Consider the following 55,505-nt stretch of genomic DNA (forward strand, 5'->3'; position numbering starts at 1 on the left):
AGTTTCTCGGCTTAAATCTCTAATAAATCTCATAAGTCTCTTGTTTTCTTGACTTTTGTTTTAGCTTATTCTACTTTTTATTATGTGTAATTTATTTTACATAAGCACTTAAGTCATATTATATAGCAATCCCAAGTCAGTTGTGAGAACCTAGAGAAGATTCCAACAGGTTGAGAAATGGCTCTATGTTAGCTGATCTGAACGACTTTATTGGCTCTAACCCGGATGCGCGTGAACTCAAGCGGGCTGTTGCCGTCCAAATGTTTCTCAGAGGATACAAACATCGAGAAATTGGAGAGAGTTTGGGCGTGAGTTCCGGCTTCATCAGCAAATGGACCGGGCAGTACAAACGGATAGGGGTAGCTGGACTGAAACTGGGCTATCCCGGTTCGGTTGGTTATTTAGAACCTTCGCAACGACAGTCGGTTATCGCCTGGTTAAAGGGCAAGAACTACTGGAATCTGGGTGAACTGCAAGCATATATTGAAGAGCAATATGAAGTGGGATTTGACTCCAAGCAAAGTTACTACACCTTATTTGAGCAAGCAGGAATTAGCTGGAAGAAAACGCAGAAGCGCAATCCAAAGGCAGACCCAGAGTTGGTAGAAAAAAAAACAGGAGATTATGGCATGGTTAGAAGCTCATCGGCATCAGATCGTTTCTGGGGCATTGGTGGTCTTGTTTGAGGATGAATGCCACTTGTTGTGGGGAGACTTGTGTGGATATGTGTGGGGCAAAACCAACGAACGCATCGAGGTTCCCATCACCAACGAACGCCGCAAGCAGACTTATTATGGGGCAGTGGATGTTTACACTCAACGCTGCCTGATTCAACCGGCTGAAAAAGGCAATTCCGAGGGCACGATTGCTTTCCTTAAGTATCTGCTGGCTCAGTATCCCAACACTCGCATTGCGCTAATTTGGGATGGCGCGACCTATCATCGCTCGCAAGCAGTCAAAGACTACCTGAAATCGGTCAATCAAGGACTTGATGAGTCCAACTGGAAAATTACTTGCATCGGCTTTGCGCCTAATGACCCAAAGCAGAACCCGATTGAAGATATTTGGTTGCAGGCCAAACAATTCATTCGAGAGTACTACCACTTGTGTCAATCATTTGGTGTCGTTAAGTTCCTATTTGAATTAGTAACTCACCGTCAAACCTTTGACTTCCCAAAGCTTTTTTCCTATGGCGGTTTCTCACAACTCATTTAGGATCGCTATAGTAAGTGTATTGGCCTAACCAAATGCTTGTTCTAAGTAGGTGGTTGGAGCGCAGAGGACAATGTCCTCTGCGCGGAAATTAAAAAATAAAAATTGAGAAATTGAGATTTCATCGCATCATCCTCAACCCCGTTTCTGTACAGATGCCCTGCAAAGATTTATCCCAGCTATCAATTGGCAACTCTAGGGAAAAAGCAAAGTCAAAGACAATGCCGATAGTTAATTTGGTTGCCCATTCAGATGAATTGAGCAAGCGATCGTAATAACCACCACCATAACCTAAACGATATCCCCGCACATCGCAAGCTACAGATGGCACAAGAATTAAATCTACCTCTGTTGAGTGTAAAACAGGGCTATCTGGGTGCGGTTCAAGAATACCATAGGCACCTTTTTGTAGGGAGTCTCCAGGTTTCCAGAGATGCCAAATAAGACGATCGCCAACACACCGAGGAAATCCCCATTGGCGACGAGCGCTAATGAGAGGGCTAAGGTCAGGTTCTTGTCGAAAACTGAAATAAGCTAAGACCGTTTTGGATTGGGTAAATAGGTGGGAAGATTCCAGGTGGGTACAGATGCGATCGCTCTTTTCTCTCCATTCCTCCACAGGCAGCAATTGCCGTGTTTTGAGAAGAGATCGCCTCAATTGCTGTTTATCCAGTTGATGATCGACTTTGCTCACAAGTCTTATAACTTAAGGTTTGTGGCGAGGGTGGGCTATCGTCCATTCCGTGACTCGATATCCTGCGGACTTATTTTGCGATCGCTATTTTCGCTCCTGACAACGCAGAAACCCGTTTTGTTCGGCAAAACGGGTTCTTTACACTGGCGAGTTTTTCACGCTTACTCAGCGTGCTGCCGATACCAATCGATCGTGTTCTTCAGCCCTTGCTTGAAGTCCACTTGGGCTGTGAAGCCAAACTCTTGCTTCGCCCGTTCTGTATCTAAACAGCGGCGCGGTTGACCGTTCGGCTTATCGGTTTCCCAGATAATTTCGCCCTGATAGCCCATCAGTTCGCAAATCAGTTCTACCAAATCCTTAATAGAGATTTCATAACCCGTTCCCAAATTGACGGGTTCTGCGCCATTGTAGTCCTGGGTACCCATGACGATACCCAAAGCCGCATCTGTAGAGTAGAGAAACTCACGAGTGGGACTCCCATCGCCCCATACAGGTAGCTGCTTATCGCCTCTAGCTTGAGCTTCGTGGACTTTGCGAATTAAAGCTGGGATCACGTGGGAACTCTTGGGATCGAAGTTATCTTCCGGCCCATACAAGTTCACTGGCAACAGGTAAATACCGTTAAAGCCGTACTGCTGCCGGTACGATTGGAGTTGTACCAGTAAAGCTTTCTTCGCAACGCCATAGGGGGCGTTAGTTTCTTCCGGATAGCCATTCCAGAGGTCATCTTCTTTGAATGGTACTGGCGTGAACTTGGGATAAGCGCAGATAGTCCCTACACAAACAAATTTTTGAACCCCTGCTTGATAGGCAGCATGAATCAGTTGAGTGCCCATCATCAGGTTGTCGTAGAATAATTCAGCGGGTTTTACCAGATTCAGACCGATGCCACCGACGTGAGCGGCGAGGTGAATCACGACATCCTGCTGCTCAACGGCGCGTTGACAGTGTTCTAAGGAGCGGAGATCGTACTCGCGCGATCGCGGTATCGTAATCTTGTTTTGATCGGCTCCGGCTTTACACAACCGATCTACGACCTGACGCCCCAAAAAACCAGCTCCGCCAGTGACGAGAATCCGTTTATCGCTTAAATCTAAAGTAGCCATATCTCTTGCCATCCTCCACTGGATTCAGGATATCTCCAAAAATTGATGAGTGATGAGTTAATGCAAAACTCATCACTCATTACTCAGTAGGGAACGGGGATCGCTCTTGCCCCTACAAGTCAAAACAACTTAATCGTGCATACTACCTACATTCTGGCGAATCGTGGCAAGATCCAGAGGCGAGTGCGAACCATTGCCATTCGGACAATTCAAGCCCAAAGCTTGCATATCCGCTTCTACCATCAAGCGAACTAATTCTTCAAAAGTAACCGATGGTTTCCAACCCAGCTTTTGGTGCGCCTTCGTGGGATCGCCAATCAGTAAATCCACTTCCGCTGGGCGCAAATAGCGCTCGTCAAACTCTACGTAGTCTTTCCAATCTAGATTGACGTGTTCAAAGGCAATATCCAGGAATTGACGAATGGAGTAAGTTTCTCCTGTGGCTACAACGTAATCATCCGCTTCCTGTTGCTGTAGCATCAGCCACATTGCTCTTACATAGTCTTTTGCATAGCCCCAGTCCCGCTTGGAATCGAGATTGCCCAGGTAGATTTTTTTCTGCTTCCCGGCAACAATGCGAGCGATCGCTCTGGTAATCTTGCGCGTTACAAACGTCTCTCCTCGCCGCGGACTTTCATGGTTAAAAAGTATCCCGTTACACGCAAACAGCCCGTAGGATTCTCGGTAATTCACCGTTTGCCAGTGAGCGTAAAGCTTCGCACAAGCATAAGGACTGCGAGGATAAAACGGTGTGGTTTCCTTCTGAGGCACTTCTTGTACCTTACCAAACATCTCAGAAGAACCCGCCTGATAAAACCGTACCTCAATGCCAGTACGTTGTTGGTAGTCCCGAATCGCTTCCAAAAGGCGTAGCGTCCCCATCCCAACCGCATCAACGGTGTATTCCGGCGAGTCAAAACTAACGCGGACGTGGGATTGGGCACCTAAATTATAAATTTCTACCGGCTGGACTTGTTCTAAAATCCGGCGTAGAGTTGTGCCATCGGTTAAATCGCCATAGTGCAGAAACAACCGCACCCCCTCTTTGTGAGGGTCTTCATACATATAATCGATTCGGTCTGTATTAAATGTAGAAGTCCGGCGAATGATCCCGTGAACCTCATAGCCTTGCTCAAGCAAAAATTCGCTCAAGTAAGAACCGTCTTGTCCCGTAATGCCCGTAATTAGCGCTCGCTTGCGTTGCGTCATACTTAGTATTCCCTATAGCCTGTGACGAAACAATCGTCTTAACAGTAACTGGTAATTATCCTGTAAGCTTTCTCTCGCTAACATTGCAGCAAGAGTCACTTGCACCCAAATTTATGAAAAATCCCTCTGTAAGTAGAGGAAATCCTTAATTCACTCCTTACGTTAACGCAAAATCTCTGGCGCAACATCAGGAATATACGTAGATTCTTCTAAGCCTCGGCAATAAGACTTACGTATTTCGACGGTGGACTAAATGTTGAGCAAAGAAGAGGGGAAAAGCTTCTTGCAAGAGTACCTACAATACCTGTTGCATAAATTCTGAGCGACACAAATTAATTAATCGCCATTACAACAACCAATTTATCTAAACTCTGAAATTAGACATGAAGAGTTTACCTGCTGTAGAGGCAAGCGTAACTCCCAGCGCTGTACTAACTCATCAAACGATGAACGACAAAATACTACAGCTCTCTCTACACAAGGAGGAAAGCTGTAGGAGCCGTTGTTCAAAGAACTTGACTTGAGTTATAGATTGCCGAACATTAGCTATGTTTCAGTAGGCACCATTGTCTTTGGGGGAAACGACAACGCCAATTGTTTTTACAACTAGCCACAAATCCAGCCAGAAATTCCTGGCATTGACGTAATAGACATCTATCTGGACTCGGCGCGGATAAGGGATGTCATTGCGCCCAGAAACTTGCCATAATCCGGTGATTCCAGGTCGAATCGTCAGCACTTTGTCAATGTGATGTCCGTATTTTGACAACTCCTCGGCAACGAGAGGTCTTGGCCCGACAACGCTCATGTCCCCTTTAAGAACGTTCCAGAATTGGGGAAACTCATCCAGGCTAGTTACCCGTAGGAATTTACCAATCCATGTAATTCGAGGGTCGTCTTTGAGTTTGAAATTATCCTCGAATTCCTGACGCAGATGAGGTGAGGTTGCCATCATTTGCAGCAAAACTTCGTCTGCATTTGGCACCATCGTTCTGAATTTGAGACAGCCAAAAGGCTGATGATTTTTCCCGATTCGTTCCTGGACATAAAAAATGGGACCTCGTGTGCTAAGAGCAATCAGCAAGGCCAACAACAGGTAAACGGGAGAAAACAAAATCAAAACCGACAGTGAAAACAGAACATCAAAACATCGCTTAGCGAAATCTCGGTCTAGACGCTGTAGGGGGAGGTCTTGCTGTTTGCTCAAACCTCTGGGCCTACCTGTCGGCGCGAGTGGTTGAAAACCTCGCTTCACGAACGCCCACAACATCTTGCCGGAGATAAGTTGGCTTTCGGCAGTCATCTTACTCCTTCACTTCACACCACACAGTCCCGATCATAAAGCCACAAGACGCCTGAAGACAGCTAATGGAGTCCCAGAAAGTAGAATTTGGTCATTAGTCATAGGTCATTGGTCATTAGTCATGGGTTTTTAGCAATCGGCTAAAGAGCATGACTGATGATTAGGGACGAATGGCTGAGGATGACTGAAATTCTTGATAACAGCTCTCTAGAAAGGCTAGATAGCGCTTCTGGAAAGTTTGAGGGGCGAACTGAGAAGCGCGGACTCTAGCAATCTCCGGATTAAATAATCCTTGCGATGCTTCAAAGGTTTTTACCGCTTCTATCAAAGCCGCTTCTGTTTGGGCTGGAAAAAATAAGCCAGTCCCCTGTGTCGGGTGTTCCCGAATATCCAGAACGGTTTCTAATGCCCCACCAGCACCATAGGCGATCGCAGGAGTGCCACAAGCTTGGGCTTCTACCAACGCCATGCCAAAGTCTTCACAGGCTGCATATACAAATGCTTTTGCTTGAGCCATATACTGCTCAACAACATCATCTGGTTGTGACCCTAGCACTTTTACATTGGGTTTCGCTAGCTGGCGCATTTCGTCAAGTTCCGGCCCCGTGCCAATCACCACAAGCGGGCGTCCCAGTTGGTTAAAAGATCGGACAATTAAAGATACTTGCTTGTAACTCACCAGCCGGGAAACGGTGAGGTAAAAATCTTCTTTTTGGGGCTGAAAGGAAAACCGCTCAACATTGACGGGTGGATAAATGACTTCTGCTTGCCGCCGATAGCAGCGCCAGATGCGACGTGCGGTGTGTTGGGAGTTGGCGATGAAATAATCAACGCGGTTTGCGGAGAGTACATCCCACTGACGCAGTTGATGAAGTAGATACCGCGTCAGGATGCCTGGGAGACCCCGTCCTAGTCGGCTACTGTCTAGATAATCAAAAGTTAAATCCCAGGCGTAGCGCATGGGCGTATGGCAGTAGCAGATATGCAGTTGTTGCGGGCTGGTGAGGACTCCTTTAGCGACAGCGTGGGCAGAGGAGAGAATGACGTCATAGTCACGTAAGTCTAGCTGTTCAATCGCTAGCGGCAATAGAGGGAGATATTTTTGGACGCCACTGCGGGCTTTCGGGAAGTGTTGCAGGAATGTGGTGCTAATGGGGCGATTGAAGAGATAACTTTCGGGATTGGTGGATTCAAAGTCAATTAGGGCATAGAGGTCGGCATCAATGTGCTTGAGGATCTCCTGGACAACAAGTTCTGACCCGCCAGTAGCTTCGGGGGTCAACCATTCATGGACGAGGGCATACTTTAATGACAAAGCTGACTTCACAGTTGCGCGTACTTAAGGGCTGAGTGTAAATTTTACTCACTCCTCAGCCAGCGATCGCTAGCTCAAGAGCGATCGCTGTAGACTCTAAGTGCATTACCGCACTTTTGCACGCCTGACACTGGATTACAGGGAATTAAAAATAGACTTCCTAGAACTTAGCTTAGAAAAATAGCCTGATTCTTCTCTTCTACTACTTTTTTGAGCTTTAGAGAGCGAGTGGAAATCGCAGGCAGCTTTTGGTTAACTTCCACAGTAACTGTTTATCCCGTTTACTAAATTTTTTTCTGGATTATAGGATTTCTGCAATTTTTTAAATCCAGCGTCAACTGCGGGAAAATCCCTTTTTTTGAGAGCTGAAACATATTCGCGAGTTGCCTTACTACTCTCTCGATACATTCTAATAAAATCAGCTTGAAACTTTTTAAGCTTTGGATCGTTGACGCTAATATTTGTCATTTTTTGAGCTGATTTATCCCAAATCTCGGCTGTTTTAGCTAGCGCTTCTGGAGAGCTATTCTGACCTCCATTGGTCACGGTTTTGGTTTCATTCACCGTTTCATTGGTAATCTTGAAAATCTTTTGACACTGAGTGATTTTGCTTTCGGTGCAACTGACGATCGAGAAACTGACGGCGGCAGTCACGGGAAGGATGACAGCGTACCGACGAAGAAAGTGCATGAAAACTCTCCTGATGAGTTGATGGGTACTTCCACTTTATTTCCCTAGGATTGACAGCCAATCGGGATACGATGGCAAACCAGAGACCGAGTATTAAGATTCGGTCTCTTCGGTTGCTTCAATGGCATCCACAAGGCGTTGTAAAGCTTCTGTTAGCTGCATCAACCGCACAAGAGAATCATCTTGGGTTTCTGCCAAGGTTTGCACCGCATCGCTTAAGGCAAAAATTTGATAGTGCTGCTGTTGGACTTGATGCCCCTGTTCTTGTACTTGAATGGTCAGGGCATCCACTCGGTCAGCAAGGCGGTTAATTGTCTCATTAGTGGCAATTACTGCCTCCCTAAGGTTTCCCTGTTGTTGTACTTGAATTGTGAGAGCATCTACTCGCTCGCCAAGACGGTCAATTGTGTCAGCGCTGGCAAGTACTGCCTCTGCAATTTGTTCAACAATCGATTCTAAACGACCTAATCTAACTTCCACTCCAGAATTATCCATGACGATGCTGATGCCATTGCCAAGCGTCAGCAACGATTTTACTCAGGTCTGCGTATTGCGGACACCAACCGAGGATTTTTTTTGCTTTATCGCTGCTGCCGACTAAAATAGGGGCGTCCCCGGCACGGCGATCGCGTTCTACTGCGGGAATCTCCCGACCTGTTACCGCCTTGGCTGTCTCAATCACTTCTCTGACTGAGAAACCGTTGCCATTTCCTAAGTTAAAGACATCGCTCGTTCCCCCTTGCAGGAGATACTCTAGCCCTAAAACGTGGGCATCTGCCAAGTCGCTGACGTGGATATAGTCCCGAATTCCGGTGCCATCTGGGGTCGGGTAATCGGTACCGAGAATGAAGATCGATTCCCGTTTGCCCAAAGCTGTTTGGAGTACCAGGGGAATCAGGTGGGTCTCTGGTTCGTGATCCTCACCGAGTAAGCCATCGGGATTCGCACCAGACGCATTGAAATAGCGGAACGCCACGGACTTGAAATCGTAGGCAATATCAAAATCTGCCAGAATTTTCTCTACCATCCACTTACTCGTCGCGTAAGGACTGAGGGGATTTTGGGGATGGTGTTCGGTCATGGGAACTTCCTGGGGCATCCCGTAGATGGCGCAAGTGGAAGAAAAGACAAATTTCTTCACGTTTGCTGCCACCATTGCTTCTAGCAGTGTCAAAGTGCCAACGACGTTGTTCTGGTAGTATTTCGCGGGATCGGTGACGGACTCTCCCACCGCAATATAGGCGGCAAAGTGCATAACTGCCGCAATGTTGCGAGTGGCAAAGAGTTGGTCGAGGAGAGCGCGATCGCTCATATCTCCCACTACCAGTTCTACTTTGAGTACATTTTCCACCAATTCCCGATGTCCGTACACCAGGTTATCTAATACCACTACCCCATAGCCTGCCTTGATCAGCGCCAGTACGGCATGGGTTCCAATATATCCAGCTCCACCCGTCACCAGAATGGTTGGTTTGACTTGCGACACGTTCAATACCTTCTCAAACTTTGAATCAGTGCTTTATAAGGATAGCTAACTGAGGGCAATGCGTTGTCCTCGGTAAGAGAGCTTGTGTTCCTTATAAATACTTTCCTTCACCAAACTAGCGATCGCATACCTCTTTCGTCGGAAAATCGCACAGAAACGCGGAAGCATCCCCATTTCTGTGCGATTCAAAATTATATCTTAGAGATTTTTGCGGCTGAGCCTACAACCCAGCGCTTTAGCGACATTGATTACTTTTGAGGGATCGCGCGATCGCTTTGTTGTCGGGGAACAAACAGGGTTTTAGAGCTTGCCGGTGGTTGATTGCGGCGATCGCGGCGTTCTTGACAGCGAGGCAACCTGTGTAAAATTGGCAGCTTTTCATCTTCGAGACTCTCTACCGTACACAAAATCGGTCTTTGATTTTCTGCACCCGCTACTGGTACAGGTGAGAGTGTATTTCCTTGAAAGTCTGTCACAATTTCTGTCTTGGGTTGGTTCCCAGGGTCCGGTTGGGGATTTGAACTGGGTATGGGGGTAGGAGTTGGCGCAGGACTTGGCACGGGAGTTGGCGCAGGACTTGGTGCAGGAATTGGCGCGGGAATTGGCGGTGGAGGAGTGGTATTGATCGTAATATTGCCCTGAACAGTTCCACCGGGGAAAGATTCGGGGGGCGAAATTGTCGAAGTGCCCGTGGTGATGGCTTGGGCAGTTCCATTCGTCGTGGGATCGCCAACAACAAATGGAGTCGAGGGGACTGGAACTCCCCCGTGATGATTGATATTAATGGCTCCACCCCCGCCCGTTCCTGTCGTGTTAATGCTGGGGTTGTTGTAGGTAAAAGTAACGAACTTATTATCAACGGTGAGATTCTGTCCCGCCGCGATATTTACATTACCGCCAGTGCCGCTGCCAAGACTCTGAGCATCGATGATTTTGGCGGCGATATCATTGCCAGCAATCAGCGTGATGTCACCGCCATTGCCAGAGGAAGAGCAAGAATTGCACTTAGAACTGGAATCTATGGTTTCAGTCTTGATATTGCCTCCGGCGCTAATTGCGATCGCGCCGCCAGTCCCAGAAGCAGCCGTGCCAAAGTTATCAGAAGAGGAAAAGATATCTCCGGTTGTAATATTTCCCGATGGGGCGCTGAGGGTAATTGCACCTGCATTACCAGGGCGATTGCGAGAGTCTAAATTGTAAACTTGATTAACTGGATCGGCGGCATTAATAGAACCGCTGGTGCTGCTAATACTTATATTTCCACCAGACGACTGAATGGTTTGAACATTAATATCACCCGGTGCCGACAAGGTAACATTTAAAGGTTCCGCTGGTCCCAATAAATCATCAGATTTAATGGTTCCTGCAACTGTAATCGTTCCAGCTGAGGTAGGAGATTTCACAAAGGTTGTGTAGGAGGGATTTGCGCCTGCATCGTCAAAATATTCGGGAGGGGCACCCGGAAAGGGTTCGGCGAAGGGTACGTTATCAGTTGTCCCAGTCGCACCTGCTTGTAAAATCAGGGCACGACTATTAGGATCTACCTCTGGATCGATCGCATTAATGACGATATCTCCACTAATCGTAATTTTTCCGGCTGCGATTATCTTCAGGGAAGCACCCGTATAAGAATCAAGCATGACATCGCCATCAGACGTAATGATGGGGTCATAAATACTTTGAAACTTGCCGCCAGCCCCCGATAAGTTGAGAATTGAGAAATTCCCCCCTGCTGAATAGTGAGCATCTCCAGAAATCACTCCATCACTGATTAAACTGAGATTGCCGCCACTTTGAAAGGGTGTTTCTGGGTGATTCAGTGCCAAAATATCAACCGCTTTATTGCCTTGAACAGTGAGATTCCCTCCCGCCTTCGCTACAAAAGGGGTCGCGACGCTATCCCGCACTCGCACGGTATCTTTTGCCAGCAAATTCATATCCCCAGATGTCTGTATTTGGCTTTCAACCAGAGTCAAATTATGGTTGGCTGAAAGTGTAGCTGTTCCCGCATTGAGCTGACGGACTACCACATCCCCCGCTTCTACTTTGATACCAGAACCTGTTAGTTCTACCTCTCCTTTGCTATTTGTAGTCAGTCCAGTGGCATTTCCCGCTTTGCTACCTGTTAGTAGCTGGGGTAGAGAGGAAACTGTTGTGGTTGAGGACTGACTAGCATCAGGAGAAATTGGTTGAATTTCTAAGCTTAGTAATTGTCCCGGTTGACTAATTCGGACTGTATTCTGTCCGAGTACTGCTGCCACAATCAGTTTACCGCCCGGTGCTGACAGAGTTCCCTGGCTAACAACAGTGCCACCCAGCAAGGTAAGATTTTGCCCTTCTTTAACTGCTAGTTCTCCAGAGTTGACAATAGCACTCGGTTGAGAAGTATTAAACGAATAACTGCTAGGCGTTCCCGTTAAGGTTGCGTAATTATTATCACCGCTAGCATTAAAAGAATTAGAGCCAAAACCAATCCCTGTGGCACTGGTTGCGGTAAAGCTTCCCGGCACATCCAATCTGGCATTGGCACCAAATATAATCCCCGATGGATTCATCAGGTATAAATTAGAATTTCCTCCGGTGACTTTAATTAAGCCATCAATGGTAGAGGGATCTCCACCCACTACTCTGCCTAAAATATTTTCAATTTTGGGATTAGAAATAAAGTTAGCTATTTGGTCTGCATTGAGGTTAAATTGCTCAAAGCTGTGGAAAAGGTTTGCTCCATCACCAGACAGTTTTCCTCCGCCGATATTGATTGTATTGCCTTCAGGAGCGGCAATTGTGCCCGTACCGTCTTGAGCTGGAACAATCGTTTCTGCCTGTGCCGGTTTCACAGCGATCGCTGGTGCAACGGCAAGTAAGCCAAGCAATACGCCAGAACTTTCAAAAGCTGATTTCATCTGGTGTTAACCCATTGGGGTCATGATTTATCCTGCTCCTCATTACCAGGATTGATAGAACTATCAGGATCTCAAACAGGCTTCATTAATAAATAAATAAAATATTTTTAAAAGCGAATTTTATTAAACTCTATTTGTGTAAATACAGGGATAAAAGTACTTTTATTGTGTACGCACAAATACGAATTAATAGCTAATTCTACGGTTAACTATAATTTCTATTTTTAAATAAAAACATATTTTTACTTTGGCAATGCTTTAATATTATAAAACCTGTGTAAATTTACTGAAAATCGAAAAGTTTTCCGGATTGACAGCTATAACGAAGAACTATTTAACAAGGCTTGTTGCAAGACAATTTTACATAGTTAAAACTACGTATATTCGCGGAGGATTAAAATTCCTATTTTTGGTAAAGGCTCTATTTCAGATTACAACTTATTCCTCGATCTGAGACTGCCGGATTTGTTAGGAAACCGACAAATATTGAGTCTGTCAAATATCTGGGTTGTTAGCTCAGCTTCTAACCTTTCTCACTTCCAACCTTTTTTTGCAATTGCACAGTATTCTACGTCTAAAAATAAGTAAGCTCATTTGGTCATGCAATTGCAAACAATAAATCTCTTCTAATATTGCATAATGAGGTTTTTGGTATGAAACAACCGCTCTATTTTCTAACTCTCGCTTTCTGTGTCTCCTTAACGATTTCCTCACATCAAAAAGCTGAGGCGGCTGGAACTGTCGGGAACGGAACCGCTGCAAGTTGTACTGAAGCTGCTTTAGATACTGCTTTAGTAGGCGGGGGGACTGTAACCTTTAATTGTGGTTCTAGTCCGCATACGATTGTAGTGAAAGAAAAGGTACTTTCCGCGAATACAGTAATCGACGGACGAAGTGTAGTAACTCTCAGCGGAAATGGAACTAATCGGATTTTTTCCACTGATAGCCTCGTTCAACTGACTCTAAGAAATCTCACTATTGCGAATGGCTTTAGTACCGAAAATGGGGGCGGCGTTTATAGCGGCTACAGAGGTAAGTTAGTGGTACTGAACTGTACCTTTAACAACAACAAATCAACAATGCCGGGAGAGGCGGGAGGCGGTGCAATCTATAGTAAGAGTGAAAGTACAATTGTTGTAGATAAAAGCACTTTTACCGGAAATCAAGCTAGCCTCGGCGGAGCAATCTATGACTTGCTCAGCGACTTAACCGTAACGAATAGCACTTTCACGGGAAATACCGCTGGAATTGTGGCTCCTGGGGGGGCGGGTGGTGCCATTTATAATGATGGTGCGAATGGTAATTTAGGTAAAATTATTCTCCGGAACAACACCTTCACAAACAATATTGCCACCAATCAAGGTGGGGCTTTTTTTAATCAACTTTATAACAACAATACGACGACAATCGAAAATAACACCTTCTCTGGAAATAGCGTTACGGGCACTGGCGACAAAGGATTTGGCGGTGCTATTTTCGTGGTCGGTGGCACCACAACTGCCCCTAATTACACTGCCGGAACAAACAGCACTATTTTTATAGTGAGGAACACTACCTTCTCTGGCAACATTTCTGCGAATCAGGGCGGGGGACTGTGGACGGGAAATGACGTAAGCGCAGAAGTTTCTAATACTACTTTTTCAGGGAATCGTGCTGTGACTCCAGATGCCAAGGGGGGTCTAGGCGGCGCAATCATGAGAACCAGTGGCAAGATGACCATCAATAATGTCACGATTGCTAACAATTATGCTGGGTTTATGGGGGCTGGTATTTTTGGCAGCAGTCCAGATATAACCCTGAAAAATACAATTATCGCTAACAATAAAGCGGATAATGGCGGGAATACCTGGAATATTAAGCAGAATTGTTCTGACGAAATGACTAATGGCGGCAACAATATCCAATTTCCCGCCAAAAACCCAAACGATCCCACTGACAAAAACTGCGCGGTTGGCATCACGATTGTTGAACCAATGCTAGGCGCACTTTCTGCGACTGGTGGTTTGACTCAGACTTTACCCTTATTAGCAGGGAGTCCAGCGATTAATACAGGAAATAATGCGACTTGCTTGGCAACGGATCAACGAGGTGTTGCCAGACCGCAAGGTGGTGTTTGCGATATCGGAGCATTTGAAGCAAAATAATCAGATGGGTAGTTAGTAACGGGATGTAATTTACCAATTACCGATTTTCAAACTATCTAGTGCCTGGAGCCAAAAACAAGAAGAAAAAAGCACTTTTTCTTCTTGTTTTTGGCTCCTGTATTTTTATGTCTAAGCTTTGACATTTGCAGATTGTTACTGAATAGTCAGCGCAACAAGTGCAAGACTAGGAGATAGTTAAAGGTACTGCTCTTTTCTAGTCAACATCATGCTAGATACGCTGGACTTGGATCTTTGCCTCGATAAAAATATCTATGATTCTCAGATTGAGACGCTAATGCGTCAAGTGCGATCGCTCCAAAAGGCTTGCTGGGACAAAAAGCTACCCATGATTGTCGTGCTGGAAGGTTGGGCGGCAGCGGGGAAAGGTGCTTTAGTCAAGAAAATGGTCAATTACATGGACCCGCGAGGGTTTACGGTTCACCCGATTTGGCCTCCCAACCAGGAAGAGCAACAATACCCTTTTTTGTGGCGCTTCTGGCGGAGACTGCCAGTAAAAGGCAGTATTGGGATTTTTTATCACAGCTGGTACACCAATGTTTTAGAAGACCGGCTGTTTGCACGAATCGAGGACTCAAAAATCCCAAGCGTGATGGCCCAGATAAACGCCTTTGAGCGCCAACTGGTGGATGATGGAAATGCGATCGCTAAATTCTGGATTCATCTAAGCCGCAAAGAATTAAAGCACCGGCTCAAAGAATATGCCAAAGATCCGTTAGACGCTTGGCGGGTGCGTCCAGAAGACTGGAAACAAGAGAAACACTACGGCAAATATGTAGATTATGCCGAAGAAATGCTCGTCCAAACCAGCACTGGCTCCGCCCCCTGGACATTAGTTGAGGGCAACTGCCAACGCTGGGCGCAGGTGAAAGTCCTCACCCAATTCGCTGCCACTCTCACAGAAGCCCTCGACCGACTGCACATTCGGACGCCTATCACCCCTGTACCCCCTCAAAAACACCTCAACCCAGCAGAACCGGATCTCTTAGCGCAAGTCGATCTCAATCTCGCTCTTTCCAGGGATGAGTACAAAAAGCAGTTACGCGATGCCCAAGTAGAACTGCTGAAGCTTCAAATGAAGATTCACAAACATCAAGTGCCCGTCTTGGTGCTGTTTGAAGGTTGGGATGCGGCTGGGAAAGGAGGAGCCATCAAACGCTTAACCGATGTCCTCGACCCCCGCAGTTATGCCGTTCATCCCTTCGCAGCACCTACGGATGAAGAGAAAGCGCATCACTACCTCTGGCGGTTCTGGCGGTGGTTGCCAACAGCAGGGACAATTGGCATTGATGACCGCAGCTGGTACGGGCGAGTGTTAGTAGAGCGTGTTGAAGGTTTTGCCACAGAACTGGAATGGCGCAGAGCCTACCAGGAAATCAATGAGTTTGAGAGCCAACTGACGAATGCAGGCTACGTTTTGGTCAAGTTCTGGCTGCATATTAGTCCTGAAGAACAGTATCAGCGATTCATATCGCGTCAGAATGACCCCTTTAAAGAATACAAACTCACCGCCGAAGATTGGCGAAATCGGGACAATTGGGCTTTCTATGAAGTGGCGGTCAATCAAGCAATTCAGCGGACGAACACTCCTAACGCTCCCTGGACAATTGTTGCTGCGAATGATAAATACTATGCCCGTGTTAAGGTAATTCAAACCGTAACCGAGGCGATTCGGGCAAAATTGAAACGTCAATAAGAGGCAATCGGTAATCGCTGGTGAATAGTCGTTACCAATTACCCATTACCAATTACCCATTACCAATTACCTACTATGTTTTTACTACTAACGCGGGTTCTGCTGTGGCTGCTGATTGGCACCTTAGTCTACTTTTTGTTAGTGCGATGGATTCCCAAACAATATCTCGCTTGGTTGGGCGGGCTGCTGTTGTTTGTCATCATGGTGATGGCGTTTTACAACCCCAATGAAAGGTTGGTATCGAGTGCCTGGAACATTCTTTCGTTTCCGCTCAAACCGTTGGGGTTGTCGATTATGCTTTTGTTGTTCGCCATCGGCGGAGTGAAAAAGAATGCGCTAACAGGCGTAGCTTGGAACCAACTTAGGATAGCCTTCTTCGTTTTGTTGTTGTCTAGTTTGCCAATCGTTGCCTACTGGCTGGCTCAGCAAGCGGAAGTGGAGGCGATTCAACTGGAGCAACGACGCCAACTGATTTGTCAAACTCAATGTCCGGCTGATATTACGCCGACCGGATCTCAAATTGTGGGGGCGATTGTGGTGCTGGGGCGAGGGACGACACAACCCAATCTTCCCTACCGGACGCAGATTCAATTAACTGATACAGGCGATCGCATTCTATACTCTGCTCAGCTGTATCAAGAACAGCTACGGAGCGGTAATGACCCCTTAGTGATTGTCAGCGCAGGACCTAGAGCGGAGCTGACAGGAAATCAAGATAGTGTTAACGAGGCTAACGATGTCGCGGCGCTGCTGGTCAGGATGGGTGTACCCCGCAACCGAATTGTGATTGAACCGCGTGGGGTTGATCTCCGCACCAGTGCCGTCAGGGTTGAGGAAATCTTGAGGCAGCGCGGTATTCGATCGCGCCGGATTATTCTCGTTGCCTCCGGCTTAAATATTCGCCGTGCCAACCTTACGTTTGCCAATTTGGGCGTCACGGTCATTCCCAGAGCTACAGATTTCTTTACCTTTCAAAGTGGGGCAACGCCTGCCCGACGCATCACCGTCACGGATTTTGTTCCCACCGTGGAAGCGCTAGTCACGACAACGCGAGTGGTAGAAGAATATCTCACTTTCATCTACTACTTCTTACGCGGCTGGTTGACACCCCTCGTTTTATAGAAGCAGCACGAGCGCCAATTCGTCTACGATGGTTTGGGATTGGATGTTAGGCGAAAGCTTCTTGCAGGTTGCAAGAAAGTTTTTTGTCTGTTGCCTTTTCTCAGTTTTTAATCCTCAGTCCTCACAGAATGGCTCACTCTCGGCTGCAAAAATTGGGTGCTTATCTGCGTCCCCACTGGCGACAGGCTACCTTAGGCGTTATCGCGCTGTTTGTTGTGAATGCAGTGGGCGTTTATATCCCTTTGCTGATTCGAGATAGCGTTGACGAACTCCGCCAAGCGTTCGACTTCGCTCAAATCTGGAAGTATGTAGCGCTAATCCTGATTCTGGCTTCGGCAATGTGGGTAGTGCGGATGGCTTCGCGCATCTTGCTGTTTGGAGTCGGGCGACAAGTAGAATTTGACCTGAAACAAAAGATTTTTCAGCATTTACTCACCCTGGAACCGTCTTATTTTGCGAGCAACACTGCTGGAGATTTGATTAACCGGGCGACTAGCGATGTGGATAATATCCGGCGTCTGCTGGGATTTGCCGTATTGAGTTTGGCGAATACAGTTTTTGCCTACGGACTGACATTGCCGGTGATGCTGTCGATTAATTTGAAGCTGAGTCTGCTGGCGATCGCAGTCTATCCGTTTATGCTGATCGCTGTGCAGCTATTTAGCGATCGCCTACGGAACGAACAGCTGGTGTTGCAAGAGGAACTCTCTAGCATCAGCGAGTTGATTCAAGAGGATATGAGCGGGATTGGTCTGATTAAAATCTACGCTCAGGAGGAGAACGAACGCCGCGCCTTCTCCCGGTTAAATAATCGCCTGTTGCAAGCCAATATCCAATTAGCAAAGACCAGAAATGTCTTGTTTCCAATCATTCAAGGCATGGCTTTTATCAGCTTACTGATATTGCTATGGGTTGGAGCGCGGTCAATTGTGGCAGGTGCGATCACAATTGGCGATTTTCTGGCATTAATTCTCTATACTGAACGATTAGTTTTCCCCACCGCTTTACTGGGTTTTACGATTACTGCCTACCAACGAGGTGAGGTGAGTATCGACCGCATTGAGTCAATTCTGATGGCAGAAGCCAAAATTAAAGATTCTCCGAATGCACTTGCATTACCAGTTGAAAAAGTAAGCGGTAAATTAACAGCGCGTCAACTCAGTTATACGTTTCCGGGAGCCGAAACTCCCGCGCTTAAGAATGTTAGCTTTACGATTGAACCAGGGGAAACCGTGGCGATTGTCGGACCAATTGGCTCCGGAAAATCGACACTTGCCAATGCCTTGCCGCGATTAGTGGATATTCCAAGCGATAGTTTGTTCGTAGATGGCAATGATATTACGCAGATCAAATTGCCCGATTTGCGCGGAGCCATCGCTTATGTCCCGCAAGACAGCTTTCTGTTCAGCACTACCATCAAAAACAATATTCGCTACGGCAATCCTCTGAGCGAACAGACAGAGATTATCAATGCTGCCAAGCAAGCGCAAATTCACCCGGAAATTCTCAATTTTCCCCAGCAATACGAAACCGTTGTGGGTGAGCGCGGCATTACCCTCTCAGGGGGACAGCGACAACGGACGGCTCTCGCCCGTGCTTTGCTGATGGATTCCCCGATTCTGATTTTGGATGATGCTCTCTCCAGCGTTGATAATCAAACTGCCACAGCCATTTTGAATAATCTTTCGGAAGGCATCCAGCGCAAAACGGTTATTTTTATCTCTCACCAATTGTCTGCGGCTGCAACTGCCGATCGCATTTTTGTGATGGATCGAGGTCAAATTGTGCAGTCTGGGACTCATGCCGAACTTTTGCAACAACCTGGACTTTACCGTTCGCTTTGGAACCAGCACGAGCTAAAGGAAATCCTCAGCTAATTTTAGTAGCACTCAAGTAGCGATCGCTATTTGAGTTTCTTGAGGTAATGCAATTCGATTCGTCGGGTTGGATGGTACTTCGGAAACCCTGGGTGTAAAGAACATTAAAGCCGAACCCAGCAGACAATTAACGCACATTTTTCCGATTCCTCCTCAAATAAAGCGGCTCTTGGAGTCATCTGTTTGAGGTTCATTTTACCCATACTTTTTAAAATGCCAGCACTGAAGTGATATGATTGCCCTACTCAATCGGTTCTGGTGGGGAGCAGCCACCAGAGGTAACGGGGAAAGTTCGGTGTAAAACCGTCGCTGTCCCGCAGCTGTAATGAGATCCGTCGTTTTGGTCTCTCAGCCAGAATACCCGCCGAGAGAAATTGATTTGCGAAATCTGCGAGGTACAGAATATGTCTAAAGATAGACGCTTTGCTTTCTTAAATCTGATGCAAAGCCGAACGGTAATTGTATTTTTGGTTTTAATTAGCACTTTCCTATGTGCCCAGCGGGCGATCGCTCACCATCCAATGGGTGGCAAGACGCCGTCTAATTTCTTTGAAGGGTTCTTTTCAGGGCTAGCCCACCCCTTGATTGGACTGGATCATTTTGCGTTTGTGGTGGCGATTGGATTACTGGCGGTTGGGCAAGTGCGGGGCGCGTTCATCCCAGCCGGGTTTGTATTGGCAGCACTGGCGGGAACTGGGATTCATTTACTCAATCTAGATTTACCGGCAGCTGAGATAGCGATCGCCGGTTCCGTGATTGTCTTTGGGGCGCTGCTGCTAACGCCAAACAAACCAAACTGGATGGTTCTTATAGCGCTGGGAGCGCTTGCTGGTTTATTTCACGGCTATGCTTATGGCGAGGCAATCGTCGGTGCTGGTATGACACCGCTTGTTGCTTACCTTCTGGGTTTCACTTTCATTCAATATGGCGTTGCCTTGGTTGCCATGCTGATTGGCAATGCAGTGAGCCGGAAATCTGCCACTCAACCTTTATCCTGGCAGCGATTTGCCGGTTTGGTTATCTGCTCGATTGGAGTGGTTTTCTTAAGTAATTCCGTCCTCGGTTAATGATAATCTCGCGCAAAGGTGCAAAGACGCTAACAGAAACTTTGCGTCTTTGCGCGAAATTTGAAAGGAAATTATCCTGATTGTGCAACACCAAAATTTAAGTGTGAAACGGCACGGTTACTAGCGGCAGAAACCCTAGTAGTATCCAATGCCAAAGCCATAAGCTGGGTGAAGCTGACTCCTCTGATGGTGCCAAAAGCGCTTCGATTCTCTCCTCTAAACGATTTCGAGGGGTCATGGCACTGAACGCTGCACAGAAACTTTCAGACTGTACTGGCGAGACACTCACCACCAATAGCAGAGATTCTGCTAACAATAAGGGATCTACCTGTTGCGCCGCCCATCGATCCGCACGAAGTTCCCGCAATAGTAAAAGTTCTTGCCACAAAGCTTCTGTATTCGGCAACCAAGCGGTTATCTGGCGCACCCAGCCAAGCCAGAAAAACCAAAACGTATCCCGATAATAGTAATGCGCTTGTTCGTGGGCGAGAACTGCTTCTAGATGATCTCGATCGAGGGTTTCTAACAATCCCTGACTGACGACTAATTCAGGCTGCCAGAAACCAATTTGGGCGCTAAATAGAACGCTGGCATTGAGAAGGCGACCCAATTTACCTTCAAGCTCGATTTGGGGATAAGTGCGTGTCTGTTGTACCGAACGCCATCCTTCATGTGCCAGCTTTAGACATAAGATTCCGGCAACGCCTAAAAATCCCCAGGCGAAGGAGTAACTGAACCATCCGGCTTGCAGTCCTCCCATTTTTCCGTCTGCACCCATACAAATAACCGCGATCGCTGTCACGATCAATAGCAGCGGCGGAAACAAAAATAACCCAAAGGATCGTTGCCAGCGTTGCGTCCAAGTTCCTGATGGCTCTAACCCTGTGCATCTCAGACACCACGCCAATCCTAACGCCGTCAGAATCATCGCTAGATGCATAATTTTCCCTCCTCTCTCGCTTTGCGTGCGGATTGAAGACGAAGCGCGATCGCTTCTATTTGCTCTACGCTAGCGCTATCTAGGCTATCTGCAAAGGCGGCGACGACATCTGGATTCCCCACTGCCAGAAACTGGTGTAACTGTTCGTGCGCTTTAATGGCTTGCGCTTCTTCCCGCGATACCAAAGGTTGCCAGCAAAAGCTCCGTTCTTGTTTATCGCAAGCTAGCCAACCTTTTTGAGTCAGGCGACGCAGCACCGTTGTTACTGAAGTATAAGCTAACTCTCGGTCTGGGTCAGTCAGAATGCGATCGTGTACATCTTTAACGGTGGCAGAACCGAGTTCCCAGACGATATTTAAAATCTCCGCTTCCAAAGGGCCAAGGGAAAGTTGTTTGGGACGGTAGTTAGGTAGAGGAACCATACATCTGAACTTTGTGCCTTGTGCAATCTCTGAATAAGCTTACACTCCAAACTTGCACTCTTGTTCAAGTTTGACAGCTTGTCTTTTGACGGCAACAGCGACTCAACTCAAAATAATGGGGTTGCATCCCAATCAGAGCAAAATCTGCTGACATTGAGCCTGCGTAGGCAGGCTTTGTTTGTGTAGCCACAGACTTACAGCCTGTGAGCAATTGGCTACTAAATGACGGGTGTTACGCAGTGCTTTCTCAACGTCTATGTTCTCAACGTCTATGTTATGAGTCGCCTTTCCCGCAAGATTGTCATCTTCAGCATTATCTTCAGCATTGTAATGGCACTGCTGAATTCGTCGCCGATGGCTCAAGCTCAGCCATTACAAATCACGCTAATGGCGAGTACCGATACAGCTCAAATGAGTGCTGAAGGCTTCTTCAAGCGCGGAGTTTACGAGGTATTGAGCGGAGATTACCCTGAAGCGATCGCTGATTTAAACCAAGCAATTCGGCTCAATCCCGATAATGCCCAAGCTTACACGAATCAAGGTCTTGCCCGCGCTGCCCTCGGAGATACGCAAGGAGCGATCGCTGACTTTAGCCAAGCAATTGAGATCGACCCCAGCCTCGCTTTAGCTTACTATAATCGGGGTTTTGTCCGCTCTCAACTACAAGATTATCTGGGAGCAGTAGAAGACTTTAGCCAAGCGATTGAACTCAATCCTCAGGATGGCGATGCCTATCACTGTCGCTGTCTCATTCACTACACGTTGGGAGATAAGCAGGGAGTGAGAGCAGATTTTGAGAAAGCCACCGATCTCTATCTACAACAAGGGAAACGACAACAATATCAAAGTTTACTACAAGAAATTAAAGAGCTTCATTCGTCAAGTCATTTTCTAGTTTCTTAATCATTTGTTGCCTTGAATTGTCAACGCGATCGCTAAAACTCGAAGCAATTAGCTAAAACGATTATTAACTAAAACTTTATTGGAAAAAATATATGAATAAACACTTATTGTTCAATAGTTTTTTGATGGCGAACGTTGTAGCAGTATTCATTGCCCCTCCAGTTCTGGCGGAAGTTACACAAGTCACTAGCATTCGTTTAATTCCCACAAGTAGCGGCATTCAGGTAATTTTAGAAACTACGGGTGGTAAGCTTTCTCAAATTTTGACATCCAGCAATAACGATATCTTTATCGCTAACATCATCAATGCTCAGTTGAGCTTACCCGAAGGGATTCGTTTCTATCAAAACAACCCTACTGATGCAATTACTGCTGTATCTGTTACTCCTTTGGATTCTAATAGTATTCAGGTAGTCATAATTGGAAAGGCTGGGATTCCGCCCGGAGAAGTTAATCAAAGTGATTCCGCGCTTATTTTCAACCTAGATAATACTACTGATTCCATAGCATCTGAGCCTGATAGCGAGTCTGATGAAACGCCTGAAGCATTTGAATCAAGCGAGTTGGCAACTGAGCCAGAAGTTCAAGTAGGAACAAATGAAGAAATTGAATTAGTCGTAACGGCGAAAAGAGAAATTTTTCCAGAAACATCTACGCCCGTCTATACAATTAATCAAGAAGAAATTCAAAAGCAAGGCGCTAATAGTGCAGCGGAAGTCTTGAGAGGACTCCCTGGATTTGCCATTAATGATGCCGGTTTCGGGGCAGATATTCATACTGGCACTTACTACCGGGGACATTCGATTAATCAGTCTGTTTTTCTCCTCAATGGCAGACCTATCAACACGAATATTAATACTTATCATGGTGCTACCGACCTTAATAGTATTCCAGTAGAAGCAATTGAACAAGTGGAATTATCTAGCGGCACCAGTTCTACTTTATATGGTTCGGAAGCTTTTGGAGGAGTTGTTAATATCATCACCAAACAAGGGCAAGAAGTTCCTAAACTCAATGCTTCAGTTGAATATGGCTCTTTTAATCAGTCCAACTATCGGATTAGCTCCGGGGGTTCTGCGGACAATCTAAGATTTAATCTTGGCTATGAAGATTACGAGGCAGATAATCGTTATGCTGTCCCTAAAGGTGCAGCTAATCGGGATTCCGAAGGTCTTTTATTTAATGGAGATACCGCAACTAGCAACTACTTTGGCGGGATTTCACTAGATTTGAATTCTAGAAATACTCTTAGTTTAGATGCTTCTAAAATTAGCAGTCGTCGTGGGTTACTTTATTTTGGGTTTCCTCTGCAAAAAGACAGATTAGACCACGATGCTTTTAATATTGGGTTATCTTGGAAGACTTTGCTAGGAGAAGGTGAGGATTCTGTTCTGAAAACGACACTTTCCTATAATCAAGATTACTTTAACACCTATGGCCCAACTCAAAATATCTTCTACCGGACTGGTACCCTAAATTCCCAAGCTCTCAATGCTAGGGTAGAACATCAGTGGCAAACATCTCCTCGAAATACTCTAACTTGGGGATTCGATGTACAAAATAGTTACTTGAATGGGGATGTGTTAAGTACGGTTCCAAATCAGATTGCCCTTAACGAAACTGAAAATCGAGATAGATTTCATACAGCAATATTTGCTTTAAATACTTGGAAAATAAGTAACTCATTACAGGCAGATTTTGGTCTACGGCAAAATTTTAATAGTGACTTTGGGAGCTATTTGAATCCCAGTGTCGGGGGACGGTGGGCTGTTACTCCAACGGTGGCTGTGCGGGGCAGTTGGGCTTCAGTGCAGCGTAATCCTGGCTTAGATCAATTGTATGTTTTTGATACGGTTCATAACTGGTTGCCGAACCCGGATCTAAATCCAGAAACCGGATCTTCTTGGACGGCTGGAGTTGATATCCAATTTTTAGAAAATTTGACAGGACAGTTTACCTATTTTGGCAGCCGTTTAAACGACCGCCTCGGAGTTATATCAGGACGCTGGGCGAATATTGGTTTAGTTAATACAAATGGGTTGGAGGCAGCATTACGGTGGCAAATGACTCCGCAATGGTCAACTTTTCTTAACTATACTTATACAGATGCGCGAATTGAGACCGGCTTGGAGAAAGGATTACAGCTAGGTTTAATTCCTTACTCAGTAGGGCAATTCGGGGTTGGTTATGCGAGTGGAGGATGGCAATTGAATCTATATGCAAGTTACCACGGCGGGGCACGGAGAGCTTTCTTTAATAATCCTGGGGAGAGTAACAAAGATTTTTCCCCGTCCTTTTTAAATTTAGATTTGAGCGGTCGGATTCCGATTACTAAGAATTTTGGGATTACAGTGAATTTAGAAAATTTTGCTGATGTAAGGTACGAGAAAGCAAATCGAATCTATCACCCCGGTTTAACTTTACGAGTTGGCTTACAGTCCAATTTTTAAAAATTTTGGATAGGTATTGGATAGGGTAAGAGTAGAATTTTACTGCTTTTTGTCAGAGCGATCGCTTAACGCAATCCTGTCATCATCCCGAAATTACCTCCTTGAGATAGAGGTATTTATACCGCTAGACAGGTGTAATTTTTGATGAAAGCGCAACTTTCTACCGAAATTGATTGAATTATGGCTCTTTATCGTCGAAATTTCCTGTTTCTGCTAGGTGGCACTGCCGGAGCAGCCGTCATTGGGGCTTTCCCCGCAGCTTGTGCAGCTCAAACAACTCCAAAAAGTGAAAACCAGCAAGCACAGCAGCAGACACCGCAAGCACAACAGCAGGGGCAAACGGCAAATACTTTTACACTGCCGCCTTTACCTTATGCCTACAATGCTCTGGAACCCCATATTGATGAGGCGACGATGCGGTTTCACCATGATAAACACCATGCCGCCTACGTCAAAAACCTGAATGAAGCCGTGAATAAATACTCGCAACTCAAAGGCAAGAGTCCTGAAGAATTGCTTCGTGACATCAATAGCGTGCCAGAAGATATTCGTACTACAGTACGCAATAACGGCGGCGGTCACGTAAATCATACGATGTTCTGGGAAATCATGGCACCCAATGCTGGTGGAGCGCCGACAGGAAGAATTGCCGAAGCGATTAATCAAAGCTTTGGCAGTTTTGACGCTTTCAAAAAGCAATTTAATGAAGCCGGTAGCAAGCGTTTTGGCAGCGGCTGGGCTTGGCTGGTTCGCGGCAAGGATGGTAAGTTGCAAGTGATGAGTACGGCGAATCAAGATAGTCCGTTGATGGAAGGAATGTATCCGATTATGGGCAATGATGTCTGGGAACACGCTTACTATTTGAAATACCAAAATAAGCGTGCTGATTATTTAGATGCTTGGTGGAACGTCGTTAATTGGAATGCAGTAAACCAGCGATTTGAGAAAGCATCAGCTTAGTTGAATGCCGCTGATTTCAGCCCTAAACTAAAGTTTGGGCTAATAGCTTAAACCCGTTTAAACGGGTTTAAAGGCTGACCAGTAAGTTAAAGCTTACTTTAGCTTTAATCCGGAAATTTATTTGCAAACTCTTTGTGTTAGTGCCATCCCGGCCTAGTTGCTCGAAGCCTTGGTTAGCAGGCTCAATTGAGGCTGTGAAGCGCGAGGTGGCTCTCGCAGTGCTAGATGGACTTCGTTTGTCTCGCCGGATTCCCGCCTCTGGGAAATTTGCTCTCATCGGGATGCTCCCGATCCTGGGAACCCAATGCATCTACAGCGCTATTTTTGTAGCTTAATGATAATAATTGACAATAACTCTTTTTGCAGCTATATTCAAAGGTTGTCAATTACGTTACTAAAAGTTGATAACACAGGCTATAGAAGATGGCTTCAAAGAAAAGCAACCCTTTGTACAGGTAGTGGGTTGAGAATTTGTTTGTGGTAACTTAACAAACGGTTCTTAGCTACCTAGTTAAAAAACATTGTCAATATAAGATTTTATTGAGGAGTAACCTGGTGAAGCGTCGAAAGTTTGTGTTTTTAATGGGACTGGCAACTGCGAGCGGTGGGTTAGCGATCGCCTGCTCTGACAACCAGAGTGCCACGACTCCCAATGCAACCTCCCCAACCAGCAGCCCTGCCAGTACGAATGCCGCCAGTCCATCTGCCAGCCCAGTTGCCGCCACCGGCCCATTGGAAAAAGAACTGGTGGTCTACTCAGGACGGGACGAGAAACTGGTTGGCGACCTGATTAAACAGTTTGAAAAGGAAACTGGGGCGAAAGTACAAGTCCGCTATGGCGACACCGCTGAGTTAGCAGCAGCCATTCTGGAAGAAGGTAAAAATAGTCCGGCTGACGTTTTCTTTGCTCAAGATGCCGGGGCACTCGGAGCAATGCAAAAGGCAGGTAGGGCATCGCAGTTGCCAACTTCACTGCTCGATCGGGTAGAAAGCCGCTACCGCTCACCGGATGGGAAGTGGGTTGGAATTACGGGTCGAGTGCGGACAGTAGACTACAACACCAAGTTAGTTAAGGCAGCAGATTTACCAGAATCTATCACTGGCTTTACCGATCCAAAGTGGAAAGGAAAAATTGGTTGGGCACCTACGAATGGCTCCTTCCAGTCCTTTGTCACCGCTTTGCGCGTCTCGCAAGGGGATGAGAAAGCTAAGCAATGGCTAGAAGGCATTAAAGCCAACAATCCCAAAACTTACCCCAAAAATGCGGCAATTGTAGAAGCGCTATCCCGTGGGGAAATTGCGGTCGGATTTGTCAATCACTATTACTTGGAAAAGTTCAAGCAAGAAAATCCCCAAGCTCCCGTGGATCATCACTTTACCAATGATGTGGGTTCCTTAGTCAACGTGGCAGGCGTGGCAATTTTGGAGGGTGCAAAACATCCCAATATTGCTCAGAAGTTTGTGGACTTCATGTTGGCTCAGGATGCTCAGAAATACTTTGCCACCAAGACTTATGAGTATCCACTAGCTTCGGGAATCGCTCCGGCGGGGAATTTAAAAGCACTCAACGGAATTCCCAGCCAAGCGACTGCCATTGACTTAAGCAATCTGAACGACTTGGATGCAACGTTGAAGCTTTTGCAGGAGACACAGGTAATTTAAGTCGTTTGTGGGAATGGGGAATAAGTACTGATAACTCTTATTACCCATTACTAGCCTTCAAAAGTGATGTTATTTCCGCACTTTTGTTGAATTGCTGGTTGTTAATCCTCATATCGATTAACTGATTGGAGAAAGCAGCTCGACCCCCTTTATTTCTGACTTTAACAGCAGCGGCAGTAGCGATCGCGATCGCTCTGCCTCTGACTTATTTGGTCATCCGGACGGCTGGTGTCGGTGGGGAAGCGCTCTGGGAATTAGTTTCCCGTGCGCGAACTCTCACCATTTTGTTCAACAGTGCGGCGATGGCGGCAATCGTGACCCTGTGTTCGGCATTGATTGCCGTACCACTGGCATTTTTAACCGTGCGAACCGATTTACCGGGACGCCGATTTTGGCTAATTGTCACGACCTTACCCTTGGCAGTTCCTAGCTATGTAGGAAGTTTTACGCTGATTGCCACCTTTGGACCACGGGGTAGCTTGTTGCAGTTGTTGCTAGAACCTTTGGGGGTACAGGAATTACCTTCCATCTACGGTTGGCCTGGGGTGATTTTGGCACTCACCTTATTTACTTATCCTTATTTGCTGTTGAGCGTCCGTTCTGGATTGCAAGGAATTGATCCCACCCTGGAGGAAGCCGCCCGGAGTTTAGGTCAAAGCGGTCAAGCTACTTTCTTTCGCGTTATCTTGCCCCAGTTGCGCCCGTCATTGGTGGCTGGGGGTTTATTGGTGGCGTTGTACTCGCTGCGGGACTTTGGGACGCCGTCGTTAATGCGGTTTGATGCCTTTACGCGAGCGATTTTTTTGCAGTACAAGGCAAGTTTTAACCGCAATTCAGCGGCGGCTTTGGCGTTGGTATTGGTGGGACTGGTGTTGTTGATTTTGTGGTTAGAGTACCGAGCGCGATCGCGTGCAGCATACTATAGTCGCGGCTCCACCTCCCAGCGCCCCCCTAAAGTCTTGCTGCTGGGGCGTTGGAAGTGGCCTGCGGTGGCTTTTTGTGCGGTCGTGACAGCGATCGCTTTAGTGCTTCCTATTGGCATTACCGTGTTCTGGCTGATTCGCGGACTCCATAATGGCTACAGCCTGCCGAATCTGGTACCGGCTGCACTCAATTCCATTTTGGCGTCTGGAATTACAGCGGGTGTCGCCACTCTTTTTGCCTTACCTGTGGCAATTTTAGCGGTGCGGTTTCCTGGGCGAATTACTTCAATAATTGAACGCTGTTCTTACATTGGCTTTGGCTTGCCTGGAATTGTGGTGGCGCTGTCGCTGGTATTTTTTGGGGCGAACTACTTGCCACAGTTGTATCAAACTTTGCCGATGTTGGTGTTTGCCTATCTTGTCTTGTTTCTACCTCAGTCGGTGGGAACCGTGCGGGGTTCGCTTTTACAGGTGAATCCGCAGCTGGAAGAATCGGCGCGGAGTTTGGGTAGAAGTTCGTGGCAAACTCTCAGAGAAGTTACGCTTCCGCTGGTGCGCCCAGGTGTTATTGCTGGAGCTATGTTGGTGTTTCTGACGGCAATTAAAGAATTACCGGCTACTTTGCTATTAGCACCGATTGGCTTTGAAACCCTGGCTGTAAAGATTTGGAAAGCGACGGAAAATGTTGAGTTTGCTGAGGCAGCAACTGGCTCTCTATTTATGTTATTAGTTTCGATTGGCTCGACTTTATTACTGTTATCTCAAGAGCGTGTGAGGAGTTATAAGTAGGCGGAAATGGTTTGTAGGAGATTTTTTTGACGAACCGCCAAGGACGCGCTAGCGTTCGCGAAGCGGCGCGAATGCGCGAGAGATGAGCATTAGCGCTATAGGACGCCAAGGAAGAGAAGGAAGCGGGTTTCATGAATCACTTAAGATTTCTATCTATATGGTTTTTATCAAATTCAGGACTTACGCAACTGGCACAGCGATAGCGAAGCGCTGCTGCGAAGCGCAGATCGCATAAGAACACCACGAAAGCGCGATCGCTCAGAAAAACTACGCTATGCCCCGTATGGCAAGGCGTTTCTCCTCATGCACGCGATCCTTCCTGATGGATGATGGCGATCGCTGTGCTAATCTTTGCGGACATACTGGCGGATACGTTGAGCCGTCTCTTCTGCCCGGACTTGTGCGGTTGCCTGCTTGCCACTTTCGGGTTCCCAGTTGTACTCGCGACTGGAATAGTACTGAATTGCAACCTGTCTCTTGGAAGTCAACACCAAAACGATCTGATAGTTGACATCGTAGAATTTGTCACCATCACCATCTTCTTTTGGAACTAGTCTTCTACTAGGAGTCAGCTGAACCTGAACATCAACAAAATCCCTCAGCGTGTAGGTCTTGACCGTATTACTGTCCTGGGAAATGATACAGTGACCTGACCGATCGAAGACCCAAACTTTAGATGATTGCACGTTCGCTTTCAACCACTGTGCGGTCACTTTTGCGTATGGGTTTGGAGCCACATATTTGTCAATCCAGGTTTGCCCAAATCCAAGTGCCAATTGCCAGGGACAGTAAACTCTACGACTGACCTCATCTGCTATTGGCTGCACTTGTTGCCACTCTGCTCCCTCCCAGGGAGACTTTACAGATGGGTGAGCCTGCCCACACAGACACAGTAACTCGCCCGATCGCATTTCGACGAAGAGCCGCACCTTTGCCCAAGGGTCTACATCTAAAATAACCCGATGAATATCTGAAAAATCATAATGTTCCTGGCGTTGTCTCCACAGACTCCCATATTGGTAAGTCAGTCGATTCTGGGTTTGGTCAATGCAATAAGACTCGATTAATTTAGAGCGGATACTCAAAAGACTGACATACAGCGCGTTGATTCCCACAAGGAAGAACATACAAGGGAGTAACCCAGACCACTGCAACCAGTCCACCTGTGCAATGCTTAAGCGATTTGCTGTAGGGTCTTTTAGGAAGGTGTTGATGCGATCAACACTCTCCTGCGTATTATCCAACCCAGAAGTTTTATATTCCCTTAAAGGAACTTCACCTTCACTGGTTTGTAACAGAACTTGGTAAAATACCCCATCATCTACATTTGTTGTCAACTCCACAGCCTGCAAATTACGAATGGGTGTGTTCTGCCACACCCCCAACCCCAACCAGCCCGGTTTGCTTAACTGACACGTAACCTGCGTCAGTTCTATCCGTTGGCAGTTCAATTTTGCAGGTCCGGTCCAGAGAAGGAATCCAACTCCTATCCCGGTCACGAGAATTTCTCGGAACACACGACCGAAGGACACGTAATTCTGGCGGAGAACTAATTTATTTGGAGACTGTTCAGCAATTTGCGTCATAGCAACTTTGAAGCAAGGATTGAAAATAAGAAATGTTGATGTTTCAGCTTTAGCAACCGAAGACGACTTCCTACAAGAACCTAACAAATTGGTTTTGCCATGCTGGGGCTATCAGCATTGCTACAGGTATCAGAGCTTCTGTTTAATTTAATACGCTTCGCTGGTGCTATATATTTGTTCTTAGGAGTACAAATGTTGATGAGCAAGCAGCAGGTTCAGTCATCGAAAACGGTTACTCCAACTGTTCACCGAAGACTTTTCTGGACTGGATTGGTCACCAGTATCACTAATCCAAAGGGAATTTTATTCTTCTTTGCATTCCTGCCAGAGCTTGTTGTTACCACTACAGGTCCCGTACCATTGCAAATGTTTGTCGTAGGGTTGACATTCAGGTTCTCAGGAGAAAATTAGTTGCTCAACTCAGGCGTCCATCGTTAGCCATGTCCTTGGCCTAATTGTGGAGATGCAATCTGCGCTTCGCAGCAGCGCTTCGCTATCGCATGTGACAGTTGTGTAAGTCCTGAAATTATTTGTTGTGCCAAAGAGATATTTAATCAAGCCGCCTATTTTAAATTTTGAGTTATGCAATCACCGGCAATTTTACGCTTACAGAATGTAACGAAGCAGTTTAGTCAAAATACAATTCCGGCTGTTGAAGATGTAACGTTGACTTTGCAGCCAGGGGATTTGTTAGGATTGCTGGGGCCATCTGGCTGCGGTAAAACTACACTGTTGCGGCTGATTGCAGGTTTTGAACGACCTTACCGCGGAAGCGTGGAGATTGCGGGGCGAACGGTTGCTGATTCCCGTTGTTGGGTGCCGCCAGAGCATCGGGACGTGGGAATTGTCTTTCAAGACTATGCCCTGTTTCCTCATCTGAGTGTGGCGGAGAATGTTGCTTTTGGGTTGCAACAGTTGAGTAAACAGCAGGTCAAGGAACGCACGGAAGATGCGATCGCGCTTGTCGGTCTGCAAGGATTAGAAAAGCGTTATCCTCACGAACTCTCTGGCGGTCAGCAGCAACGGGTTGCCCTCGCCCGTGCCTTAGCACCGCGACCAAAGCTGGTTCTCCTCGATGAACCTCTGAGCAATCTCGATATCCAAGTACGTTTGAGGTTGCGCGAAGAAGTGCGAGAGATTCTCAAGGCAATTGGCACTTCAGCAATTTTTGTCACCCACGACCAGGAAGAAGCACTTGCCATCTCTGATTGGGTGGGTGTTATGCGTCAAGGACATTTAGAGCAATTGGGCACTCCGGAAGATATCTACACCCACCCCGCCTCGCGGTTTGTTGCCGAATTTGTCACCCAAGCCAACTTCCTTCCTGCCCAACGCCAAGGTCATCTGTGGGAAACAGAAGTCGGTTGTTTTGATGTCGCCCTTAACGGACGGCAAGACCCCATTTCTAGCCTCACCGGCGAACTCATGATTCGCCAGGAAGACTTGATCTTACAGCCATTTCCTGATGCATCGGTTGTCATCCGAACCAGGCGCTTTTTAGGGCGCGAGTACCGATATTGCCTCCAAACTCCCTCTGGTAAAGAACTCCACGCTCGCACGATGACTGATACCGCCTTGCCGGTAGGAACGCGAGTGCAGCTATCGATTGCCGGTGATAGCGTTCGAGTTTTTCCCAACTAAAACTCTCGATAAATTAGGGAAATTGCTCATAGCCCCCTTTTTAAGGAGGTTGGGGGATCTCCAAATCCGACCCGGCGAACTGGGCTTGGTCGGGGCTTTTTGATTGCCATGCCCCTACAGATGTATCGCACTCAACAGCGACGCAAGCGAGTGAGTAGCAGCACAATTTCGTCCATCGCCTGCCGTATCGTTGGGGCAGATTGGTCGGATTGATTGACGAGAATGCTAAAAACAATCGTTTGATACTCTGGGTGATTCATATACCCAGATAAGGAAACCGTTCCACTCATCGTTCCTGTCTTCGCTTGCACAATGCCTTGGGCTGGAGTATTTTGAAAGCGACTTTTTAGGGTGCCGCTGACACCGGCAACCGGGAGAGAGGCGCGGTAAATTGCGGCTTCTTTGGTTTGGGCGATCGCTTCTAGCGTTTGTACCAGTGCTTTTGGACTCACTAAGTTGTGACGAGACAACCCGGAACCATCAGCCATCACGTAACTGTTGGGATCGACGCCTAATTCCGTTAAAGCTTGTTTAACAGCAGCTAACCCCATTGCAGCCGAATTCTCTGAATGTGTGGTTTCCTCGCCTTTACCGGCGGCACCCAGGGTTCGCAATAAAGCTTCTGCGTAGAGATTATTGCTGTTCTGGTTCGTCTCCATCAACAGAGTCTCCAACGGCGGCGACTCCACAGCAGCTAATTCCCGTTCGTCCCCCCTTTCTCTGCCAGATCCCACCTGCGACTGTGCGATAGGAATCCCCGCAATTACTAAAGCCCGCCGGAAGTGCTGCAAAAAATACTGGGCGGGGTCGAGAACTGCCACACCCAAGGATGCAGGTTCGGCACCCGCAGGCAGCTGACCTTTAATCTGTAATACGGGTTTCCCCAGTACAGCGCTAACGGCGATCGCTGCGGCTGATTTCGCTTCAGATGTCACCGTATTATTTTCAATTCGCCATTGCGCGATCGCAATTGGATCGATCCAAGCGGTTTGTAGCGGTTGCCCAGGCGATCGCGGTGATAGGGTCAGCACGGTAGCATTTTGATTCAAAATTAAACTATTAACGGGTGCCGCATAAGGTGCCTGTAGATCGCCCCATTCCCAACTGGGATTTACTGCCTGTCCTTGAAAGTAATCATCCTCGACAATTAGCTGCTGTACCTGACGAATTCCCTGGCGCTTTAGCTGTTGTGCCAAACTTCTCATCTGGGTATCGCTAAAACTGGGGTCGCCTCGTCCGACAACGCGCAATTCTCCCCCGTTTGTGCCATAAACTGAGGTGCGAATCCGAAACTGAGAACCTAATTTGTTTAAAACCGCTGCTGTTGTCAACAGCTTTGTATTCGATGCGGGGATAAAGTAACGGTCTGGTTCGCGGCTGTAGAGGGTGCGTTCTGGAAATTTTGAATTTGTCGATAATGGTTCTATTAAAATTCCCCAACGAGTACGAGAAAATTCCGGACGGTTGGTGACAGCATCAATCGCGTTTCCTAGTTGGGCAGGACAAACCAACGCAGGGGATTGGGGTTTTTCTGCTTGAGAAACCTGCTTTGAATTTATCGAAGGATTCGGAGAAACAGCGGGATTATTTGCCCTCGCCGCTTCCTGCCAGGATAGCAATTGTGTGTTTAGGAGCAACAGGAAACTCAGGCATTTACTGATTTTAGTAATTTTTAGGAATAAGTAGGGGCGCGGGAAAAAGCTAAAAATAGATAAACTTGTTTTTTTGAGACTACAGGTTTCTTTATGCTGGGATAAGCTGATACTTTCTTTTGACAACCTACTTACCATTCAGATTTTTCCAAATAAAACTGACTTGTCAATAAAAATACTACCTTGGATAGGTGCAAAAGCACGATTTAGTTTACCAATAAAAATATTTCTAATGGTAGAGCTTATCGAGTCTTAAAAAGTGAATAAAATACAGAATAATCATAGATTTTTTTGTATTTACAACCGAAAAAAATAGGTACTTATAATCATGGCACTTCAAGAGCGCGATTTTGAGAAAAGCAATCGCCATACAGAGGCACCCCGTCGGAACAACGGAAGTAAATATTTTTTGGTTGCTCTATTAAGCGCACTTTCGACATTGGGTTTAGTTGCTGCTGGTTGGTGGCTGTATCAGCGAATGCAGCAAGAAAATGCGATCGCTCCCGCAGAAGTTCCAGTGACGACCGCTAGCCCTACTGTCAGCTCAACCATTAGCCCCACCGTCGCCCCAACTGCTCCCGTCGCCCCAGTCGCCCCAGCGCCCAGCCTTGGCATTCAACCCGGTCAATTTGTTGAGCCTGCTTTAAGCAACAAAGGGCAGGTAGAATTAATCGCCGTCCGCAGAATTCTCGGTGCGCCTGATGAAGTCAGCGTGGATATGCGAATTAATCGTCTTGCAGACGATGTGGTGGGAGGAGACCTGATTAATGTCGGTGGGACAACTGCCCGGAATCCGATCACCAGCGAAACTTATCAAGCACTCGATCCCTTAAAGCGTTCATCCGGAACGGTTTCTTTATATCAGATGCGCCTGGGGCAACCGCAAGAAGGCTATGTCGTGCTAAAAGTCCCCGCAGGTGTTAGCACCCTCGATATCTATGTCGATCAAACGCAGGCGTTTAAAAATGTGCCGATTGCGGATGCGAACACCAGCCCAGTGAGCGGAACCGCCCCCGCTTCCCCAGTACCCACCATCGCGCCATCGCCCCAAGCTCAAGCACCTGCAACCACTGCGCCAGCATCTAGCGCTGACATTCAACCCGGTCAATTTGTACAGCCTGCTTTGGGCACCAAGGGGCAAGTAGAGTTGCTGTCTGTGAAGCGAATTCAAGATCCCGATTCCAGAAACCGCGACGTGGTAAACGTGCAGATGCGCGTCCGACGTCTGTCAGCGGATCGAGTGGTTGGGGGTGACATCATTACTGTGGGCGGAACCACTGGGCGGAATCCAGAGACGAGCGAAACCTACAAAGCCGTTGACTTGATTAATCGCTCGACGGGAACCGTTTCTTTGTTCCAGCTGCGCCCACAAGCGTCAGCAGATGCCTATGTCTGGCTGAGGGTGCCAGAAAACGTCAATTCTATTGACCTCTACGTGCCGGAGGTACAGGCATTTAAGAATGTGCCCATTTCTAAATAGGAGGGAATCGGTAATGGGTCATGGAAAATAGGGAATTGTCAGTCCTTATTCGTCCATAATCATGAGTCCTTAGTCATTTCTTCTTAGTTCGTTGCTTCTGACTCACGATCCATTACCCCTTACCAAAACGGTATGAGCAATTTTTTATCTGGCATTGCAGTTGTACTTTCAATTTTGGCGATTATGGGCAGTGGCTTCAGTGCCTATCAAGTTTTTGAACTGCGGGAGGAACTCAACGCGATCGCTAATTTAAAAAGCGGTTCGACGCCTATCGGAGAGCCAACATCTAGCCCGACACCAGATGCAGACAGCACTCCCACCGTCAGCCCCACTAGCGCCGCCTCTCCAGTGCCTACTTCGACTGACGCCACCAACACCAACGCCAAAATTCAACCAGGGCAGTTTGTGCAACCGGCTTTTAACAGCAAGGCACAAGTAGAATTACTCTCGGTCAGGCGCGTTGCCGATCCAGAAACGGGATCTCGGAATGTCGTAAATATGCAGTTTCGGATTCGACGGGTTGCAAGTCCGACCGATCCAGATATAGATGTTTTAAACCCATCTGCAATAACTGCCCGCAATCCGAATACAAACGAGACTTACAAGGCGGTTTCTCCTAAACGTGCGACTCCTTCAGTGGATTTTGGCAGCATTGGACAAGGTGCCTCAGCCGATGCCTATGTTTGGCTACAAGTTCCGCAGGGAATCAATACGTTAGACATTTATATTCCCAATACCCAGCCATTTAAAGGCGTGCCGGTTTCTAATTAATTTAGCGAGTGTAAATGCAAAGTTCGGATAACATGGCTCGTTAAACAGCGAGATTGTAGAGACGCAATTCATCGCGTCTCTACGCAGCGAAAATTCTCGCGTCTTTTTACGAACAAAACTGGATTGAGCCTTAATTGAATTTGTCAGATTTTTTTTAACAAACCGCTTTGGCGAGCTAAATTTTTGAAACCAAACGAAGACTAAGGATAAAACAATGATGATAAGCAATCTGCCTAACCGGACAAACGCGCATTCCACGTCCACAAAATCACCACCCCAATTGGGGTTGGTGTGCATCACAACGTCTGACAAAGTGCGTTACCGCGCCCTCACGCGCAAACGACTATTGCAACTAGAAACAGCGGAACAGCAGCAAGTGTTGCGGGAATTGTATACGGACAATTTGCAACGCCTAAATAATGCGCTGGATTTCTGCGTAGAAAATAATCTCCGGCTTTATCGACTTCCCTCAGGGATATTTCCTTTTGCCGATACCGATCTAGGTGAGGCGGTGCTGGAGGAGTTTACGGAACAGGTAAGAGCAACAGGCGATCGCGCAACGGTTCTTGGTATCCGATTAGTCGTACACCCGGATCAGTTCGTTGTCCTCAGTTCAGATACACCCTCTGTGATTGAGAACAGTATCAAGATTCTGCAAATGCACGCCCGGAATATGGATTTATTGGGGCAACCGCGATCGCCTTGGGCGATGATGGAGATACATGGTGGTAAGGGCGATCGCGCTGAGCGACTGATCCAAGTCATCCGCGATTTACCCGATGAAATTCGCTCAAGATTAGCCCTAGAAAACGACGAATACGCCTATAGTGCGGCAGAAATTCTCGCTGTTTGCCGCGAAGCTGGCGTGCCAATGGTCTTTGACGCCCATCACCACGTTATTCACGAAAAGCTGGACAGCTACGAACATCCCAGCATCGCCCAGATGAAGGCAGCAGCACGGACGACTTGGCCCGTGCCAGAATGGCAGCTAGTTCATATCTCTAACGGGCGGGAATCCTTTGGCGATCCGCATCATAGCGATTTTATCACCGTGATGCCCAGTGCCTACTGCAACGTTCCCTGGATTGAGATAGAAGCGAAACTGAAGGAAGAAGCGATCGCGAAACTGCGAGAAGAATGGTCGCCTGTCTTCGGCACCGCACCCCCACCCAAACCACTAGAAGAAAAGCCACTGGACAAGGTTACTCAACCGAAAACTCAGCAAAAAAAACGCACTTCTAAGAAAGCTGAACAACCCAAGGACAAAGTTTTGAGTTCAAACTTGGACGGCGACTAATATTTCTTTGCAAACCTTGGCGTTGTCCTTGGCGTACCTTTGCGTTGAATATTACAACTTAATTTGGTAGTCCTAAACAGGTAATGATGCGTTGTAGTAATGCACAAAATACCAAATTGCCCAGAAGTGTTGAGCTATCTTTCAACACTTCTGCCAGTTTTTAATAAAATTTGTCCTGTCACTCATCTTTATAATTATCGCAACAGATATAGAAAAAAGATTATGGAACACGCCAAATAAGGATTTTAGCCAGGTTCAATCAAGTTGAACCATCAAGTTGAAATAGATGTCTTACAAACCGTCATTTAGCTGACATAATTTTAGAACTTATAATTATAGGATTGACTCAAAAATTACAATCAAGTTTTTTAAACTTAGAGTATTTTGTTGCTTGTTTTATGATATAGAAATCGCAGCGGTACCGATAATCAAGGGCATCTGATACCACTTGACACGCACTACCAGAGGCAAAGGCTGATATGGGATTTGAGAGAACGCATTCATTCCAAAAGCAGAAGTCTTACATACCACAGCCGACGATTCAGTTGAGAAGTCGCCCGTTTGCGGCTCCCATACAGATGAAGCCGAAGGAGCAACAGACACCAGAAGAGTTAGCGAATCAAGCTTTTAATCAGAACAAGTTTGAAGCTTTTGGACTTCAGCTCAAGGAAGAGCGTGGCACCATCACCCCTGTCGAGCAGGAACAGTTAGGTCTGTTGCAAGTGAAAATGAATGATTACTGGGAGCAGAACCAGGAAAGGGCATCGCGAAGCGGATTTGACTTTTCTAAGGTTGCGGTTACTTTGCCTGGGGAACAAGCTGCCCCACAAATCCAGGCTATGGGTCGGCTGGGGACACCTGGAGTGCAACTGGGGGGAAAGCGATCGCCCTTGAACTCTTCGCAACAGTTGTCAGAACCACCAATACAGGCAAAGTTGACCATTGGGGAGCCAGGAGATAAGTATGAGCAGGAAGCGGATCGTGTTGCGGCTCAAGTAATCAATTGCTTAAATTCTCCAACAACCTTGCAACCTTCACTGGGAAAAACTGTACAGCAAAATAGGGGAGCTATTCAGCGCCAGTTACAACCACAGCCCGAAGGAAAGTTAGTTACTCATGTGAATCATAGCCCTACACTCCAGCGTGCGAAAACAGTAGCAAATGATGTAGCTGGTGTAGCCCGGAATGAGCTTTTTGGGGACGAGACCGCTCGTCGTAATACCTTGGGTGGGGGATTAATAAATCCTAACGCTATTGCTACGCAAGCGGTTTCGATTCAAAGCACCAATGGAAATACTCTTACAGGAAAACTCTACAGACCTGTTGGTGGTGGAGCAAACACAACAGTTCTGACTTTATCGGGAAGTGGGAGTTCAGCAGAGGACTATATGACAAAGATTGCTCGTGAGTATGTTCCTGCTGGGGCACAAGTTTTAGCTATAAACTATCGAGGGTTTGGAGACAGTTACAAGACCGTCAATGGACCCGGTGGCGGCGGGGGCGATCCAAGCGAAGCCGGACTCTATGAAGATGCCGAAGCTATGTATGACTATGTGAGAAATACATTGAATGTCCCATCAACTGACATCATTGTTCATGGCTATTCGTTAGGTAGTCCAGTAGCTGCTACTTTAGTGAAGCGAGTTATGAAGAGTCGGGGCGAAAACGTGAAAGCTTTGATTTTAGACCGGGCAATGCCAAGCACCTACAAAGCAGCAAAAGCGAAGGGTAGCAATGAAGTAGAGGCACGTATTGGTCAAGCTTTAGCAGGCGACATGGATACGAAAGCAAAACTTAAAAAGATATTGAGTTTGGCGGGAGGAGCCAATTTACCTATACTCTTTACAAGCGGTGGAGCAGCAGACGTATTATCTGCTGAAGATCAGGCACTTGCAGCTTGGGCAGGGCAAAATAACAAGTTTGGCAACAATGCGACCTCTGTTGTAAATCCGAATGCTGATCACGAAGATCATCGGCTAATTATGAATATGCTAATTCCTGAATTACAAGTGCAAGGGTTAATCTAGAGGTCGATGTCAAACAAAATTTCATGTATTGAAATAAATTCTCAATAAAAAACGTGGTACAAAAGAAAGAATTTCTGCAATTTTCTAACGGAATCTAATGTGAAATTCTCTTTTTAGGTTCAATAACGCAATTGATAGTTATCTAAATCCCTGTACATCGGCAACTGTCCATTAAGCATTCCTATCCACCAGGACTCAAGAATCGCTGAAATTGTCCTGTTTATTGCATCTCATGAGTGATACTCACAACTAACCTCTAAAACATCAATCAACACTGCCATGCTCAACCTGTCCCCCAAATTTTCAGTGGCGATCGCTATTGTCGCTCTTGGTACTGCTGCGATCGCAACCAGTCAAGCCCAAGCGTCTATCGTTACCTATGACTTCACGGTTAATGTGACTCAAGGGTCATTAGCCGGACAATCATATAGTGGAACGCTTAGCTACGATGATTCAACCTTAAAAGGCACTGGAGTTGAAAAATTGGGCGTTGCTCAGGGCTTAAGAGTTTGCATGAATTATTTCGGACGCAATTACTCAGAAACGAGCGATCGCGACTATCCAAAATTTCCAACGCTTGTGTTTAAAAACGGCGATATCAACCATCTAGACTTTTGGATACAGCCGCAAAAGCGTGTTGTCTGGTGGAACTTACCTGGATGGGAAGTCAATTTATCAAAGAGACAAGCTGGTGCTGACGTTCCAAATTGCGCTAAGTCTAATCCCTAATTATTACGCCATTTGTCATGAGTCATTAATCCGTAGCAAGGGCTAATGACTCACGAATCAATTACCCAAATAGCTATTTGCTATCGCCTTGACCTGTTACTTTCTCAACCAGTTCTTTGGCTCCTTCAACTAAGCCATTCTCTGCCTGTGGCCCTTTGTTTGCTTTTACACTTTCGTTGTAAATCTCATCCTGCTTATCTGGATTCCGAGCTTGTTCTGCGGCTTCTTCGTAAGCTTCTTCTCGAAAACTAGCGTCTTCAGTAGGGTCTGAAGTACGGTTAATATTTGCACTTGAGCTTGTCGCTGCATAAGCAGGCTGATTTTCAAAAATGAATAAATTGGAGAGGCTAAGCAAACTCACCGTAACCAGAATCAAAATACTGTTGCGAAATGCTTGCCCTAATGCTGAAAAAATGCGCTGCATTATTTAATTCTCCTTGTTGTTGTATTTCGTAGAATCTGGCAATACGCGAGAATCGCTGACCATCAAGGTCATTTATAGAACCAGTGGTCAATTGATTAGACCAGAGAGATTCTACGGGTATGGCGATCGCACACCCTTCTGCCGCAAGATATATTCAAGGAGTCAAAATAATTAAAGATTGTTACAAGTCATAGGTCATGGGTCAGTAACAAAGAATGCATGACCCATAACAATGGACTGGTGACTAATGACTTAATTAGCCTTAGGCAAGGGATTTTTTATTCGGATACCGCAGACTCAAACAATTGCCCAAAGGCATCTAGGATCTGCTTAGGGATGGCTCGCGGACGCATTGCGGCAAGATCCACCCACACCCACAACGCCTCTGCTGTCACTAATAGCGGAGCTTCTTCCTGTTTGCGGATTTCATAGCGACGGATGGCACGGGTTCCTTGAATTAGGTGTAGCCAGGTGGTAATTTCTAAGCGATCGCCTGCAACAGCAGAACGCAAATAGTCTATCTCGATCCGCCGCATTACAAAGCCGCCGCCGAGTTCCTGGTAAACTTTCTGGTTAAAGCCGAGATGTTCATCGTGTTCGACTGCTGCATGTTCTAGGTAATGCTGATAGACTGCGTTGTTAACGTGCCCCAAGGAGTCCATCTCGTGGTATCGCACGCGCAGTCGGCTTATGAACTTTTGCATCCGTTAATCAGAATATTTTTTCCAACTTTCAGGCTAGCCCATCGTTTTACAGAATAAAAGCTCCTTTTGCATCCCTAAAGCTATGTGCCAAAACCGATACCGCTAGTCCCATCTTTTAAGCCACTTTGTTGATTCTTGTGTTCGTTCGTGTGTTCATTTTTCGGTTCATTGTCAATATCACTTTCATCGCGCGGCTGCAACAATGCCAGGTGAAAGGCTTGTCGTGTTTGGGAATTTAAGTAACGCTCTTGTAGGGGTTGCCACTCTTGCCACGCTTCGTAAACAGTTTGATCTAGCTGTTCAGTCAGTGTTGGCAGTTGGTGTTTGAGTTTGGAGTGCAAGACCTCACTCAGCACATCTACTAAAACAACGCAGTCTTGAATTTTCCCCAGAGTTTCTTGAACTGACTTTACGTCTTGCAGATAACCTGCATAAGCAGGGCCATAGAAGTCAGAAAATAGTTCCATTTGGTAGCGCACGCGCTTGGCTTCTTTCCGCAAGCTGTGGAGAACTTCTCCCTCATCTGCTAAAAGTCGCGATACAGCTGATTGTTTTAGTTCTTTACCTTCAATCTGTCCAGCTTTAAATTCAATTCCTAGCAACCAACCTGGATGGAGCAATAACTGACTTATCTCTGGCAACAGTAAATCTGGCAGAACCGGCTCTACCGGCATCTGAGCAATTTCTTGATAAGTCGGCTGCTTCAACCACCCTTGCAACGATTGCTTGAGTTTGTTGTATTGCTGATGCTCCAGGGTATCCCGGACTTGTTCTAGCGCGTGCTGGCGTTGTTTATCCAGAGCATTCATCGCCTCTTTTAAAGATTTCTGTTCTTTAGAGGGTAAATTCGGATGGTAACGATTTTTTAGGGCGTCCTGAAGCACGTCTAAATCCCGCAAACCGCCAAGACGATGACCAATTTTGCCAATCTTGTTTTCTTGGGCTGACTTGGGAAGATCCAGCGCGGGTGCAAAACCTTTTACCGCCGAACGTAGGCGACGAATTCCCACGCGCATCTGGTGTAACGCTTCTGGATCTTTGTCTTTGATAACGTCAGATTCGTGCTTAATCGTTTTTTGAAAGTGTTTTTCTATCGCTAGGTATGCCCAGTCTCCTAAAGTCTTGGCTTTTTCTTGAGTATGCTTTTTCATGACAATATTGGCTCTAAACGCGATGGATTGGATTAGTTAATAGCAGGACAGAGTTAAGTTGAACGGTCAAAGTACCACATTTCCACCCAGGTTTTGGTATTGGAGTCTATTGCATCCAGGGAGTATTTGTGATATGACCCGGATAGGAAACCCACAAGTCGTATCGGGTCACGGCTTCGCCAGTTTGTAGGTTTTTGAGGAACGGCTTGCCAGTCCAGATTTGGCAGCTACAGAGGTTTTTTACTTCCTGAATCTCAAAAAATTCAGCTTCGGCGGGTTGCAGTCGAAAAAACTCAATATGCCAATGAGCGGGTTCAACGGCAACATGAGTAGTAGAGGAAGTCTTTTCAGTTAGCTGGGAATTTCGGTTATCAAGCTGAATGGCGCTGGGGAGAAAATCGATATCCAGCACATAAGATTCAAACCCGTGCTGTCGGGCAAATTCTATGATTTGCTGCCAATCATAGACGGGTTTTTGCTCTCCCTGCTGGGGAGTATCGTCTCCAAAGCAGTAACCGCCAAACAGCCAAACCAGTTTTGACAGGATCGATTCTACACGGAGGCGATCGCTTCTTAAAAGTTCTACATCTTCCGGTAGCAAGATGCGCCCTGGAACACACCACCAGTATTCCCAGAAAGTATTCGCATCTAAGGAAACTATCCGCTTGACGACTCCCGGAATGCGATCGCGTTGTTGGATCTGACGAATTTTTTCCTTAGATGCGCTTTGTCCCGAAATCGGCAAATCTCGATTTGCTGCTAGGGTATGTTCGGGCGCGGTCGTCATTTCTTGGGGGAAGAAGGAGTCGAGGTTCAGCACGGATATTCTCTCACTACACCGAATGCAGTGTTCCATTCTAGATCCTAGAATAGGCTCTTGGATCTAGAGATTTGTATACCTTTGGTTGAATAAGTTTAAGCTTCATTGGCTCTCTTTCGAGATAGAGGGAAATCACGCTAACCTTAAAAATAGAATGGTTAGTGTAGCGGTACGCTTCTTGCAGACTGAAGACTAAAGAATAGACGTTCATAACTTCCATCAATTAGGAATGTGGCGTTTCAGACCACTCAACCTAGAGAATGTCTGGAAAGTTATAATCGAGATGCTTAAACGGCAAAGCGAATTTAGCCTTAACTTGAACAATACAGAAACCCATTATTCGCAAAGTTTCAATGGGTAGTGCACAAGCTAAACTGACTTTACAAATACTTACGGCTACCTACTTATATGAATCGGGTAGAATTGTATAAGGATAAGATGAAGGGATAAGCGTGTGTTAGAAATTCTCCTCATTTTTGTTGTTAGTCTAATACCAGGGCTGCTTTCAGTGTGGCACGTTCGCAGGATAGAAGCACGAAACATGGCGGGTTTGCAAGCAGCGATGCGGAGGGTAGAAGCTCGGCAACTGCAAAGAATGCAAATGCCTTTAGACCAACATTACATTGAAGGCGTGGGTTATTTAATTGGGGATATTACTTGTCAGTTTAATGCTCATTCTGCTTATATCCGTTGTGCAGTAAACCCCTTTGGGCCTTGCCAAGAATGTTCTCATTATCAATCTAGAGAATACAATTAAGTTAAATCAATAAAAACATGAATCTGTCTGAGCTGGGAATGGACACTAGAAAAATATTAGTAAAATTTAGCTAAATTACCCTTATCAGCTTTTAGAAATTTAGATTATTTGTATCAACTTACTGAGCAGCTCGACAAGATAAAAAATTCAACCCTAAGAAAATAGCAGCAATTGTTCCAGAAACGCAAATTTTCCCCTGGGCAATTGTTTCTATAACTTCTGAAACAGGAATCAAGACAACTTCAATATCTTCGGTAATATCTAGCCTTTGTTGACTAGCTAAATGAACATTTTCAGCTAAAAACAAATGGATATTATTTGTATCTTTTGGCGGATTATCATATAAAGTTGCCAATTGAATGAGTTGCTCGGCAACATATCCCGTTTCTTCTTCTAATTCTCTGGCGGCGGCTACAACACTATCCTCTTCCTCTGGATGAAAAGCACCCGCAGGGAGTTCTAATAAAATTGCTCCGACGGCATGACGGTATTGACGGACAAAAACAATTTCTTTTTGCTGAGTGATTGGTAAAATAACAGCTATATCAGGTCGAATATTTACAAAAAAATCATCGACAATTTGCCCGTTGGGTAATTCGACTTCATCTTGCCTAACTTTACACCATTGATTATTGATCACCATTTTAGAATTTAAAATTTTCCACTTGCTAAGGTTTTTCATAAACTAATCCAAAGTAGATTCAAAAATCATAAAGCATACAACAATGCAGATTAGCGTAGAAACCTTCACGGTAAACAAGCGATTTCCTTTAACCATCAGTCGCGGGACAACAGCGCAAACCATGAATGTGTGGGTACGCGCGATCGCAGAGGGGATTGAAGGCTGGGGGGAAGCTTCGCCTTTTTCCATTGGAGTCGGACAACCGCGACAAACCACAGAGATTCTCTTGGAGGCATTGCAAGGCATCGCGCCGCTGTTGGAGGCATATAGCCCTTGGGAAAAGCAGAAAATTGAGGAAGTATTGCAAGCAGCGCAAATCCCTTCTGCGGCGTGGGCGGCAATTGATATGGCGTTGCACGATTGGCAGGGAAAGCGGCTAGGATTACCGTTGTGGCGTCTGTGGGGGTTGGATCGAGATCGGATTGTTCCCATCTCTGTGACGATTGGGATTAATTCCCCATCGGGTGCTTTACAGCGATTGCGCGACTGGCGGCAGGTGACAGGGGCAAATGTTTTGAAGGTGAAGTTGGGTAGTTCTGAGGGAATTGAAGCGGATCAAGCGATGCTGATGGCGATTCGGGAGACAGCACCGGATGCTCAGCTAAGCGTCGATGCCAATGGGGGTTGGAATCTGGAAGACGCTGTGATGATGTGCAGTTGGCTGGCAAAGATGGGCGTTAAGTATGTGGAACAGCCGCTGGGACGGGAAGCAGAAGTCGGGATAATGGGGGAATCGTCGTTTAAGGAATTGTACACGCGATCGCCTCTACCCATTTTTGTAGATGAAAGTTGCTTTACTCGCAAGGATATCCCGCAACTGGCAGACCGCGTTCATGGCGTTAATATCAAACTAATGAAGTGTGGCGGCTTAACGGAAGCAATTCGCATGGTACATACAGCGAAAGCTTGTGGATTGCAGGTAATGTTCGGTTGCTATTCTGACAGCGCCATTTCAAATACGGCGGCGGCACAACTCTCCCCCCTAGCGGATTATCTAGATTTAGATAGTCATCTGAATCTCATCGACGATCCTTTTAGCGGCGCATCCATACAAGATGGGCGATTGCTACCCAACGATTTACCCGGATTGGGAGTTATCAGAAGGACGGAGAATATTAGCGAAGCAGCGCCTTAGTGCTGGATAAATTTCTGTTCCCTATTTTCTAAAAAGCTGTGCATTTGACATCTAAACATCGAGTCGCAATTCTGCTACATGAAGGGATTCGCGGCATCCACGGCAAAACCGGACTGGCGCTATTGCGCTACAGTGAAGCGCTAGTGGTGGCAGTCATCGATCGCCAGTGTGCGGGAGAGTCATTGCGGGAATTGACAGGTATCCCCCGCGAGGTTCCAATTGTCGCTTCTGTGGAAGAGGCGCTAGCTTATACACCCGATATCCTGGCGATTGGGATTGCACCGCCTGGGGGTGCCCTGCCAGCCGAATGGTGGCAGGAAGTAAAACAAGGGATAGCAGCGGGGTTGTCTATCGTCAATGGACTGCATACTCCAATGGCGTCCCATCCGGAGATCCAGACATTGTTGAAAGATGGGCAGTGGATTTGGGATGTGCGTCAGGAACCCGCAGGATTAAAGATAGGAAGCGGACAGGCGCGATCGCTCGCTTGCAAACGGGTTCTCGCCGTCGGCACGGATATGGCAATTGGCAAAATGTCAACCTGTTTGGAACTCAATAAAGCCGCATTGCAGCGCGATTTGCGTTCCAAGTTCCTAGCTACAGGTCAAGCCGGTTTAATGATAGCGGGGGATGGTATACCGCTGGATGCCGTGCGGGTTGACTTTGCTGCGGGTGCTATCGAACAAATGGTGATGCTGTTTGGCGAGGAGCATGAGATTCTGTTTGTTGAGGGGCAAGGTTCCCTGTTGCATCCCGGTTCAACTGCAACGCTGCCACTGATTCGCGGGACTCAGCCGACGCATCTGGTGCTGGTACATCGAGCGCAACAAGCAACCATCCGCAATCATCCCCACGTTCCGATTCCGCCGCTGCCAGAAGTCATACAGCTTTACGAGACAGTGGCAGCGGCAGCCGGTGCATTTGCGCCAGTGCCTGTGGTTGCGATCGCTCTCAACACTGTCCATCTTGACGCCGACACTGCACAACGAGCGATCGAGCAGATACAGGCAGAAACAAAGCGTCCCTGCACCGATCCAGTCCGCTTTGGTGCTGACACAATATTAGATGCCGTAATGGCTTAAGGGAAGGGGCAGGGTGGAGTGACATACCGCATCCAATCAAGAATTGCGATATTTGCCAAAAGTTGGGCGATTGACAAGTTATGATGCCTGATTTCTAATCCTTAATCTGAGGCTTCTGACTCTTCGCTGGTTTAATGGCTGCCGGTTTCGTAATCAGCAGCCAACCCTCCGCCTGATTAATCGCTTTCACCTGCTTTAAATTCAGGTGCTTGAAGGTGGATTGGTCAAGTAAAAAATAAGGTTGAGCGTCACCTTTCCAACGTTGCTGGAGTTCGGCATCCGTTGCAGGGATGACTTGGCGATCGCTATAAAAATTCAGAGAAGGACGACCATGATCGTAGGATGTATAGATTGGCTTATTGATGGGAGTTTTGCGCTTAATCATCGCGGCAACGGGTTTAACCGGATAGGCTTCTGCGAGTTCCCAATTCCAGTGCGGCGATGTCATGAGTAGCAGTAGCGTTACATACGTACCCCAAAATAGCAGGGGAATAAATTGCAGGTCTTTTTGATAAATCAAAACTGCCGTTATCAATAAAGTCAAAGCAGCCGATGCAAACACCAGTTGCAAATTCCAGTTCGGTTGGGGGCCAAACGCAGCAAAATAAAAACTACCGCTTAGCGCCGCTAAACCCATGACTGTCAAAAGCGGTACCCAAGAGCGGGGATAGGATTTCTTACTCGGCGCATTCCAAATTTCAGCAAGCTGGGCACCTCCCAATAAAGCCACTGCTGGGTAAATCGGCAGTACATACCAGGGAAGCTTTGTTCCCATCACCGAAATGGCTACTAGATAAACACTCATCCACACCAGTACCAGTTTTGCCCAGCTCATATTGCGATTTTCCCAAGCAAGGCGCAATCCTTGAGGCAACAAGAATAACCAGGGCCAACCGTACTTTAAGATTTCCAACAGATAATACCAGGGGGGACCCGCGTGATTCTCGACGGGTGCCCAAATCCGCTGCAAGGATTGACTGAAGATGCCGGTGTTTACGAAAGCCTGCCCGTAGTGGAGAAATTGGGCACCATACCAAGCGGCAACTGGCACACTGCCCAAGAGCAAACCAATCCAGAAATAGAGGGAAGTTAACAGTCTGGGAGTATCCCAAACTAAAAATACCAGGGCAATATTTAAAAGTAATAATCCCATCATGCCTTTAGTCAGGCAAATCAACCCAAACCCAATACCGGCACCGAGAGCGTAGCGCAAGTTTCGACGCGATCGCAACACGCACCACATCATCAACAGGAAAAAGCACAGCACTGCCCCATCCAGCATCGCCAGACGCCCATGACGCACAACGGGTAGTAGCGTTAAGTAAATCAAAGCCGAGAAAAGAGCTGGAAGGCGTCGCCGGAATAGTTCCCGTCCAATGCCATACAAAAGCGGCACACAAGCGGCACTCAGCAGCGCCCCAGGTAGGCGCGTTGTCCACTCATTTACACCGCCGATTGCGTAGGCACCGGCAATCAGCAGATGCATTAAAGGCGGTTTATTGAAATACTCCGTACCTCCCAACGTCGGATACAGCCATCTCAAAGAATCAAACTTTGCCTGCCAAATCTCACGAGCAACCTGGGCAACCGTTCCCTCATCCCAATCCCGTAAAGGCAGTACGCCCAGATTGATTCCAAATAGCAGGATAGCCGCTAGGAATAACCCTAAGACCCACAGCCTTTCCACCCATCTGTCAGCTCCTCTAATCTTCTTTTTTGAACGACCCCACGCAAAAGTTTGACGATCCATATTTAACAAAGCCCGTGGTATTTAGCGGCAATCCAACTTCATTCCCTGCGATTTATCTAACTCAATCATCTGACTAAAATCCCAAGGTAAGTTTCCATGTCCTTATGAAGTTTGCATAACTCTATAGAATAAAGCCGGATTTTCTATCTTAAAGTGACCGAGGAAAACTCTCATCATGCCTGTCCTAACCCTGTAGGACAATCTCAGGGTTGGACACACTCGCAGCGTTTAGGCTCAGTTTTACAGCGGTTAGACGCTCGTTGCGTTCCGAATTATAAAATTTATACCAGTAGTGAGAGTCATACGGAAAGTTTTTTTAGTCATCTATCGGCACATTTAGCATCGCCACCATGCAAGTGTAACGCCGACTTACTCTGTTCGCGTAAGTGTTGCTAGCGTATGTGTTGCGGCTTTGTGAAGAGCGAGCGCACTCTTTAACGATTCGGCAAGGCGAGATAACTGGCTGCTGTGAGAAGCGGGGTATCTGAAGTGCTGGCTCACAGCTCAAATAGAATTGAGATCGCAACACTTTATCGTTAATCGCTAAAAGATGAAAACTAGCTGGATCTCCCAAGATGAATCCAGGCGGTTAATTTCAATCTGGCGAATAAATTCTCGAAAGTAGAATCGTCGCTCTGATTCTGACAAATCTAGCCAAAATTGTGAGATAGATACAGCCTGCGCGATCGCTTGTAAATCTACTGGCGGCAGACTCGCCATCCGCGATTGCAATTGAGAGATTTCTGTGCGTAGCTTGTAGGCGCGTAACTGGGCAGTTTCTGAATCTAGAATGCCATTCTCTGTAAGCGTCGGCAACTGAGCTAAGATATCTTGCTTAGCGGCAATTTCATGGGTAATCGTGCCCTTAATTCCATCCATATTGGGAACATTCACCGTCGCTACTGCGCGGGGTAAATCCTGGCAGATTCTCTCAATCGTTTGCTCTAATACTTCCTGATAAGAAATAGCCCGACATTTGGGCTGTTTAAAACACTTGGTTGGGCGCAGATAAAGATATTCTCCCTGTTTGCGGGAAGCGGTGACGCGGGTAATCGTCATTGGCGACTGGCACTCTCCACAAACCACTAATCCCGCTAGAGAACGATTTGCACTAGCGGTACGAGGAGGCAAACGGCGGTTACGGCGCAGCAAGCGGTCAATTTGCGCGGCTTCTTCCCTAGATACGATGGCAGCATGGGTATCAGAGAGAATCTCACCATTTTTATACGCAGTGTCACCCCGATAGACTGGGTTCGTTAGCCAGCGTTGTCCAGTAGAAGCGGAAATTTTTTTGGCGTATTTCTTTTCTAGATATCGCACCGCACCGCGTAAAGAACCATACAGCAGAAATTGTTCAAAAAAATCTTTGACGACCGGCGCGGCGCTGCGGTCTAGGATATAGCGGTCTTTACCTCGTCGGTAGCCATAAGGAGCTTTTCCAGGCGCTGGCGACGCTTTGAGCCGCCGCTGAGCGTGTCCTTGACGGATGCGATCGCTGCGCTGCCGATTCTGAATTTCTTGCAGGAGTTGCAGGGGTGTTTGATGATACGCGACTGACTCAGTAGTAATCATTTGAATGCCGAGGGATTCGAGATCGAGGATGCGATCGCATACTTCTTCCACCGAGTTTCCCAATTCTGCCAGTCGTCGGATTAATAAATAATTAGCGGGTTCTTCTTTACAATCTTCTAACAGCTGTCGTAGTTGTTGACGTTCCCCTAAATCTTGATAAACGCTATCTATTTCCCAACCCCACATCAAGGGATCGGGTGCAACTTCAAGCAACGGGTCAGTATAGGAATATGCAATGATTTTCATTGCAGAATTATGTACCAAGCTGCCAGGAGCAGCCTGAAGAGTTTAATTTTAGCTTGTGTAGGTAGGCTTCGTTTCTGTAGCCCCACGCTTCTATCGTGCAGACAGGTCTTCGCAATTCGCAGGATGCTCCCAAAGTGCCCTGATTAGGATTCATGGTTGACAGCTCATTCACCTAACTCAATGATGTTGCCATCAGGATCTTGAGTAAACAGCGCAGCGCGACCAGAAGCGCTCATTTGTAGGGGGTAGTTGTGAGCCATAAGCTTCTCCTTAGCAGCGTCTAAGTTGGCGACCAAGAAGGCTAAATGCCGATTCCGACCTAATTTTTCAGAATTGACTAAATCTGATGGTATAGAGTTGGCAACAATCAGGTGAATTTGAAACTCGCCGACTTGATACCATGCGCCGGGAAATTTCAGCACTCTATCCACCTTCGATAATCCCAACACGTTCCCATAAAATTGCTCGGCTCGTTCCAAGTCAGAAACGAGAATGGCTGCATGGAGACATTGAGTAATCTGCATCGCTAGTTATACTTTTGCCTGTAATCATACCATTTTTACCTGGAGGTAAACGAATTCCTTAGAACCAAAAAATAAATAAGAGAAATCAAGCGATCGCTCGATTTTTCTTACTTAAAGAACTGTCTACTTAAAACCCATGACCGGAATCATCGTCTTCGCCTAAAGGGTATATAAACCTTCGGCTGTCATGCCAAATCGAACAACAGAAATTCCGTGCTATTTTTGGCTTCTATGGCTATCTGGTTTTCGTCACTGATTGCAGCGCCATCTCCAGCAGCCAGTGGCTTACCATTCAAACTGATATCGCCTTTGATAACTTGCAGCCAAGCATGGCGGTTAGGGTTGATTTGATAATTAACCTGCTGTCCTGCATCGAGCAAACTTGCGTAGAGATTGGCATCTTGGTGGATAGTAACCGAACCATCCCGACCATCTTGAGAAGCAATTAAACGGAGATTTCCGTGCTTTTCTTCAGCCGAATACATTTTCTGCTCGTATCTAGGTTTTAATCCCTTTTGATTTGGCGTAATCCAAATTTGTAGAAAATGCACTAAGTCAGTTTTAGAATGGTTATATTCGCTGTGCGTAACTCCTGTACCAGCGCTCATAACTTGCACTTCACCCGGAAGAATAATGGAGCTAGTTCCCATGCTATCTTTATGCTCCAAAGCACCTTCTAGTACGTAGGAAATAATTTCCATATCTCGATGAGAATGTGTCCCGAAGCCTTGGTTCGCTTGCACTCTATCTTCGTTAATTACGCGCAGAGTTTTAAATCCCATGTGCTGGGGATCGTAATAGTTGGCGAAAGAGAATGAGTGATAGGAATTGAGCCAGCCATGATCGGCATGTCCGCGTTCTTCTGCTTTCCGAATTGCAATCATTTTCATCTCCTATTTAACTTGAATGTCCAGCGGCTAGAGCCTAGAGTTATCCTGGTTGTAGAGAGGCGATTTATTGCGTCTCCCTTCGCAGACTAAAAAAATGGGATCTGTTGCCAGTTGGTGCAAGTAAAATTTATTTAGACAGGCTACGCTTTTGTCATGAAGAATACTAAACTTTACTGTGCGAACCATCACAAAACGGTGGATTTCTGGTGTACTTACACTGGCATACTGCTACCTGTTTTTTGTCTTTCATTACAAACTTTACAGGGGGGGATTCCGTGTTTTGATGGGAACCATCGCCATAAGGTTGATTGTGAGATTGACCGCAACTACACCAAAATTTAAGTACCCGATTCAAGCGCAAGCAGGATAGGTTTTGTATCAACAATAACGGGTTCACTCATTTTGCTTGTCCTTGGCTTTCTTGGGTGTCTTATTTTTGTATATTTATAGTTTAAAAAATGTAACCATAAAGTGTAAAGTATGCACTTTAAAGTAAGATAGTACCCAAAAAGATACTATGGAAGCTAAAAGCGAGAATTTTGAAAGGAAGACTTGTCCAGCAGAAACTACCTTAAAAGCAATTAGCGGACGCTGGAAGCTTTTGATTGTGGCAGAACTATGGTCAGGCGTTAAACGGTTTGGGGAACTGCAAAGAGGGCTGGAGGGAATCACTCAAAAGATGCTCACGCAGCAACTCAGAGAGATGGAAGAAGACGGAATTATTCATCGTCAGGTTTATCCGCAGATTCCCCCAAAAGTGGAATATTCTTTGACCCCTTTAGGAGAAAGTTTGAAACCGATTATTCAGGCAATGCACGAATTAGGCACGCAATTATAGAAATTATTGGCAGAAATTATTGGCAGAAATTATTGGCGAGTATAGCGATGCTTCACCCCAATTGGAAAATATTCTGGATCGCCGGTGGGAGTTAAGGTAACTTGCGGCATTTGGTAGGTTGGGGGGACATAGTTTGCAAACTCGCTGTTGAGGCGTTGTAGCTGGGACAGAATTGAAGATGCGATCGCTTCCTGCTTGTTTTCACTGGCTTCCACTTGGGGCGCTAACTCCACAACCACCGACAGGAAGCGGTTTTTATCTGCATCTTCCTGAACCTGCATGACAAACTTACCCGTCACCCACTCTCGAATCCTGGGTTGTTCTAACCCCACCGTCACATTTTCCGGGTAAATATTTGCGCCGAAATAGGAAACCGTGAAATTAGACCGTCCAAACACATAAACAAACGGTAATGGAGGAATTCCTCTTTGGGTAGCCCGCGCCGCCGGATTGAGTTCGGGTAGCCCTAAACCGGAGGTTTCGGGATGAGGAATGGCACTTTCACCTTGCAACGCCGCGACTGGATCGAAGTCCCATTCTGCTAAAAACTGGAGCATTTCATCGTAAGGGATTAAGCCTCCCGTATCGGAGATATGATAGCGGATCAGCGGAATCCCGTTATCGCCGGAAAACAGCAATGTGCCCTCGTGAACCTCGAAAAAGCGACTCAGTGGGTCATACTGTACCAGCGTTGGCAAGCGAGATTCCCCAAATAATGCCTTAGCAGCATCTGGATGTTCTGCCAGAAATCGACGGATGCGGATACTCAGCGGGGTTTCGTTGCCCAAGACGCCTGCATCGGCTGTCCCATAAAGCGAAGCAGAGTCATAACAAGGATTTTGAGAACCGACTCTTTCTCCGACAAGATTGCGCCATTCTTCGCTAAAGACTTCTCCCGCAAACACCATTTTGATGTGATATTGCTGCCACTCCACACCCCGCGCTATGCCACTATCAATGACATCCTTCAAAAATGGTGGATATCCCAGCAGCACGACTTGCTCAAATGCAGAACCCAGTTCTTGCACGACTCGAAATATCTCTTCTTTATTATTGCCAGGAGTAATCACTGTAATCGGGTATCCTTTACTGGCGAGATAGCGACAGCAGTTTGCTGTGTATATTCCCCCAACCCAAGTCCCTAAGGTAAAGCAGATGACAGCCAAGGTGCGGCGGGTATCAGCCTGAAAACTATCATGAAATATCTGTTCAAAGCGAATCGCGATTTGCAGTTCATCCGTGAGGAAACGAGGCCAAAATGTCGGCTTTCCCGTTGAACCGGAGGAAACAGCAATCGTATCGCACGCTTCTAATTGTCCATTGCGGCACAAGTCTGCAAGGGAGTGACGCAACAGGTAATTTTCTTTGGTAATGAAGGGAAGTTTTTGGAAATCTTCAAAAGTTTGTATCGAATCCGGATCGATACCTTGTTCCTTCACAAAAGCTTGGTAGGCGGGGACACTCGCAGAAACCTCGTGGAATAATTGCATCGTAGCGGCTTCTGGGGAGGTGCTGCGATACTGTTGCAGCCGCCACTGGAGGGGAGTACCCAGGAACGATTGAAAAGCGGTGAGTACCCGTTGACGTTGTTCTTCTAGCATTGTCCTCCCTCTCAGTTTTGTATTTAAGATCAGGCTAACGTAGGGAAGGCGATCGCTTTCAATCGCTTTCATCAATCGCATTACTTGGTAGAATCTCGGTCAATTTGTTATACCGTTACTGGATCTTCCACAGAATTGCCCCAGGTTAATCATGCCCCTCTATTGCACCAAAGGACACGAGAATCCCATTGATGGTCGCTTTTGCCAGCATTGTGGCGAACCGCTACCTGCTGTGGTGAGTAATACTGTTTTGCCGGGGATGACGCTGGGCGATCGCTATCGAATTGTGCGCGAATTGGGGCACGGTGGCTTTGGACGCACTTATTTGTCTGAAGACCTCAACCGCTTCAACGAAGCCTGTGTTTTAAAGGAATTTGCTCCCAAGGTGCAAGGCACTTACGCTTTGCAAAAAGCTTCCGAACTATTTGAACGGGAAGCGGGTGTCCTTTACAAGCTGAAACACCCGCAAATTCCCAACTTTCGAGAGTTATTTCGGGTAAACCAGCGAGGGAACGGACGTCTCTTTTTAGTCCAAGACTATGTGGAAGGTCAAACTTATCGCGCGCTTCTCGAAAGTCGGAAACATCAAGGAGCACGGTTTAGCGAGCCAGAGGTACGGCAGATCCTGCTGCAAATTTTACCAGTTCTAGAATATATCCATTCGATGGGGGTCATTCACCGCGATATTGCTCCAGATAACATGATTTTGCGAGCTTCTGACCAGCTGCCCGTCTTGATTGACTTCGGTGGCGTCAAGGAAGTCGCAGCCACCGTAGAATCGGAGTTTAGCGAGACACCAGGGATGGAAACGGCGACCATCCATACTCGGTTAGGTAAGCCCGGATACGCCCCCGATGAACAGATGCAACGGGGAATTGTGTTTCCCCATAGCGATTTATATGCTTTGGCGGCAACGATGTTAGTGTTGCTCACGGGTAAACAGCCGCAAGAGCTAATCGACGATGGAACGCTTTTGTGGAACTGGCGGCGGGACGTGAACCTTAGCCCCGCTCTGGGGGCGGTGTTGGATAAAATGCTTTCACGACGACCGGGCGATCGCTATCAATCTGCCAGCGCCGTGCTACAGAGCCTTTCATCTGCCCACTCGCCTGCCCCAGCACCCGATCTTTCTCCCACTCAGCCGCCCACCAAACCCCCGATGGCACCGACAATGGTGGTGGCTCGTGCCCAAATTCCCCCGCCCCCCCAGGCAATCGCCAACCCCCCACAGGCAATCCCCAACGCTACCCAGCCC

The 55,505-nt window shown here is 46.8% G+C and carries 49 protein-coding genes and 1 riboswitch; of the genes, 23 read left to right on the plus strand and 26 right to left on the minus strand.

Annotated elements, in window-relative coordinates; translation table 11 throughout:
- Positions 1-185: 185 nt before the first annotated feature.
- Positions 186-1,215, plus strand: a protein-coding gene (locus tag NDA06_RS15320) for an IS630 family transposase (RefSeq protein ID WP_348251767.1) whose coding sequence is annotated in 2 segments (ribosomal slippage) — positions 186-607 and positions 606-1,215 — 1,032 coding nt in all. Because the reading frame shifts where the segments join, the coding sequence is not laid out codon by codon here.
- A 118-nt stretch (positions 1,216-1,333) separates the two neighbouring features.
- Here the strand turns inward: NDA06_RS15320 and NDA06_RS15325 are convergent.
- The 6 genes from NDA06_RS15325 to NDA06_RS15350 all read right to left on the minus strand — a co-directional run bounded on the left by NDA06_RS15325 (position 1,334) and on the right by NDA06_RS15350 (position 7,403).
- Entirely contained in the window at positions 1,334-1,906 is a 573-nt protein-coding gene (locus NDA06_RS15325) for a 5-formyltetrahydrofolate cyclo-ligase (protein ID WP_347277022.1), read from the minus strand.
- Positions 1,907-2,067: 161 nt separating this feature from the next.
- Positions 2,068-3,012 carry a GDP-L-fucose synthase gene (locus tag NDA06_RS15330; protein WP_190410679.1) on the minus strand — a complete coding sequence of 315 codons (945 nt, stop codon included), beginning with the start codon at positions 3,010-3,012 and terminating at the stop codon, positions 2,068-2,070.
- Between the two features lie 129 nt (positions 3,013-3,141).
- The gene (gene gmd / locus NDA06_RS15335; RefSeq protein WP_190410680.1) at positions 3,142-4,221 is read right to left on the minus strand and encodes a GDP-mannose 4,6-dehydratase; all 1,080 of its coding nucleotides are present in this window, start codon (positions 4,219-4,221) and stop codon (positions 3,142-3,144) included.
- A 553-nt stretch (positions 4,222-4,774) separates the two neighbouring features.
- Positions 4,775-5,524: a sugar transferase gene (locus tag NDA06_RS15340; RefSeq protein ID WP_190535423.1), complete on the minus strand. Its 750-nt coding sequence runs from the start codon at positions 5,522-5,524 to the stop codon at positions 4,775-4,777.
- Positions 5,525-5,684: 160 nt separating this feature from the next.
- Positions 5,685-6,851, minus strand: a complete 1,167-nt coding sequence (locus tag NDA06_RS15345) for a glycosyltransferase (RefSeq protein ID WP_190985638.1) — start codon at positions 6,849-6,851, stop codon at positions 5,685-5,687.
- 240 nt (positions 6,852-7,091) lie between these two features.
- Positions 7,092-7,403: a hypothetical protein gene (locus NDA06_RS15350; RefSeq protein ID WP_190432809.1), complete on the minus strand. Its 312-nt coding sequence runs from the start codon at positions 7,401-7,403 to the stop codon at positions 7,092-7,094.
- A gap of 27 nt (positions 7,404-7,430) precedes the next feature.
- Here NDA06_RS15350 and NDA06_RS15355 point away from each other — a divergent pair, with 27 nt between their 5' ends.
- Complete coding sequence (locus NDA06_RS15355) at positions 7,431-7,577, plus strand: hypothetical protein (protein WP_190410683.1); 147 nt, start codon at positions 7,431-7,433, stop codon at positions 7,575-7,577.
- A 45-nt stretch (positions 7,578-7,622) separates the two neighbouring features.
- Here the strand turns inward: NDA06_RS15355 and NDA06_RS15360 are convergent, their stop codons facing one another.
- From NDA06_RS15360 to NDA06_RS15375, 4 genes are read right to left on the minus strand one after another with little or no spacing between them, the layout of a single operon-like run.
- The gene (locus tag NDA06_RS15360) at positions 7,623-8,024 is read right to left on the minus strand and encodes a hypothetical protein (RefSeq protein WP_190410684.1); all 402 of its coding nucleotides are present in this window, start codon (positions 8,022-8,024) and stop codon (positions 7,623-7,625) included.
- A complete protein-coding gene (galE, locus tag NDA06_RS15365; RefSeq protein WP_190985637.1) occupies positions 8,017-9,015 on the minus strand; it encodes a UDP-glucose 4-epimerase GalE in 999 nt (332 codons plus the stop codon). The genes NDA06_RS15360 and galE overlap by 8 nt, the downstream gene beginning before the upstream one ends.
- Positions 9,016-9,060: 45 nt before the next feature.
- Entirely contained in the window at positions 9,061-9,204 is a 144-nt protein-coding gene (locus NDA06_RS15370) for a hypothetical protein (RefSeq protein WP_190410686.1), read from the minus strand.
- 59 nt (positions 9,205-9,263) lie between these two features.
- Entirely contained in the window at positions 9,264-11,918 is a 2,655-nt protein-coding gene (locus NDA06_RS15375; protein ID WP_190985636.1) for a filamentous hemagglutinin N-terminal domain-containing protein, read from the minus strand.
- A gap of 653 nt (positions 11,919-12,571) precedes the next feature.
- Between NDA06_RS15375 and NDA06_RS15380 the strand changes: the two genes are divergently transcribed.
- From NDA06_RS15380 to NDA06_RS15395, 4 genes are all read left to right on the plus strand, one after another.
- Positions 12,572-14,062 (plus strand): choice-of-anchor Q domain-containing protein, encoded by a 1,491-nt coding sequence (locus NDA06_RS15380; protein ID WP_190985635.1) that lies wholly within the window; start codon positions 12,572-12,574, stop codon positions 14,060-14,062.
- Positions 14,063-14,288: 226 nt separating this feature from the next.
- Positions 14,289-15,776 carry a polyphosphate:AMP phosphotransferase gene (gene pap / locus NDA06_RS15385; protein WP_190985634.1) on the plus strand — a complete coding sequence of 496 codons (1,488 nt, stop codon included), beginning with the start codon at positions 14,289-14,291 and terminating at the stop codon, positions 15,774-15,776.
- A gap of 75 nt (positions 15,777-15,851) precedes the next feature.
- Positions 15,852-16,898, plus strand: coding sequence for a YdcF family protein (locus NDA06_RS15390; RefSeq protein WP_190410690.1), 1,047 nt, complete (start codon positions 15,852-15,854; stop codon positions 16,896-16,898).
- Positions 16,899-17,026: 128 nt separating this feature from the next.
- Positions 17,027-18,775: an ABC transporter ATP-binding protein gene (locus tag NDA06_RS15395; RefSeq protein WP_190410691.1), complete on the plus strand. Its 1,749-nt coding sequence runs from the start codon at positions 17,027-17,029 to the stop codon at positions 18,773-18,775.
- Between the two features lie 12 nt (positions 18,776-18,787).
- Here the strand turns inward: NDA06_RS15395 and NDA06_RS15400 are convergent, their stop codons facing one another.
- Positions 18,788-18,913, minus strand: coding sequence for a hypothetical protein (locus NDA06_RS15400; protein WP_277878354.1), 126 nt, complete (start codon positions 18,911-18,913; stop codon positions 18,788-18,790).
- Positions 18,914-19,008: 95 nt separating this feature from the next.
- Positions 19,009-19,159: riboswitch (cobalamin riboswitch) on the plus strand.
- A gap of 20 nt (positions 19,160-19,179) precedes the next feature.
- On the opposite strand from NDA06_RS15400, the gene NDA06_RS15405 reads away from it, so the two are divergent.
- Positions 19,180-19,842 (plus strand): HupE/UreJ family protein, encoded by a 663-nt coding sequence (locus tag NDA06_RS15405; RefSeq protein WP_190432791.1) that lies wholly within the window; start codon positions 19,180-19,182, stop codon positions 19,840-19,842.
- A 97-nt stretch (positions 19,843-19,939) separates the two neighbouring features.
- On the opposite strand, the gene NDA06_RS15410 is transcribed toward NDA06_RS15405, so the two are convergent.
- Positions 19,940-20,782, minus strand: a complete 843-nt coding sequence (locus NDA06_RS15410; RefSeq protein ID WP_190410693.1) for a M56 family metallopeptidase — start codon at positions 20,780-20,782, stop codon at positions 19,940-19,942.
- Positions 20,773-21,204 (minus strand): BlaI/MecI/CopY family transcriptional regulator, encoded by a 432-nt coding sequence (locus tag NDA06_RS15415; RefSeq protein ID WP_190985633.1) that lies wholly within the window; start codon positions 21,202-21,204, stop codon positions 20,773-20,775. The genes NDA06_RS15410 and NDA06_RS15415 overlap by 10 nt, the downstream gene beginning before the upstream one ends.
- A gap of 222 nt (positions 21,205-21,426) precedes the next feature.
- On the opposite strand from NDA06_RS15415, the gene NDA06_RS15420 reads away from it, so the two are divergent.
- The 3 genes from NDA06_RS15420 to NDA06_RS15430 all read left to right on the plus strand — a co-directional run bounded on the left by NDA06_RS15420 (position 21,427) and on the right by NDA06_RS15430 (position 25,517).
- On the plus strand, positions 21,427-22,107 hold the full coding sequence (locus NDA06_RS15420; RefSeq protein WP_190985632.1) for a tetratricopeptide repeat protein: 681 nt from the start codon (positions 21,427-21,429) through the stop codon (positions 22,105-22,107).
- Between the two features lie 92 nt (positions 22,108-22,199).
- On the plus strand, positions 22,200-24,557 hold the full coding sequence (locus tag NDA06_RS15425) for a TonB-dependent receptor (protein ID WP_242047438.1): 2,358 nt from the start codon (positions 22,200-22,202) through the stop codon (positions 24,555-24,557).
- Positions 24,558-24,737: 180 nt separating this feature from the next.
- Positions 24,738-25,517, plus strand: a complete 780-nt coding sequence (locus NDA06_RS15430) for a superoxide dismutase (protein WP_190535444.1) — start codon at positions 24,738-24,740, stop codon at positions 25,515-25,517.
- Positions 25,518-25,584: 67 nt separating this feature from the next.
- Here NDA06_RS15430 and NDA06_RS15435 read toward each other — a convergent pair whose 3' ends face one another.
- The gene (locus NDA06_RS15435; RefSeq protein ID WP_190985631.1) at positions 25,585-25,794 is read right to left on the minus strand and encodes a hypothetical protein; all 210 of its coding nucleotides are present in this window, start codon (positions 25,792-25,794) and stop codon (positions 25,585-25,587) included.
- A 278-nt stretch (positions 25,795-26,072) separates the two neighbouring features.
- Between NDA06_RS15435 and NDA06_RS15440 the strand changes: the two genes are divergently transcribed.
- Together NDA06_RS15440 and NDA06_RS15445 are read left to right on the plus strand one after the other, a co-directional pair.
- Positions 26,073-27,179, plus strand: coding sequence for an extracellular solute-binding protein (locus tag NDA06_RS15440; RefSeq protein WP_190666488.1), 1,107 nt, complete (start codon positions 26,073-26,075; stop codon positions 27,177-27,179).
- Positions 27,180-27,304: 125 nt separating this feature from the next.
- Positions 27,305-28,891 carry an iron ABC transporter permease gene (locus tag NDA06_RS15445; RefSeq protein WP_190985630.1) on the plus strand — a complete coding sequence of 529 codons (1,587 nt, stop codon included), beginning with the start codon at positions 27,305-27,307 and terminating at the stop codon, positions 28,889-28,891.
- 344 nt (positions 28,892-29,235) lie between these two features.
- On the opposite strand, the gene NDA06_RS15450 is transcribed toward NDA06_RS15445, so the two are convergent.
- Positions 29,236-30,477 carry a hypothetical protein gene (locus tag NDA06_RS15450; protein ID WP_190985629.1) on the minus strand — a complete coding sequence of 414 codons (1,242 nt, stop codon included), beginning with the start codon at positions 30,475-30,477 and terminating at the stop codon, positions 29,236-29,238.
- A gap of 582 nt (positions 30,478-31,059) precedes the next feature.
- Here NDA06_RS15450 and NDA06_RS15455 point away from each other — a divergent pair.
- Entirely contained in the window at positions 31,060-32,118 is a 1,059-nt protein-coding gene (locus NDA06_RS15455) for an ABC transporter ATP-binding protein (protein ID WP_190985627.1), read from the plus strand.
- A gap of 131 nt (positions 32,119-32,249) precedes the next feature.
- Here the strand turns inward: NDA06_RS15455 and dacB are convergent, their stop codons facing one another.
- Positions 32,250-33,755, minus strand: coding sequence for a D-alanyl-D-alanine carboxypeptidase/D-alanyl-D-alanine-endopeptidase (gene dacB / locus NDA06_RS15460; RefSeq protein ID WP_242047437.1), 1,506 nt, complete (start codon positions 33,753-33,755; stop codon positions 32,250-32,252).
- A 343-nt stretch (positions 33,756-34,098) separates the two neighbouring features.
- On the opposite strand from dacB, the gene NDA06_RS15465 reads away from it, so the two are divergent.
- From NDA06_RS15465 to NDA06_RS15485, 5 genes are all read left to right on the plus strand, one after another.
- The gene (locus tag NDA06_RS15465; RefSeq protein ID WP_190985625.1) at positions 34,099-35,250 is read left to right on the plus strand and encodes a hypothetical protein; all 1,152 of its coding nucleotides are present in this window, start codon (positions 34,099-34,101) and stop codon (positions 35,248-35,250) included.
- 132 nt (positions 35,251-35,382) lie between these two features.
- Entirely contained in the window at positions 35,383-36,021 is a 639-nt protein-coding gene (locus tag NDA06_RS15470) for a hypothetical protein (RefSeq protein WP_190985624.1), read from the plus strand.
- 214 nt (positions 36,022-36,235) lie between these two features.
- Positions 36,236-37,318, plus strand: a complete 1,083-nt coding sequence (gene uvsE, locus NDA06_RS15475; RefSeq protein WP_242047436.1) for a UV DNA damage repair endonuclease UvsE — start codon at positions 36,236-36,238, stop codon at positions 37,316-37,318.
- Between the two features lie 479 nt (positions 37,319-37,797).
- On the plus strand, positions 37,798-39,345 hold the full coding sequence (locus tag NDA06_RS15480) for an alpha/beta hydrolase (RefSeq protein ID WP_190985623.1): 1,548 nt from the start codon (positions 37,798-37,800) through the stop codon (positions 39,343-39,345).
- A 279-nt stretch (positions 39,346-39,624) separates the two neighbouring features.
- Positions 39,625-40,074 (plus strand): hypothetical protein, encoded by a 450-nt coding sequence (locus NDA06_RS15485; RefSeq protein WP_190985622.1) that lies wholly within the window; start codon positions 39,625-39,627, stop codon positions 40,072-40,074.
- Positions 40,075-40,147: 73 nt separating this feature from the next.
- Here NDA06_RS15485 and NDA06_RS15490 read toward each other — a convergent pair whose 3' ends face one another.
- The 4 genes from NDA06_RS15490 to NDA06_RS15505 all read right to left on the minus strand — a co-directional run bounded on the left by NDA06_RS15490 (position 40,148) and on the right by NDA06_RS15505 (position 43,173).
- Entirely contained in the window at positions 40,148-40,498 is a 351-nt protein-coding gene (locus NDA06_RS15490; RefSeq protein ID WP_190985621.1) for a hypothetical protein, read from the minus strand.
- A gap of 278 nt (positions 40,499-40,776) precedes the next feature.
- Positions 40,777-41,202, minus strand: a complete 426-nt coding sequence (locus tag NDA06_RS15495) for a thioesterase family protein (protein ID WP_190410709.1) — start codon at positions 41,200-41,202, stop codon at positions 40,777-40,779.
- 80 nt (positions 41,203-41,282) lie between these two features.
- Complete coding sequence (locus NDA06_RS15500) at positions 41,283-42,353, minus strand: CHAD domain-containing protein (protein WP_190985620.1); 1,071 nt, start codon at positions 42,351-42,353, stop codon at positions 41,283-41,285.
- Between the two features lie 106 nt (positions 42,354-42,459).
- Complete coding sequence (locus NDA06_RS15505) at positions 42,460-43,173, minus strand: hypothetical protein (RefSeq protein WP_190530403.1); 714 nt, start codon at positions 43,171-43,173, stop codon at positions 42,460-42,462.
- A 454-nt stretch (positions 43,174-43,627) separates the two neighbouring features.
- Between NDA06_RS15505 and NDA06_RS15510 the strand changes: the two genes are divergently transcribed.
- Positions 43,628-43,930 carry a DUF6464 family protein gene (locus NDA06_RS15510; protein WP_190985619.1) on the plus strand — a complete coding sequence of 101 codons (303 nt, stop codon included), beginning with the start codon at positions 43,628-43,630 and terminating at the stop codon, positions 43,928-43,930.
- A 118-nt stretch (positions 43,931-44,048) separates the two neighbouring features.
- Here NDA06_RS15510 and NDA06_RS15515 read toward each other — a convergent pair whose 3' ends face one another.
- Positions 44,049-44,612: an NUDIX hydrolase gene (locus NDA06_RS15515; protein WP_190985618.1), complete on the minus strand. Its 564-nt coding sequence runs from the start codon at positions 44,610-44,612 to the stop codon at positions 44,049-44,051.
- Between the two features lie 43 nt (positions 44,613-44,655).
- On the opposite strand from NDA06_RS15515, the gene NDA06_RS15520 reads away from it, so the two are divergent.
- Positions 44,656-45,747 (plus strand): dipeptide epimerase, encoded by a 1,092-nt coding sequence (locus NDA06_RS15520; protein ID WP_190410714.1) that lies wholly within the window; start codon positions 44,656-44,658, stop codon positions 45,745-45,747.
- A gap of 38 nt (positions 45,748-45,785) precedes the next feature.
- Positions 45,786-46,829, plus strand: coding sequence for a DUF1611 domain-containing protein (locus tag NDA06_RS15525; RefSeq protein ID WP_190985617.1), 1,044 nt, complete (start codon positions 45,786-45,788; stop codon positions 46,827-46,829).
- A 94-nt stretch (positions 46,830-46,923) separates the two neighbouring features.
- Here the strand turns inward: NDA06_RS15525 and NDA06_RS15530 are convergent, their stop codons facing one another.
- The 4 genes from NDA06_RS15530 to NDA06_RS15545 all read right to left on the minus strand — a co-directional run bounded on the left by NDA06_RS15530 (position 46,924) and on the right by NDA06_RS15545 (position 51,805).
- Positions 46,924-48,579 carry a glycosyltransferase family 39 protein gene (locus NDA06_RS15530; RefSeq protein WP_190985616.1) on the minus strand — a complete coding sequence of 552 codons (1,656 nt, stop codon included), beginning with the start codon at positions 48,577-48,579 and terminating at the stop codon, positions 46,924-46,926.
- 543 nt (positions 48,580-49,122) lie between these two features.
- Positions 49,123-50,397, minus strand: coding sequence for a recombinase family protein (locus NDA06_RS15535; protein ID WP_190985615.1), 1,275 nt, complete (start codon positions 50,395-50,397; stop codon positions 49,123-49,125).
- Positions 50,398-50,561: 164 nt separating this feature from the next.
- Positions 50,562-50,921: a VOC family protein gene (locus NDA06_RS15540; RefSeq protein ID WP_190410719.1), complete on the minus strand. Its 360-nt coding sequence runs from the start codon at positions 50,919-50,921 to the stop codon at positions 50,562-50,564.
- Positions 50,922-51,106: 185 nt separating this feature from the next.
- Positions 51,107-51,805 carry a pirin family protein gene (locus tag NDA06_RS15545; protein ID WP_190432761.1) on the minus strand — a complete coding sequence of 233 codons (699 nt, stop codon included), beginning with the start codon at positions 51,803-51,805 and terminating at the stop codon, positions 51,107-51,109.
- A gap of 523 nt (positions 51,806-52,328) precedes the next feature.
- Between NDA06_RS15545 and NDA06_RS15550 the strand changes: the two genes are divergently transcribed.
- Positions 52,329-52,649: a helix-turn-helix domain-containing protein gene (locus NDA06_RS15550; protein WP_190410721.1), complete on the plus strand. Its 321-nt coding sequence runs from the start codon at positions 52,329-52,331 to the stop codon at positions 52,647-52,649.
- Between the two features lie 29 nt (positions 52,650-52,678).
- Here the strand turns inward: NDA06_RS15550 and NDA06_RS15555 are convergent, their stop codons facing one another.
- A complete protein-coding gene (locus tag NDA06_RS15555) occupies positions 52,679-54,250 on the minus strand; it encodes a phenylacetate--CoA ligase family protein (protein ID WP_190985641.1) in 1,572 nt (523 codons plus the stop codon).
- A gap of 151 nt (positions 54,251-54,401) precedes the next feature.
- Here NDA06_RS15555 and NDA06_RS15560 point away from each other — a divergent pair.
- Positions 54,402-55,505: protein kinase (locus NDA06_RS15560; protein ID WP_348251768.1), on the plus strand; the 1,104-nt coding region annotated here is incomplete at its 3' end.

The sequence above is a fragment of the Trichocoleus sp. ST-U1 genome (assembly GCF_039961835.1).
GTDB lineage: Bacteria > Cyanobacteriota > Cyanobacteriia > Cyanobacteriales > FACHB-T130 > FACHB-T130.

Excerpts from the sequence above, each read along its gene's own strand:
- NDA06_RS15330 (WP_190410679.1), bottom strand. The coding sequence starts at position 3,012 with ATGGCTACTTTAGATTTAAGCGATAAACGGATTCTCGTCACTGGCGGA.
- gmd (WP_190410680.1), bottom strand. The coding sequence starts at position 4,221 with ATGACGCAACGCAAGCGAGCGCTAATTACGGGCATTACGGGACAAGAC.
- NDA06_RS15340 (WP_190535423.1), bottom strand. The coding sequence starts at position 5,524 with ATGACTGCCGAAAGCCAACTTATCTCCGGCAAGATGTTGTGGGCGTTC.
- NDA06_RS15360 (WP_190410684.1), bottom strand. The coding sequence starts at position 8,024 with ATGGATAATTCTGGAGTGGAAGTTAGATTAGGTCGTTTAGAATCGATT.
- NDA06_RS15375 (WP_190985636.1), bottom strand. The coding sequence starts at position 11,918 with ATGAAATCAGCTTTTGAAAGTTCTGGCGTATTGCTTGGCTTACTTGCC.
- NDA06_RS15380 (WP_190985635.1), top strand. The coding sequence starts at position 12,572 with ATGAAACAACCGCTCTATTTTCTAACTCTCGCTTTCTGTGTCTCCTTA.
- pap (WP_190985634.1), top strand. The coding sequence starts at position 14,289 with ATGCTAGATACGCTGGACTTGGATCTTTGCCTCGATAAAAATATCTAT.
- NDA06_RS15390 (WP_190410690.1), top strand. The coding sequence starts at position 15,852 with ATGTTTTTACTACTAACGCGGGTTCTGCTGTGGCTGCTGATTGGCACC.
- NDA06_RS15395 (WP_190410691.1), top strand. The coding sequence starts at position 17,027 with ATGGCTCACTCTCGGCTGCAAAAATTGGGTGCTTATCTGCGTCCCCAC.
- NDA06_RS15400 (WP_277878354.1), bottom strand. The coding sequence starts at position 18,913 with ATGTGCGTTAATTGTCTGCTGGGTTCGGCTTTAATGTTCTTTACACCC.
- NDA06_RS15405 (WP_190432791.1), top strand. The coding sequence starts at position 19,180 with ATGTCTAAAGATAGACGCTTTGCTTTCTTAAATCTGATGCAAAGCCGA.
- NDA06_RS15410 (WP_190410693.1), bottom strand. The coding sequence starts at position 20,782 with ATGCATCTAGCGATGATTCTGACGGCGTTAGGATTGGCGTGGTGTCTG.
- NDA06_RS15415 (WP_190985633.1), bottom strand. The coding sequence starts at position 21,204 with ATGGTTCCTCTACCTAACTACCGTCCCAAACAACTTTCCCTTGGCCCT.
- NDA06_RS15420 (WP_190985632.1), top strand. The coding sequence starts at position 21,427 with ATGACGGGTGTTACGCAGTGCTTTCTCAACGTCTATGTTCTCAACGTC.
- NDA06_RS15425 (WP_242047438.1), top strand. The coding sequence starts at position 22,200 with ATGAATAAACACTTATTGTTCAATAGTTTTTTGATGGCGAACGTTGTA.
- NDA06_RS15430 (WP_190535444.1), top strand. The coding sequence starts at position 24,738 with ATGGCTCTTTATCGTCGAAATTTCCTGTTTCTGCTAGGTGGCACTGCC.
- NDA06_RS15435 (WP_190985631.1), bottom strand. The coding sequence starts at position 25,794 with ATGAGAGCAAATTTCCCAGAGGCGGGAATCCGGCGAGACAAACGAAGT.
- NDA06_RS15450 (WP_190985629.1), bottom strand. The coding sequence starts at position 30,477 with ATGACGCAAATTGCTGAACAGTCTCCAAATAAATTAGTTCTCCGCCAG.
- NDA06_RS15455 (WP_190985627.1), top strand. The coding sequence starts at position 31,060 with ATGCAATCACCGGCAATTTTACGCTTACAGAATGTAACGAAGCAGTTT.
- NDA06_RS15465 (WP_190985625.1), top strand. The coding sequence starts at position 34,099 with ATGGCACTTCAAGAGCGCGATTTTGAGAAAAGCAATCGCCATACAGAG.
- NDA06_RS15470 (WP_190985624.1), top strand. The coding sequence starts at position 35,383 with ATGAGCAATTTTTTATCTGGCATTGCAGTTGTACTTTCAATTTTGGCG.
- uvsE (WP_242047436.1), top strand. The coding sequence starts at position 36,236 with ATGATGATAAGCAATCTGCCTAACCGGACAAACGCGCATTCCACGTCC.
- NDA06_RS15480 (WP_190985623.1), top strand. The coding sequence starts at position 37,798 with ATGGGATTTGAGAGAACGCATTCATTCCAAAAGCAGAAGTCTTACATA.
- NDA06_RS15485 (WP_190985622.1), top strand. The coding sequence starts at position 39,625 with ATGCTCAACCTGTCCCCCAAATTTTCAGTGGCGATCGCTATTGTCGCT.
- NDA06_RS15490 (WP_190985621.1), bottom strand. The coding sequence starts at position 40,498 with ATGCAGCGCATTTTTTCAGCATTAGGGCAAGCATTTCGCAACAGTATT.
- NDA06_RS15495 (WP_190410709.1), bottom strand. The coding sequence starts at position 41,202 with ATGCAAAAGTTCATAAGCCGACTGCGCGTGCGATACCACGAGATGGAC.
- NDA06_RS15500 (WP_190985620.1), bottom strand. The coding sequence starts at position 42,353 with ATGAAAAAGCATACTCAAGAAAAAGCCAAGACTTTAGGAGACTGGGCA.
- NDA06_RS15515 (WP_190985618.1), bottom strand. The coding sequence starts at position 44,612 with ATGAAAAACCTTAGCAAGTGGAAAATTTTAAATTCTAAAATGGTGATC.
- NDA06_RS15520 (WP_190410714.1), top strand. The coding sequence starts at position 44,656 with ATGCAGATTAGCGTAGAAACCTTCACGGTAAACAAGCGATTTCCTTTA.
- NDA06_RS15530 (WP_190985616.1), bottom strand. The coding sequence starts at position 48,579 with ATGGATCGTCAAACTTTTGCGTGGGGTCGTTCAAAAAAGAAGATTAGA.
- NDA06_RS15535 (WP_190985615.1), bottom strand. The coding sequence starts at position 50,397 with ATGAAAATCATTGCATATTCCTATACTGACCCGTTGCTTGAAGTTGCA.
- NDA06_RS15540 (WP_190410719.1), bottom strand. The coding sequence starts at position 50,921 with ATGCAGATTACTCAATGTCTCCATGCAGCCATTCTCGTTTCTGACTTG.
- NDA06_RS15545 (WP_190432761.1), bottom strand. The coding sequence starts at position 51,805 with ATGATTGCAATTCGGAAAGCAGAAGAACGCGGACATGCCGATCATGGC.
- NDA06_RS15550 (WP_190410721.1), top strand. The coding sequence starts at position 52,329 with ATGGAAGCTAAAAGCGAGAATTTTGAAAGGAAGACTTGTCCAGCAGAA.
- NDA06_RS15555 (WP_190985641.1), bottom strand. The coding sequence starts at position 54,250 with ATGCTAGAAGAACAACGTCAACGGGTACTCACCGCTTTTCAATCGTTC.